The sequence below is a fragment of the Microvirga sp. 2MCAF35 genome, assembly GCF_052115545.1.
Lineage (GTDB): Bacteria > Pseudomonadota > Alphaproteobacteria > Rhizobiales > Beijerinckiaceae > Microvirga.
In genome coordinates, this window is record NZ_JBFRGW010000004.1 from 1 (window position 1) to 54,807 (window position 54,807).

The following is a 54,807-nucleotide window of genomic DNA, read 5'->3' on the forward strand; positions in this document are numbered from 1 at the left end:
GACTGAACGGCCTTGCGCCGTCAGCACATCAACCTGCCGCAACTTCGCGACAATCTCTTCAGCCGTGTGTCTCTTCCTGGGCATTCTCTCGTCCTCCAAATGGCAAAAAGCCATACATCAGGGAGGACCACTTCAAAGGGGGCAGGCCATGGCGCCGGATCGCCACCCGCTACGACCGCTGCGCCCACACCTTCTTCTCAGCCATTTGCATCGCGGCTGCCGTCGCCTTCTACCTCAATTAACGAGTCCTGAGCCTAGGCCTGAGCGGCGTGCTCCTGGTTGACGAACGCGATGCGCACCATGTTGGTGGCGCCGGGCGTGCCGAAGGGCATGCCGGCCACGATGATGATGCGTTCGCCGACGTCCGAGTAGCCTTCGCGCACGGCGAACTTGCAGGCGCGGAACGCCATGTCGTCGATGTCGCTGGCGTCCTTGGTGCGGATCGAGTGCACACCCCAGACCAGGGCGAGACGCCGGGCGGTGTTCACGCTGGGCGTCAGCGCGACGACCGTGGAGTTCGGCCGTTCGCGGGCGATGCGGAACGCCGTTGAGCCCGAGAAGGTCCAGGCGGCGACCGTCTTGATGTTGAGCGTGTCGGCGATCTGGTGCGAGGCCGCCGCGATGGCGTCCGATCCGGTCGCCTCCGGCTCCGCATTCAGGGTGCGCATGATCGACCAGTAGTTCTGATCCTGCTCCACTTCTTCGGCGATGCGGCTCATGGTGGCCACGGCGTCGATCGGATACTGGCCCGAGGCGCTCTCGGCCGACAGCATCACGGCATCGGCGCCATCATAGACGGCGGTCGCCACGTCCGAGACCTCCGCGCGGGTCGGGACCGGCGAGGTGATCATCGATTCCAGCATCTGGGTCGCCACCACCACGGGCTTGCCGAGCTTGCGGGCCGTGCGGACGATGCGCTTCTGGATGCCCGGCACCTTCTCCAGCGGCATCTCCACGCCGAGATCGCCGCGCGCGACCATGACCGCGTCGGAAATCTCCATGATCTCGTCCAGGCGGGTGATCGCCTGCGGCTTCTCCAGCTTCGACATGACGAGGGCGCGGCCGCGGGCGACCTTCTTCACCTCGGCTACGTCCTCGGGACGCTGCACGAAGGACAGGGCGATCCAGTCCACGCCGGCATCGAGGGCCGCTTCGAGGTCCGAGCGATCCTTGTCCGTCATGGCCGCGACGGGAATCGTCGTGTCGGGCAGGCTCACGCCCTTGCGGTTCGAGATCTTGCCCGCGACTTCCACGATCGTGGTGGCCGAGCCCTGCTTCACGCTCTTCACGCGCAGCCGCAGCTTGCCGTCGTCGATCAGCACCGTGTGGCCGGGCTCGAGCGACGACAGGATCTCGGGATGGGGCAGATGCACGCGATTCTTGGTGCCGGGCGTCTTGTCGGCGTCGAGGGTGAAGCTCTGGCCCTGCACCAGCATGGCGCTGTCGCCCTCGAAGGCGCCCACGCGCAGCTTCGGCCCCTGCAGGTCAGCGAGAATCGCGATGGGGCGCTTGAACCGGGCCTCGACGGAGCGGATCATTTCGACCCGCTCCTTCAGCTTCTCGCGGGGCAGGTGGCTCATGTTGAGGCGGAAGACGTCGGCACCGGCCTCGAACAGCTTGGCGATCATCTCCGGATTCTCGGAAGCCGGGCCCAAGGTTGCTAGGATCTTCGTGCGCCTGTCGCGTCTCATCGTCATGGCCCCCCTGGCCGGTTCGTTTCGGTGAGCTGGATCGTCCAGCTCTTCTGTTCACCTGTGTCGACTTCGAAGAAGCCGCTGCGATCAAAGCCTCGGGCGAGGCAATCTTCCGTTCCGCGAATCGTGAATTCGCGCTCCCGGGTGCACATGAAGGAGCGTCCGCTCCATTCGCCGCCCCGGTCGTAATCGATGGCATAGATATAATAGAAGCGGCCGCCGAGTTGTCCCTTGAGCAGGGTCTCGCAGCCGCGCGCGGTGAGATTCCACCAGCCTTCCGTGACCCACCCTTGAGCGTCCCGGTAGCCGAGCGCGATGCCGACCCGGCTCGACGTCATGTTGCACAGGCGCAGGTCGGCCTTCGCGGGCGCTGCGGCCAGAAGGCACCCGCCGACGAGGAACGTTGCGAGTGCAAGGCTTCGCCGCCAGCGAGGGGGCGAGGTGAGGAGAGCGGCCTTCATGGATGCGGTATGATCGAATCGAAAGGAATGAAATCGCACAATGCGGTGAGAACTATGTCGAATCGTTGTCTGCCAGAAGTTCAGCCGGAGCAAGACTTTACAGCAGGGGCGCCGCAGATTTTGCAGGCCGCATGGCCTTTACGACACGCCGGGGCATCTTTGAACCGGCCTTTGCTCTCCATATGGAGGGGAACTATCCGCTCTGCTAATCGGCTTTGGGGCGCGCAATCCAGATGCCGAAGAGAATCAAGGCGCCGCCGACGCTCTGCACCAGGGTCAGCGGCTCGCCGAGGATCGCCCAGCCGAACAGGGCCGCGGCAATCGCCTCCAGGAAAATCACCAGCGACGAGAAGACTGCCGGCAATCGTCCGAGCGCGATGGCGAGAAGGCCCTGGCCGCCCGCGTGGCTGACATAGGACATGGCGAGGAGCGCCGCGATGCCCTGCGCGGTCTGCGGGATCACCCGCGTGTCGAAGCTGACGGCAATGACCAGCAGAATCGCCGAGGTGATCAGCCCGGCTTCGAACGTCACCCGCGCGGCGCCCGCGCTCTTGCGCGCCCGGCTGGCGGCCAGGAAATACATGCCGAAGAAGAACGCCGTGGCGAGGCCGTAAAGATCGCCTTCGATCCGGGCGGGATCCGCCTGGAGGCTCTGCCCGATCAGGGCCGCGCCGCCGAGGAGGCAGAGGCCCAGGCCCATGAAGGTCCCCCGCGACACCTTCTGCCGGAGCACGAGCCAGACGGTCAGCACGACGAAGAGCGGCGCCATGGTGGCGAAGAAGGTGGCGTTCGCCACCGTGGTCTTGAGGATCGCCAGATGCCAGAAGAAGAGGTCGCCCGCGAAGACGATGCCCGCGAGGATGCTCGCCCTGGAGAACCGGACCCTCGGCGTGCCGGCGGGCGCGCGTTTCTCCTCGATTCGCATCCAGGCATAGAGCAGGGGCAGGCAGAGCGAGACGCGCCAGAACGCGCTGGCGAACGGCCCCACATCGGCGGGCGCCCCGCCCATGCTGGCGGAGGCGAAGCGCACGAAGATCGGGGAAATCCCCATGGCGACGGCGCCGAGACACAGCGCGGCAAAAGCCGAAGTCAAGCCCGGTTCGAGCCGGGCCGTGGTGGATGGAGAGGCCATGTGCGTCGTGAAAGTCTGTTGCGCGGAAGGTCGCGTTGTCAGGGTCGGAGCGGCACGTTAAGGCTTTTCGTCCGCCGTTCAATCCATCCCTGTCGAAATCCATTCTCCGCCATGTCCGCTTCCGCCGCCCTCGCGCTCGACGATCCATCCCTTGCGCCCCATCCCGTCGAGATCGTCCCCGGTTCCGTCGAATCGGGGATCCTGATCCTGTGCGACCACGCCTCCAACGCGGTGCCGCCGGATCTGGGCGATCTGGGGCTCCCGGAATCCGAGTTCGAGCGCCACATCGCCTACGACATCGGGGCCGCCGCCGTGACGCGCTCCCTGGCCCAACGCCTGGGCGCCCCGGCAATCCTGACCCGGTTCTCTCGCCTCATCATCGACCCGAACCGGGGCCGGGACGATCCGACCCTGGTCATGCGCCTGTCCGACGGCGCGGTGGTGCCGGGCAACGCCAAGGTCGACGAGGCCGAGGTTCAGCGGCGCATCGCCCGCTTCTACGATCCCTACGACGATGCCATCGCGGATGCGATCCACAAGGCCATGGCGGCGGGCCACCCGCCCGTCGTGGTGACAGTCCACAGCTTCACGCCGATCTGGCGCGGCTGGGCCCGGCCCTGGCACGTAGGCATCCTGTGGGACGCGGACGACCGCTTCGCCAAGCCGCTCCTCGAAGGATTGGCGGCGGAAGACGGACTCGTCGTCGGCGACAACGAGCCCTATGATGGAGCGCTGGCGGGCGACACAATCGACCGGCACGCCACAATCCGGGGCCTTGCCAATGCGCTCATCGAGATCCGGCAGGACCTGATCGCGTCGGACGAGGGCGCCAAGGAATGGGCCGAGCGCTTCGCCCGGCTGCTCGAGCCGCTCGCCGGCCGGCCGGAGCTGCGGGTCCCTGAGATCTTCGGGACCCGTACGCGCGACCGCCTGCGCCAGCACGAAGGGTAAGGCCATGAAGGACATCGACGCGAAGACCCAAGGAGAGCTGGAGGCTGCAGCCTTCCGCAGGCTCGTCGAGCATCTGCGGGAGCGGACCGACGTCCAGAACATCGAGCTCATGAACCTGGCGGGATTTTGCCGGAACTGCCTGTCCAACTGGCTGAAGGAAGCCGCCGACGAGCGGGGCGTCTCTCTCTCCAAGGACGAGAGCCGAACCCATGTCTACGGCATGCCTTATGAGGAATGGAAGGAGCGCCACCAGCGCGAGGCCTCTTCAGCCCAGCTTGCCGATTTTGAGAAATCGAAGCCCGGTCATTAAAACCGCTTCAACCAAATGGCCATAACACTGGCACCAACACCACAATTAAGGGGCTCCCCTCATGGATGACGCAGCTTTCAACACCGAATCCGTCGCAGCCGACCAGCTGAAGGCCTTCATCGAGCGCATCGAGCGCCTCGAAGAGGAAAAGGCCGGCATCGCGGGCGACATCAAGGACGTCTATGCCGAGGCCAAGGGCAACGGCTTCGACACCAAGGTTTTGCGCAAGATCGTTTCAATTCGGAAGAAGGACTACGCCGAGCGCCAGGAGGAGGAGGCGATCCTCGAACTCTACATGCAGGCGCTCGGGATGGTCTAAGACCTCTCTGTCGTTCCGTCCTTTCAAAAGCCTCGTGGATCCGTCCGCGGGGCTTTTCTTGTTTCAAAGAGCTGGTTCATCATCCTTTGACCTCATCCTGAGGAGCAGCGAAGCTGCGTCTCGAAGGAGACTCCAGTGACCTCTGGAGACGCCCTCGTCCTTCGAGACGCGAGCAAGCTCGCTCCTCAGGATGAGGGCTCAGGTAGCGTTTCGTCGGCTGGCCATGCATCCTTCCCGCTCGCGCGCGGCGGTCCGGTTGCCTATAAGGAAGCAACCACGAAAGCTGGAGAAACGCATGAAGCTCGCCCGGGACCAAGTGTCGGAACCTCTCGACGCGGATGCGCGCCGGACAATCGCTCCCGTCATCTGCTATCCGGTCGATACCCTGCCGCGGCCCGACCTCGCCGCTTACCAGGCCGCCCGCGAGGGCTGGGAGAAGATCGACGAGGTGGTCGTGCCGCCCCGCGATGCGCGCTGCTTCACCGTGCCCGCCGGCTGCTTCTTCCGGATCGTCAGCATCGAGGGCCCGCAGGTGGGCGATCTCAATCTCTGGTCGGCGGACAATCTCGACGAGCGCTTCTTCTCCGGCAAGACGCGGGCCCTTAACGGCACCCATGTCTCGACCGGCGACCAGCTCTGGTCGTCCCTGCCTTACTTGAGGCCGATGGCGACGATCACCCACGACACCCTCGACTGGTACGGCTTCGACGAATTCGGCGGCTCCGTGCACGACGTGATCGGCACGCGCTGCGATCCCTACACGCATCGGCTGCTCTCGGGGCACGATTATCACCATTGCTGCCATTCCAACCTGACCCGCGCGCTCGCGCATCGGCTGGGACGCCCGAAGGACGAAGTCGAGCCGGCGGTGCATGACGTGCTCAACGTCTTCATGTGCACCGGCTTCACGCGCGATACGGGGCAGTATTTCATGAAGGCGAGCCCCGTGCGGCCGGGCGATTATCTGGAATTCTTCGCCGAGATCGATCTTCTGGGCGCGCTCTCCGCCTGCCCGGGCGGCGATTGCAGCGCGGAGCATTCGAGCGACCTGGCGGTCTGCCATCCGCTGCTGGTGGAGGTCTATCGACCCAAGGCGCCGCCGCAGGGCTGGACCTCCCCGGCGCGCAACGCGTACGGCCGTCAGCACGGCGAGTGAGAAATCCTGCAGTTCAAACCAAAAGGGCCCCGCGAGGGGCCCTTTTCCTTATCTCACCACCGGCAGCGGTTTGACCGCCGGTCCCGTGAACTTGTTCGTCGCCAGATCGCCCGCGGGCTTGCTCGAGAAGCCCATATGCAGGCTGGGCTCCGCCGACATGAGGGCACTCAGGGCCGTTGCCGGGGGCTTCTTCGCGGCGGGGGCCGCCTTGGCCTCGGGAGCAGCCGCGGGCTTTGCCTTCTCGGCCTTCGCCGGAACCTTGGGCGTCGAGCCGGTCACCGGAATATCGACCGGGCTCGCGGAGGCCACCACGATGGGGCGCAGGGCTGGCCGGGGCGGCGGCAGCGGATGCTGGACGGCCGCCATCTCCGTCGAGCCGCGCGGCTCCGGAAGGCCAGGGATCGGGTTCGTTGCTGCGAGCGATCCCGGGCGGGCCGGCGGCAGCGGCGCGTAGGCGACGGCGACGGTCCCGGCGACGGGCTCGACGCCCGTGTCGTCCGCATCAGGCCGGCGCGGCGGCATCGGCGCAAAGGCCATGCCCTTGGCGATCGACATCTCGGATTGCGCCTCCGGACCCTGCTGCCATGCCAGGACGGGGCCCGATGCGGTCTGCACGGTGCCGGGCGCCCCGTTGATCCGGGTCGGCGGCAGCGGCGCCGTGGGCGGCGGCGTCAGGTCCTCACGCAAAGCGGGCGCCATGGCGGCCATGACGGCGGGAGCGGGCGGCTCGGGCCGGGGCTGGATCGCCACGGGAGCAGGACGTATCGGCTCGGGAGCCTGGCGCGGCTCCAGCGCCGCATAGACAGACGTGTTGGAATCGTTGGCGTAATAGTTCTGAGCCGGCTGGGACGAACGGGAGGCCACGATGGCCCGGCCCGGCCGCGAAGCGACCCGGATCTCCTCCGCGTCCTCGTTCTCGTCCTCGTCGAGGCCGAACAGCGTCGCCCAGAAGCTCTTGCGGCGCGGCTGGTTGGCGACGGCCTCCTCGGCATCCGCGTAGGCGGTATAGCCGGCGACCGTGCCACCCTTGGCAAGCACTTCGGCGCGGGCCTCGTCGTAGCCCGGCAGGGGCCTGCCGTCCGACGGGATGTGTACGGTCCTGCCGTCGGGGAAGATGCTGGCGAGCTGCGAGCGGGTCATGCGCGGCCAGGCGCGCACGCTGCCCACGTCGAGATGGACGAAAGGCGTGTAGGCATTGGGATAATAGCCGACGCCGCCGTTCTGGAGCCGCATGCCGATGGCGCGCAGGCGCGCGGCGGACACGTCCGGCAGGTAGAAGTCCATGGCCTTGCCCTGCATGTGCTGGCTGTTCTTGGCCACCACGCTCGAGCGCCGCCGCAGCATCGAGTTGGTCTGGGGCGAACGGAAGCCCGAATTCACATGCACCGGCTCGCTGGACCCGACCTCGCGATAGACCTCCCACACCGTATCGAACAGGCGCGGATCCATGCGGGTCGGCTCGTCGCGACGCCAGTCGCGCAGGAACCAGTTGAGCTGCTGCAGAGCCCCCGAATCGTACTGGCCGTTGCGCCTGAACGTGACGGTGAGGCTTTCCTTGGTATTGTTGTTGTAAAGGCTCAGCGTGCGGGTATCGCCATTGGCGACGGCATCCTGCGTGCCCCGCACCCCACCCACCATGACGGCCAGAAAGGCCACAAGACCAATGCCCGCGCGACATGCGAGGCGGCCCGTACGCAATACTCTCACTGTGGTACTCGTCTTTACAGGTCCGCATCCGGGAATGCGGCAATCCTTATGGTGAAAGGATCTTTGCCGAAGACGGTTACGTTCCCGTTAAGTGAGAGCAGGAAATTGGTTGAAAACGTGATGGAAAGGGGCGGCTACTCGGACAGGTTCAGGGCGGCCCGGACCTTGCGGTCGAGGCCGTAGAGATCCTCGAACTTCTTCATCTCGCCCTTCTCGTCGACCGTGAGCGTGAAATAGGTCAGGTGCACGGGCAGCGGCTTGGACAGTTGCACGGTACGCTCGCCCTTGCCGATGAGTCCGCGCAGCTTCTCCTCGGTCCACTTGCCGTCCCGGCCCACGACCTCTTCCGCGAGCTCGAACGGCTTGTCCACGCGCACGCAGCCATGGCTGAAGGCGCGCTTGCTGGCGGAGAAGAGATTGCGGTTCGGCGTGTCGTGCAGATAGACCGCGTGCTGGTTGGGGAACATGAATTTCAGGAAACCCAGCGCATTGCGCTCGCCCGGCGGCTGCTGAACGGTGATCCGGTCGCCGCGGCGGATGATCTTGTAGCCTTTCTTCGCCGCGTAGTCGGGATCGTTGGCGAGCGCCGGAAGGATCTCCTTCTTCATGATCGACGGCGGGATCGTCCAGGACGGATTGACCACGAGGTACTTCATGTCCTCGGAGAAGATCGGCGTCTGCGACTGCTCTTTGCCGACGATGACGCGGGTCTGGTAGACGGTGTTGCGCCCCTCCACCATCTGCAGGCGGAATTCGGGCACGTTCACCATGATGTGCCGCTGCCCCAGATCGGCCGGCAGCCAGCGCCAGCGTTCCATGTTGGCGATCAGGTCGGATTGCCGCTGCGCTACTGAGGGGCCGGAGAGGGCCGCCACCGTCTGGGCATTCAGGACGCCCGTGTCCGGCAGGCCCTTCTCCTTCTGGAAGGCCGCCACGGCGGAAGCCACGCGCTCGTCGTAGACCGTCTGATTGTTCGCATCCTTCGCGAGGTTGAAGCGGGCGCGGATCAGGGGCACGCGCGGATCCTTCATGCCCACGCGCAGGATCGGGCCGCGCGGCAGGCGCACGCTCGGCTGGGAGGGATGGCTCTCGCGCAGTTTCGCCAGCCGCTCCTTCAAGGCCTTGTAGCCGGCATGGGGCGGGTTGTAGGCCTCGAGCGCACCGCCCGCATCGCCGGCGGAGGCGACCTTGCTCAGCACCTCGTCGACGGCCGGCAGGACGAGCTTCGGGGTTACCAGGGGCGAGAGTCGCGCCAGGTCGATGCGCGCGCCGCGCGCATCGCGGGCATAGCGGATCACGGACAGGGAGAGCCGCACATCGGCCTGCGCCCACTGGGCCGGATTCGCATCCTTGCGCAGGCCCCTGTCGGGCAGGGCGTAATCGGCCGGGTCGAGTCCGTCCTCGTCGGCGGCCTTCAGGCGCTCCATCACGCCCATGGCGGCGGGCGACCAGGCGCCGTCCCGCGCCCAGACCAGCGGGCGCTCGGCCTGAGCGTAGAAAGCCTGCAGGGTGTCCCGGTCCTTGGCGCTCACGCGCATCTCGCGCATGGCGGCATCGTCCGCAAACAATCCCTCCACGGCCATGCGGACAAGATCCGTCTGCATCAGGGCCGTCACGGGAGCCGCATCGGGCAAGGGGATGTCGATGACGGGAGCGGCTTTGAGATCGGTCGACTCGATGGCGACGGGCGCCGGCTCGGGCAGCGGGATGGCTTGCGCCGCCGTATCCTTCTGCGCGGGAGTGTCCTGAACGGCGACATCGTGGAAGGAGGGCTCAGCCGGAGCGGTCTGAACCACGTCGGCCTGGGGATGGCCCGCATCTTCCGCGAGGGCGGACAGGGGAAAGAGGGAGACGGATCCAATGAGACCAAGCCACAGTGCCGTCTTGCGCACGTCACGCATGATCATGCTCCTCATCGCAGTGAAGGTGGAGGCGAAAGGATCCTCCATCGAGTGAATGTCGTCGGTGTTTGTGCACACGTCCTGTTACGCTTAACGCGCGAAACGCCGTGCCGCTTCATCGTCTAGGTCAAGTTGATTCAATTTTCTGTAAAGAGCTGCGATGGACGCGACATGAGAAAGTGTCATGAACGGCTGAAACGATATGGAGGAACATGCGTGTCATGCTGAACGACAAGGAGTAAACCGTCTCTTAACGGGGCGGAGCGCAAGCCGGTCTCCGGCCGATATGGGTTGATCCGGGGAGCACGGCAGCCAATATGTGTGCAGACCCTTCCAGCGTGTTCCCAAGCAGGCCATCGTCCGTGACCTTTCAGACAATCTCCCCCTTGCACCTTCCATCCTCCGCCGGCGCCGTGCAGGCCGATCTCGGGTCGCTGCCCGAATGGAACCTGTCCCATCTCTATCCCGGCATGGACAGCGAGGCGTTCAAGCGGGATCTCGCCAAGGCGGAAGCGGAGTGCAAGGCCTTCGCCGAAGCCTATCGCGGCAAGCTCGACGAGATGGTCCGGGGCGAGCGGGCGTCCGAGCGGCTGAACGAGGTGGTGAAGCGTTACGAGGCGCTCGAGGATCTTCTCGGTCGCCTCATGTCCTATGCGGGCCTCGTCTATTCCGGAGACACCACCGATCCGGTCCGGGCGAAGTTCTACGGCGACACCCAGGAGCGCCTGACGACCGCCTCGACGGAACTGCTCTTCTTCGCGCTCGAACTCAACCGCATCGAGGACGCGGCTCTCGACCGGGTCATGAGCGAGCAGCCGCTCGTCCATTACAAGCCCTGGATCGAGGATCTGCGCAAGGACAAGCCCTATCAGCTCGACGACAAGATCGAGCAGCTCTTCCACGAAAAGTCGGTGACCGGCCGCTCGGCCTGGAATCGCCTGTTCGACGAGACCATCGCTTCCTTACGATTCACGGTGCGCGGCGAGGAGCTGCCCATCGAGCCGACCCTCAACAAGCTGCAGGATCCGGACGAGAGCGTGCGCAAGGATGCGTCCGATGCGTTGGCGAAAACGTTCAAGGCCAATCTTCGCACCTTCACGCTCATCACCAACACGCTCGCCAAGGACAAGGAAATCTCCGACCGCTGGCGTGGCTTCCAGGATGTGGCGGATTCCCGCCATCTGGCCAACCGGGTCGAGCGCGAGGTCGTGGAGGCGATGGTCTCGGCCGTGCGCGAGGCTTATCCGCGCCTGTCGCACCGCTACTATGTCCTGAAGGCCAAGTGGTTCGGCAAGGACAAGCTCGACCATTGGGACCGCAACGCGCCCCTGCCGAAGGTGGAGCAACGCACCATCTCCTGGAACGAGGCCAAGGACACGGTTCTCTCGGCCTATTCAGATTTTTCGCCGCGCATGGCCGACATCGCGAGGCGCTTCTTCGACGAGCAATGGATCGACGCGCCGACCCGTCCCGGCAAGGCCCCCGGGGCCTTCGCCCACCCGACGGTGCCCTCGGCCCACCCTTATGTGCTCCTGAACTACCAGGGTAAGCCCAGGGACGTGATGACGCTCGCCCACGAGCTGGGCCACGGGGTGCATCAGGTCATGGCCGGCCCCAACGGCGCCCTCATGGCGCCGACGCCGTTGACGCTGGCTGAGACGGCCTCCGTCTTCGGCGAGATGCTCACCTTCCGCCGCCTGCTCGACCACACGACCGATCCTGTGCAGCGCAAGGCGATGTTGGCTGCCAAGGTCGAGGACATGCTCAACACGGTGGTGCGCCAGATCGCGTTCTACTCCTTCGAGCGCAAGGTGCACCTGGAGCGCCGCAACGGCGAGCTGACGGCCGACCAGTTGTGCGAGCTCTGGATGTCGGTGCAGGACGAGTCCTTGGGCCCGGCGATCCGCCTCGGCCCAGGCTACGAGAGCTTCTGGACCTACATCCCCCACTTCATCCACTCGCCGTTCTACGTCTACGCCTATGCTTTCGGCGACTGTCTCGTGAACTCGCTCTACGGCGTGTACGAGCGTTCCAACGAAGGCTTCGTGGATCGGTACTTCGCGCTGCTCTCGGCCGGCGGCACCAAGCACTACGCGGAGTTGCTCGCCCCCTTCGGTCTCGATGCCGGCGATCCGGCCTTCTGGCAGATCGGCCTGTCGATGATCGAGCGCCTGATCGGTGAGCTCGAAGCCATGGAGCAGGCAGCCTGATGTCCGATTCCGACCGCGAAGCGAACCGCTTCTCCGCGCGCGCCGCCCGTTACGCCCGGGTGGGCGCCAATATGGGCGGGGTCGCGGCCCGCATGGCCGGCTCGCGGCTGTTCGGAGGCGATGCGCGCGACGCGTCCAACGCGGCGGTGCTGGCCCAGGCCCTCGGCGGGCTCAAGGGACCGATCATGAAGGTGGCGCAGCTCCTCGCCACCATTCCGGACCTCATCCCGCCCGAATACGCCGCGGAACTGCAGAAGCTCCAGAGTGAGGCGCCGCCCATGGGGGCGGCTTTCGTGAAGCGGCGCATGCAGGCGGAGCTGGGTCCGCAATGGCAGAGCCGGTTCGGCTCCTTCGACCTGAACCCGGCGGCGGCCGCTTCCCTCGGCCAGGTCCATAGGGCGACCACGAAGGAGGGCGAGAAGCTCGCCTGCAAGCTTCAATACCCCGACATGCAATCCGCCGTGGAGGCGGATCTGAGCCAGCTCGAACTCGTCTTCGCCCTTCATCGCCGCATGGACCCCGCCATCGATACCCGCGAGATCTCGAAGGAGATCGGCGAGCGGGTGCGCGAGGAGCTCGATTACGAGCGCGAGGCGAAGCACGCGGCGCTCTATGCCCGGACCCTCGCCGACGTGGAGGAGGTCCGGGTGCCGCGGGTCCATCCTGACCTGTCCACCCGGCGGCTCCTGTCGCTCGAATGGCTGGAGGGCGAGAAGATCCTCGGCTTCACCGAAGCGCCGGTCGAGATCCGCAACCGGTTGGCGGTCGCCATGTTCAAGGCCTGGTGGCACCCCTTCAGCCACGCGGCCGTCATCCACGGCGATCCCCATCTCGGCAATTACACGGTCTTCTCCGAAGGCGGCGAGGCGAGAGGGATCAACCTCCTCGACTACGGCTGCATCCGCATCTTCCACCCGCGTTTCGTCGGCGGCGTGGTCGATCTCTATCGCGGGCTCCAGACCGACGACCGGGCCCGCGTGGTCCATGCCTACGAGACCTGGGGCTTCAAGAACCTGTCGAACGAGCTGATCGACATCCTCAACATCTGGGCCCGCTTCATCTACGCCCCGCTCCTCGACGACCGGATCCGCACCGTGGCCGACGGCGTGAAGCCGGGCGAATACGGCCGGCGCCAGGCCTTCGAGGTTCACAAGGCCCTCAAGGAGAAGGGGCCGGTCACCGTCCCGCGCGAGTTCGTGTTCATGGACCGGGCAGCGGTCGGCCTGGGGGCGGTCTTCCTGCACCTGAAGGCCGAGCTGAACTACCACCGGCTGTTCGAGAACGAGATCGAACGCTTCTCCCTGGAAAACCTCGAGCAGAAGCAGAAAGAGGCCCTGGCCGCTTCCGGTTTACCAAATACGATGTAATGAGGTTGCATCTTTCGCCGTTAAGCTTTAGGCATGACGGTACGTTAGAGGCAGCTCATGAAGATCGCTTTCGTTCACCAGAACTTTCCCGGCCAGTTTCTTCGCCTGGCCAGAACCTTCGTGGCCGAGGGGCACGAGGTCGTCGGCCTGGGGATGGTCAAGCAATGCTCCATCCCGGGCGTGAAGTATTTCTCCTACGATGCGGTCCCCGGTCCAGAGGACGCGCCCTACCAGAACCGCTACTCCCCGGTCATCCCGCGCCTGCGCCGGGCTTACGGCGTCGCCCACCGGGCGAAGGCGCTGGCGCAGCAGGGGTTCGAGCCCGACGTTGTCGTGGTCAATACGGGCTGGGGCGAGAACCTGTTCCTGAAGGACATCTGGCCCAAGGCCCACCATGTGGCCTATTTCGAATATTACTACCACGCCAAGGGGCAGGACCTCGATTTCGACCCCGAGTTCCCGGTCACCAACGAGGAGGTGATCTGGCGCCTTCGCCTGAAGAATTCGATGCAGCTCGGCGCCCTCGATGCCGCCGACGTGGCCGTGGCACCGACCCGCTACCAGCGCGATACCTTCCCGACTTATCTGCGCGACCGGCTCGCCATCATCCATGACGGAATCGACACCCAGAGGCTCCAGCCCGACCCGAACGTCAGGATCCAGCTCGGCGAGAACGGGCCGCAGCTCACCCGCGAGAAGCCCGTCGTCACCTACGTGACGCGCAACATCGAGCCGATGCGCGGCGCTCATATTGTCTTCAAGAGCCTGCCTTATCTGCTCGATATCGATCCCGAGCTTCAGGTCGTGATCATCGGCGGCCGGGGGACGAGCTATTCCGGCTCCGCGCCCAAGGGACAAACCTGGTTCGACGTCTTCAAGTCCCGAATCGAGCGTCCGGTGGACTGGTCCCGGGTCCATTTCGTCGGAAACCTGCCCTATGACCAGTTCGTGAGGGTCCTGCAGGTCTCCTCGGCCCATGTCTACATGACCTATCCCTTCGTGCTGTCCTGGTCCTCCATCGAGGCCATGGCGCTGGAATGCCGGATCGTGGCTTCGGACACGGAACCGGTCCGCGAGATCATCCAGGACGGGGTCAACGGACGCCTCTTCCCCTTCTTCGACGAGAAGGCCCTGGCGGAGCGGGTGCGCGAGACGCTGGCGGAGAAGGAGAAGTCCGCCACCATGGCCGCAGAGGCCCGCCGGATCGCGGTTTCGAAATATGATTACGAGACCGTCAGCCTGCCCCAGTGGCGCCAGTTCCTCGGGATCAAATAGATGCAAAAAGCATTCATAAAGTTTTCGTTTGGAGCCATTCGAAAGATTGCGGCTCCTTACGGCATGCGCTAAACGCAGCAGTTAACTAGTGACGCTGAACAGGGCTTTGAATCATGGCCGATACAAAACATGCGCCGCACGGGGGCTACAGTCCGGATATGGACGGCCGCGCTCATGAGGCGACCTATCACGGATTTGTCCAGTTTGCCGAAATCGCCACTGCGGTCATCATCTGCCACGTGCTCGCGCTGGCCGTCGGCGGCATCAAGCATGCTTGGCTCACGGCGATCTTCGGCGTGATCCTCTCGCTGGCCGCGGGCGGCATCGGCGCAATGGCTCCCTCCGTGGGCGTGCGGGCTCCGGCCGCCGTCGGAATCCTCCTCGTACTGGCGCTCATCCTCTACTGAGCGGCGGGGAGCTTTTTCGAGGCATACAGACGAGATAAGAGCTTGATTTCAAGCCGTTGACCACATCCAGGGGGGCCTACATGCGGATTGCCGTTCTCTCCGAAACCGATGGAGCGGAGACTCGCGTTTCCGCCACCCCTGAAACGGTCAAGAAATACAAAAGCCTCGGCGCGGACGTGGTCGTCCAGGCCGGGGCGGGCGCCAAGGCCGGCATTCCCGACGCCGAGTTCGAGGCTGCTGGCGCTTCGGTCGTTGCGTCGGCCGAGGATGCCCTGAAGGACGCCGACATCGTCCTCAAGGTCCGCCGCCCTGCCGAGGGCGAGCTGACGGGCGTCAAGCCCGGCGCCCTCGTCATCGCCATCATGGACCCCTACGGCCAGGAAGCCGCTCTCAAGGGCCTAGCCGATGCGCAGGTCTCCGCCTTCGCCATGGAGCTGATGCCCCGCATCACCCGCGCGCAGGTCATGGACGTCCTCTCCTCCCAGGCCAACCTCGCCGGCTACCGGGCCGTCATCGACGGTTCCGCCGAATACGGCCGCGCCATGCCGATGATGATGACGGCGGCCGGCACCGTGCCCGCCGCCCGCGTCTTCGTCATGGGGGCGGGCGTCGCCGGTCTCCAGGCCATCGCCACGGCCCGCCGCCTCGGTGCGGTCGTGACCGCCACCGACGTGCGCCCCGCCGCCAAGGAACAGGTGGAAAGCCTGGGCGCCAAGTTCATCGCGGTCGAGGACGAAGAGTTCAAGCAGGCCGAGACCGCCGGCGGCTACGCCAAGGAAATGTCGGACGCCTACAAGGCCAAGCAGGCCGAGCTGGTGGCCTCCCACATCGCCAAGCAGGACATCGTCATCACCACGGCGCTGATTCCCGGCCGCCCGGCGCCGAAGCTCGTCTCCCGCGCCATGGTCGAATCCATGAAGCCCGGCTCGGTCGTCGTCGATCTGGCGGTGGAGCGCGGCGGCAATTGCGAGCTGGCTCAGGCTGGCCAAGTGGTGGAGCATAACGGCGTCAAGATCGTGGGCCACCTCAACGTGCCCGGCCGCCTCGCCGCCAGCGCATCCAGCCTCTACGCGAAGAACCTCTACGCCTTCGTCGAGACGCTGGTGGACAAGGAAACCAAGGCTCTGGCCGTGAAGTGGGACGACGAGCTGGTCAAGGCCACCTGCCTGACCCGCAACGGCGCCATCGTCCACACCGCCTTCCAGCCGACCGCTTAACCGTCCAGGGGAGGACACCATGGCAACGCTTACGCCCGAACAGGCCGTCGAACAGGCCCGAGCGGCGGCAGAGGCTGCCCGCCGCTCGGCCGAGGCAGCCCAGACCATCGCCGATCAGGTGGCCGAAGCGGCCGGCAACGCCGCCGCCGTCGTGACCCACGGGGCCGTCGATCCGACCGTGTTCCGCCTCGCGATCTTCGTTCTGGCGATCTTCGTCGGCTACTACGTGGTCTGGCAGGTGACGCCTGCGCTGCATACGCCGCTGATGTCGGTCACCAACGCCATATCGTCGGTGATCGTGGTCGGCGCGCTGCTGGCGGTGGGTGTCAACGTGGCGCCGGCCCTCGGTGACGGACCGATCTGGGCCCGGGCGCTCGGCTTCATCGGCCTTGTGCTTGCCAGCATCAACATCTTCGGCGGCTTCCTGGTGACCCAGCGCATGCTTGCCATGTACCGCAAGAAGGGGTGAGGCGATGTCGGCCAATCTAGCCTCGATCCTCTACCTCGTCTCCGGCGTCCTGTTCATCCTGGCGCTGCGCGGCCTGTCCCATCCCACCACGTCCCGGCAGGGCAACCTCTACGGCATGGTCGGCATGGGGATCGCCATCCTCACCACCCTGTTCGTCTCCCCGCCGAGCGGCTTCGGCGGATGGGCCCTGGTGATCCTGGGGCTGGCCATCGGCGGCGGCATCGGCGCCGTGGTCGCCCGGCGGGTGCCGATGACGGCCATGCCGCAGCTGGTCGCCGCCTTCCACTCCCTGGTCGGCCTCGCGGCCGTGCTGGTGGCGGCGGGTGCCCTCTACGCGCCGCAGGCCTTCGGCATCGGCTCGGTCGGCACCATCCATGGCGGCTCGCTGTTCGAGATGGCGCTCGGCGTCGCCATCGGCGCCGTCACCTTCACCGGCTCCGTGATCGCGTTCCTGAAGCTTGACGGTCGCATGTCCGGAAAGCCGATCCTGCTGCCGAGCCGGCATGCCATCAATATCGGCCTCGGCCTGCTGCTTCTCGTGCTGCTGGTGTTCTTCATCCGCACCGAGAGCCACGCGGCCTTCTGGCTCATCGTGCTGGTCTCCTTCGTGCTCGGGGTGACGCTGATCATCCCCATCGGCGGCGCCGACATGCCGGTGGTCGTGTCGATGCTCAACTCCTATTCCGGCTGGGCGGCGGCGGGCATCGGCTTCACGCTGGGCAACCTCGCGCTCATCATCACCGGCGCACTGGTCGGCTCCTCGGGCGCGATCCTGTCCTACATCATGTGCAAGGGCATGAACCGCTCCTTCATCTCGGTGATCCTCGGCGGCTTCGGCGGCGAGACGGCGGCTTCCGCCGGCGGCGCGGTCGAGACCCGGCCCGTGAAGCAGGGCTCGGCGGACGATGCCGCCTTCATCATGAAGAACTCCGCCAAGGTCATCATCGTGCCGGGCTACGGCATGGCGGTCGCCCAGGCGCAGCACGCCCTGCGCGAGATGGCGGACCAGCTGAAGGCCGAGGGCGTCGAGGTGAAATACGCCATCCATCCGGTGGCGGGCCGCATGCCGGGCCACATGAACGTACTGCTGGCGGAGGCCAACGTTCCCTATGACGAGGTGTTCGAACTCGAGGACATCAACGGCGAGTTCGCGCAGGCCGACGTCGCCTTCGTCATCGGCGCCAACGACGTGACGAACCCGGCCGCCAAGACCGACCCGTCCTCACCGATCTTCGGCATGCCGATCCTCGACGTGGAGCGCGCCAAGACCGTTCTGTTCATCAAGCGCGGCATGGGCTCCGGCTATGCCGGCGTCGAGAACGAGCTGTTCTTCCGCGACAACACCATGATGCTCTTCGGCGACGCCAAGAAGGTCGTGGACGAGATTTTGAAGAATCTCTGATCTGCCCATCATGCCCATCAGGTGAGCTTTTCATGCCCGGCCTTGCGCCGGGCATTTCATTTTTCCACCTTCGTCATCACCGGCCTTGTGCCGGTGATCCCGATAGCAAGAACGCGGCGCTTCTCCCGATCGAGATGGCCGGGACAGGCCCGGCCATGACAAGAGTGGGCATGACGTCTTGGTGAAAAACTGATTTAAGGAGCCCTCCTCTGTCTGGAAACTTTCCATGGCTCCCGTCACCCTCCGCACCGCCCTCCCGGCCGACCGGGATGCCGTCACCGAGCTGATCCACCAGCTCAACGTGTTCGAGGCCGACCTCGTGGGCGATCGGCGGCGGGACTATGCGGCCGCGGCGGAATATTACGACGAGCTGATGCAGCGGCTGTCCCGGCGCAATGGCCGGGTCGTCCTGGCCGTGGCGGAAGGGGTGATCGTCGGCGCCATGGGCTTCTCACTCGATCAGGACGCCGCCTATGTGGTCGACGGCGTGCGCAATCACGGTACGGTGACGGACCTGATCGTGCATGGCGACTGGCGCGGACGGGGCATCGGTCAGATGCTCCTGAAGGAGGCGGAGCGGCTGACGAAGGAAGCCGGCCTCAAGCGCCTCTTCATCGGCGTTCTCGCGGCCAATGAGCGGGCCGAGCGTACCTATCGCGCCTTCGGCTTCGAGCCTTACGTCTCGATCCTGTCGAAGGAACTCTGAGGATCAGGATACGCTTCGTCCCACGTTATGAGCATCGTCAGCTTCGGCCAGCAGGCGGGCCAATTCTTGCTCCGAACCCGTTCGCGATAGACATCCATCTTGTGCTCGAACGCCGGCGTCGGTCTCACGATCAGGTTCAGGAGATCCTGAATCCCATGCGGCGCCATCACCTCGACTTTGCCGTCGATCGATCGCGCCATGATCGCGGTGGCGGTTTCAGCCCAATGAGCAACCGCATCGAAGGTGTCGCGGTAAGGACTGTCGCCGTTGCGAAGATGCATGCGCGCTTGGTTCTTCACGGACCAGAGCGTGCCGGGAGCGATGGCGCGGAGGCGGCGTTCCAAGTCGCTTTCCCGTTCTCTTCCGGTGTCGCCGGGATCGAAGAAGATCACGTCCACGTCGTTGAGACGGGAGACGTCGATGACGCGCCCGTGCAGCACGTCCCAGACGGTGTTGCGGATGAAGCCGGCGCCGATCCAGCCATCCGGAAGCCCGAGGCTCTCCACATATGAGAGAAGCGCATGCAGGTCCGCATGCGCTTCCAGAAGATCTTGGATATTCGCGATGGTGCGCAGGGGAGAGGCAGGATGCATGCCGCCTCCTTCAGAAAGCCCTTACGAGCGGAACAGGCCTGCCATGCCGCCCTGGAGGCGCGAGCTGCCCTGGCGGGCGACGCTGTTGCTGTTGTCGAGGGCGAGAGCGCGCTGGTAGCTCTCGATGGCCTGGCTCCGGTCGCCCTTGCGCTCGAGGGCCACGCCGCGCCACGCCCAGGAATCGGCGTCCTTGCTGTTGACGTTGAGGGCCGCGTTGAAATCCTCGATGGCCTTGTCGTACTGGTTCGTCGCCACGAAGCTCTGGCCGCGGGCCGCGTAGGGGGCGCCCACGAAGGGGTTGCGGTCGATGGTGGCGTCGAAATCGAGGATCGCCTGCTGGTGCATGCCCTGGCGCTGGTAGAGCAGGCCGCGGGAATGGAGCGCCTCAGCCGATTCGGGCAGCAGGCGGGTGGCCATGTTCAGGTCGCTGAGCGCTTCCTGATACTGGTTCTGGGCACGGTACAGGTTGGCGCGGCCGATATAGGCCGGGCCGTAATTCGGATCCGCCTGAATCGAGCGCGTGAAGTCGGAGAGCGCCTGATCATTGCGGTTCGTCTGCCGCAGCGCCAGGGCGCGATTGGTATAGGCCGGCGCATAATTCGGGTCGAGCTGCACCGCCTTGGTGAAATCGGCGATGGCGTTGCTGTAGTTGCCCACGCGGGCATAGGCCGCGCCGCGGGTGTTGTAGGCGCTCGGGTCGTTCGGGTTGCGCTGGATCACATCCGACAGGGACGAGATGTTGACCGTGCTCGTGCCCTGCGTGTCTTCCTCCACCACGGCGATGCGCTGGGTGGGGCCTCCGCCCACGGTGCTGCAGGCGGAAAGGCCGAGGGAAACGAGGGTCAGGCTCAAGGGGGCAAAACGGCGAATCGATGGGGCGAACACCTTCGTCTCCAGCTTATTTACTCACGGTACCAGGGAGCGGCACTCTGGCGGGAAATCCTTAACAGCCGTGAAACAAGGCATCAAAAAGGCGACAAGGCAATAGGAATCGTAACTTAGTTCGATAACGTCCTGGAGAGACGTGCCTCAGACATGCAAACAGCGCCCCGCTTGCGCGACGGGCGCTGATTCACAACCGATAGGCTAGGCCTTTTCAGGCCCTTTTATGAGCTTAGCGGGTCGGACGGGGCTTGGAGGGCAGCAGGCCTTCGCGCTGCATGCGCTTGCGGATCAGCTTGCGAGCGCGGCGAACGGCCTCAGCCTTCTCGCGGGCCTTCTTCTCAGACGGCTTCTCGTAGTGACCGCGAAGCTTCATCTCGCGGAAGATGCCCTCACGCTGCATCTTCTTCTTGAGAGCGCGGAGCGCCTGATCGACGTTGTTATCCCGGACAAGAACCTGCACGCGAATTCCTCGTGTTTGAACCGTTTCGATTGTGACAAAAAAGCAATGAGGCGCGTCATGCGCACCTCTATCTGGTCGGCGTCGATACCAGAAGAAGCCTTACCTGTCCAGGGTTGCTTCTCAAGAAAAGCGCCGGTCCAGGGGATCAACGACCCCGGTTGGGAAAGGTTCAGCCCCGCTCCGGGAAAACCCGGGTGACGTGACCCATCTTGCGGCCCGCCCGGGCTTCCGTCTTGCCGTAGAGGTGAAGATGCGCTCCCGGCTCGGCCAGGATTTCCTCCCAGGAATCCGCGTCGTGACCGATCAGGTTCTTCATCTCGACCCGGCCGAGGCGGGCGGTATCGCCCAGAGGCCAGCCGCAGACAGCCCTCACATGCTGCTCGAACTGCGAGGTCGTGGCGCCGCCGAGCGTCCAATGGCCGGAATTGTGCACCCGTGGCGCGATCTCGTTCACCACGAGGCGCTCGGAGCCGTCCTCCGTCACGAGAAACAGCTCGACCGCGAGCACGCCGACGTAATCCAGAGCTTCCGCGATGGAGCGGGCGATCCGAAAGGCCTGCTCCTCCGTCTGGGGGGAGACACCGGCCGGGACCTGAGTGGTGTCCAGGATATGGTTACGGTGCTCGTTGGCGCACAGGTCATAGGCCGCGAAGGCGCCCGCGGCGGTGCGGGCGGCGACCACCGAGACCTCCCGCTCGAAGGGCACGAAGCCCTCCAGGATGGAGGCCGCGCGACCGATCTCCTCCCAGGCCGCGACAGGATCGGTCTCAGGCCCGATCTTCACCTGCCCCTTGCCGTCGTAGCCGAAACGGCGGGTCTTGAGCACGGCGGGCCTGCCGATGCGCTCGACCGCCTCGGCCAGTTCGGCCTCGCTGGACACGGGCGCGAAAGGCGCGACCGCGATGCCGAGACCCGCGATGAAGCTCTTTTCCAGAAACCTGTCCTGCGACACGGCCAGCGCCTGCGCGTTGGGGGCGAGCAGCGCATGGGCGCTCAAGGTCGCGGCCGTTTCGCTCGGCACGTTCTCGAACTCGTAGGTCACCACGTCCACGGCCTTGGCGAAGCGCACCAGGTTCGCCTCGTCCTCATAAGGAGCGATGGTGTATTCGGTCGCCACCTCGAAGGCCGGGCTGTTTTCCTCCGGCGCGTAGACATGCGTTCTCAGGCCGAGCTGCGCCGCCGCCATGGCGATCATGCGGCCGAGCTGGCCGCCGCCGAGAATGCCGAGGGTGCAGCCGGGACGGATCATGAGCTTATCAGCCTTCGTTGGAGGGGCGCTCGGCCACGCTCTCGCTCTGGCGCTGCCGCCATTCGTCGAGGCGCTCGGCTAGGGCGGGATCGTGGAGGGCCAGAACCGCGGCCGCGAGCAGGGCAGCATTCACCGCGCCCGCGCGCCCGATGGCGAGCGTGCCGACCGGAATGCCGGCGGGCATCTGGACGATGGAGAGCAGGCTGTCCTGGCCCGAGAGCGCCTTCGACTCCACCGGCACGCCGAAGACGGGCAGGGGGGTCATGGCGGCGGTCATGCCGGGCAGATGGGCGGCCCCTCCGGCGCCCGCGATGATGACCTGAAGGCCTTCCGCCCTGGCGCCCTTGGCGAAGGCCACGAGCCGGTCCGGCGTGCGGTGCGCGGAGACGATGCGCGTGTCGTAGGAAACGCCCAGGGCATCGAGCGTCTCGGCCGCGTGGCGCATGGTGGCCCAGTCGGACTGGCTGCCCATGATGATGGCAATAGGGGGACGCGCCATGGTGTGGCTCCGGCTTCAGGCCTTGGAGCATCGGACGTGACTCCGAAGCCACGTCCGATGCTCCAAGTTTTTGTTTTGTCGCATCTTTACCCGCAAAACCGGTTTCCGCTTTTGCGTCCGATGCTTTGACTGTCCAGCGGGAATAGCGAAGCCGCCTCGGGCAGGCAAGGGCGTTCCCGATAACGGGCTGATTCCTCAGGCAATGATGTCGGGGGTGAGCTGGTCTTCGAGACGGATGATCTGGTCCTTGAGGGAAAGCTTGCGCTTCTTCAGGCGCTGGACCTGCAACTGGTCCCCGGCGACCATGCTCTCCAGGGCGTCGATGGCCATGTCGAGATCGCGATGCTCCTGCTTCAGACGGGCCAGTTCCGCTTCGAGTTCAGCCAAGTCGGTCATTGAAAATACCTAGAACCTCGGACCCAAAAGTGGATTCCACTTTTGGGATCGATCCGATGCTCAATCCCTTAAGCGGCGCATCGCTGGCTGCGGAAACCGGGCCCACTTTTCCGCACGATGCGCTAGATGCCAAGCTGCGTTCGACAGCCGGGCCAAGACGGGGCGGAAGTATGCTCTCGGGCCCTGTGGAGAGCAAGATAGCCGAAGCATCTTCTACTCTCGATTCTTTGAATTTCGCCTTCGACTCGCCACACTCTGTCTGCCACAATGTTCTCCGTCAGTAGATCGAATAGGAGGAACTGACATGCCGCTGCAGAATCACCTGACGGAACTGGAACGGAAGCATCGGGCTCTCGAGCGCGAAATCCAGGATACCCTCAACAGACCGTCGGCAGATGACATGAGGCTGGCAGAGCTCAAGCGGAAGAAGCTTCAGCTCAAGGACGAGATCACACGGCTGAGAACCTCCGAATCGGTGGTGCACTAGCCGCACGTTTCCTCAGTATTTTCCACAGGAAGAAGCCGTCGCTTCACCCAAGGAGCGGCGGCTTTTTCGTGGGCGCATCACAGATAAGTCACTGCGCCGTCATAGATGAGCTTGGCGCCGACGAGGATCAGCAGCGCGTATACGGCCGTGTAGAACGCCTGCCCCGTGACCCGCCGCACGAGCAGGACGCCCGCCCAGGTCGACGCGATGGCCACCGGGAACAGGGCGCCCGCGGTCGTCATGTTCTCGGCCGTGAACTGCCCGAGCGCCAGATACGGCGGCACCTTGATCCAGTTGATCAGCGCGAAGAGGATGGCCCCGGTGCCGACGAAGATGTCCCGCGGCAGCCGCTGGGGCATGACGTAGATCTGGAACGGAGGTCCGCCCGCATGGGCGACCATGCTGGTGAACCCCGTGACCCAGCCCCAGAAGATTCCGCGCGGCACGTCGGCCGGAGCAGCCTTCGGCGGAGTTGCGCGGCGCTCTACGATCATGCGGCGAACGGCGAAGGCGACGGAAATCACTCCGACGGCCAGCTTGACGGCCGCATCGGAGACCTGCGCGGCCAGGAGATAGCCCGTCACGATGCCCGAGATGGCGCCCAGGAGCATGATGACCACGTTGCGCCGGTCCCAGGTATGCCGGTAGGCCCAGACCGACACCACGTCCTGCACGATCAGGATCGGCAGGGTGATGGCGGCCGCCTGCACGGGAGAGACCACCAGGGCCATCAGGGGCAGCGAAAGAGCGCCGAGGCCCGAGAAGCCGCCCTTGGCCAGTCCGAGCAGGATCACCGCGGGAACGGCGGCGGCATAGAAGAGAGGATCGGTAATCACCACAGCACTCGCCGAAAGTCGACTCACCGAAAGTCGCCCCTGACCACGGCTTGATCGCCTGCTACCACAGCAGGCGCTTGAAGTCTCATGCAGAGAACGCAAGGGGGAACGCCATGCCATCCGCCCAGAGCCGCTATCATGAGGTCTATGCCGGCTGGAAATCCGATCCGGCCGGCTTCTGGGAACGGGCGGCGCGGGAGATCGACTGGATCAGGCCCGCCGAGACGGTCTTCGACCCTGACGCCGGCATCTACGGCCGCTGGTTCGTCGGCGCCGAATGCAACACCTGCTACAACGCCGTCGACCGGCATGTGGCGACGCGGGGCGGCCAGGCGGCAATCATCTACGACAGCCCGGTCACCGACACGAAGCGCAGCATCACCTATGCGGAGCTGCGGGACGAGGTGGCGACCCTCGCGGCCGTGCTGCAGGAGATGGGCGTCACGAAGGGGGATCGCGTCGTCATCTATATGCCGATGATCCCGGAGACGAGCTTTGCGATGCTGGCCTGCGCCCGCATCGGGGCGATCCATTCGGTGGTGTTCGGCGGCTTCGCCGCCAAGGAACTCGCGACCCGCATCGATGATGCGAAGCCGAAGATCATTCTCTCCGCGTCTTGCGGCATCGAGGGCGGGCGCGTCATTCCCTACAAGCCATTGCTGGACGAGGCGATCGCGCTCTCCTCATCCAAGCCGCAGGCCTGCCTCGTCTTCCAGCGGCCGCAGCTCGCCTGCGCCCTGGCCGAGGGCCGCGACCGGGACTGGGCAGGCTCCGTTGCTGACGCAAAGGCGCAGGGCCGGAAGGCGGAATGCGTGCCGGTGGCGGCGACCGATCCGCTCTACGTGCTCTATACTTCCGGCACGACCGGCATTCCCAAGGGCGTGGTGCGCGACAACGGCGGCCACATGGTCGCGCTCAAATGGTCCATGGAGCATTTCTTCGGCGTGAAGCCGGGAGAAGTGTTCTGGGCCGCGTCCGACGTGGGCTGGGTGGTCGGCCATTCCTACATCGTCTACGGGCCGCTGCTGCACGGCTGCACGGCTGTCCTCTACGAGGGCAAACCGGTGGGAACGCCCGATGCCGGCGCCTATTGGCGGGTGATCTCCGACCATGGGGTCGTGACCCTCTTCACCGCGCCCACGGCTTTCCGCGCCATCAAGAAGGAGGATCCGAAGGCGGAGCTCCTGCAGAAATACGACCTCTCCTCGTTCCGCGCCCTGTTCCTGGCGGGCGAGAGGGCCGATCCCGACACGGTCAAATGGGCCGAGGACATCCTCCAGGTGCCGGTCATCGACCATTGGTGGCAGACGGAGACCGGCTGGCCGGTCGCCGGCAATCCGCTGGGCTTGGGCGCGCTGCCCGTGAAGCACGGCTCGCCCACGGTGCCGATGCCGGGCTACATCCTCGAGGTGCTGGACGAGGGCGGAAAGCCCGTCCCCCCCGACACGATGGGGGCCATCGTCATCAAGCTGCCCCTGCCGCCCGGCGCCCTGCCGACCCTGTGGCAGGCGGACGGGCGGTTCCGGGAATCCTATCTCTCGGTCTATCCGGGCTACTACAACACCTCGGACGCCGGCTATCTCGACCAGGACGGCTATATCTGGGTCATGGGCCGTACCGACGACATCATCAATGTGGCGGGCCATCGTCTGTCCACGGGCGGCATGGAGGAGGTGCTGGCTTCCCATCCGGCCGTGGCGGAATGCGCCGTGATCGGCATGAAGGACGCGCTCAAGGGCGAGGTGCCGTGCGGCTTCGTGGTGCTCAAATCCGGCATCGACCGGCCGCCGGAGGCCATCGAGGCCGAACTCGTAGCCTTAGTGCGGGACAAGATCGGCCCTGTTGCCGCCTTCAAGCTCGCGATCACCGTCGCGCGCCTGCCCAAGACCCGTTCCGGCAAGATCCTGCGCGGCACCATGAAGAAGATCGCCGACGGCGATACCTGGTCGACCCCCGCGACCATCGACGATCCCATGATCCTGGAAGAAATCGGGGATGCGCTGCGGGCGAGAGGATTGGCCGGGTAGGCGGGTGCAGGACGGGGCTCTGATCTCCCTCTCCCTGAGGAAGAGGGTTGGAGTGAGGGGTTACAGAGCCAACCACGTTGAGCGCAGTCCCTCACCCGGACCTAAAGGTCAGACCTCTCCCACACGGGAGAGGTGAAGAAGCGCCACACTTCTCGAGGGCTTCCAGATCTTCCCTGTGCGTGGTCCGGAAGGACATCCCAAAACAAAAAGGCCCGGATCGCTCCGGGCCTTCGTGCGTGACGAAACTTATTCCTCGTCTTCGTCCTCGTCGTCGCGCTTGAGCTGCTTGAGCTTGGCGAAGACCGAGTTGACGTCGATGTTCTCTTCCTGGACCGGCTTCGGGCGGCTCATGTCGGCGAAGGGGTCGACCCGCTCGGGGGCCGTGGAGACCTCGGCCGGCATCAGGGTGCCGCCATGCTCCTGGGGCTCGACCTGCGGGCGGTCCTTGGCGGCGCGCTGCACCTCGAAATCGAGGTCGATCTGAGAGCACAGGCCCAGCGTCACCGGGTCCATGGGCGAGAGGCTGGCCGAGTTCCAGTGGGTGCGCTCGCGCACCTGCTGGATCGTCGTCTTGGTGGTGCCCACCAGACGCATGATCTGCGCGTCCTTCAGCTCGGGATGGTTGCGCACGAGCCAGAGGATCGCGTTCGGGCGGTCGTGACGGCGGGACACGGGAGTGTAGCGCGGGCCCTTCTTGACCCGCTTCTGCTCCGGCAGCTTCACCCGCGACTCGGCGAGCCGGAGGTGATGGTTCGGGTCCTTCTGGGCCTTCTCGATCTCTTCACGGGTCAGCTGGCCCGTGGTCACCGGGTCGAGGCCCTTGATGCCGGCCGCGACTTCGCCGTCGGCAATGCCCTTCACCTCGAGCGGGTGCAGCTTGCAGAAATCGGCGATCTGGTCGAACGACAGCGATGTATTCTCGACGAGCCAGACGGCTGTCGCCTTCGGCATCAACGGTCCCTGGGACATAGACGTGAACCTCCTTCAGGCCGGGCGCCGGATCGTCGGCGCCGCACGGCAAAACTCTCTCGCGCTCCGAACCGGTCCGGACCGGAGCATCTCGTCTCACGATGTGAGGGAAACGAGATGATTATAGGGATCGTGCCGGTCCGTTGCAAATTTTAAAGGGTGAGAACGATCTTCCCGATATGCTCGCCCCCGTCCATGCGGGCATGGGCCTTCGCCACGTCCTCGAAGGCGAAGGTGGAATCCATCACCGGCCGGCAGCGCCCCTGCGCCAGGAGCGGCCAGACCTTCTCCTCGAGCGCCTCGGCAATCTCGGCCTTTTCGGCGGGTGAGCGCGGGCGCAGGGTCGAACCCGTATGGGTGAGCCGCTTGACCATCAGGCGGCGGAAATCGACCTCGGCTTTCGGGCCCTGCAGGAAGGCGATCTGCACGATCCTTCCATCCTGGGCGGCGGCCTCGTAATTGCGGGAAATGTAGTCGCCGCCGACCATGTCGAGGATCACGTCCGCGCCCCGGCCGCCCGTGGCTTCCTTGGCGGCCGTCACGAAGTCCTGGGTCCGGTAGTTGATCGCCGCATCGGCGCCGAGACGCAGGCAGGCGTCGCATTTGTCCTGGCTGCCGGCGGTGGCGATGACCGTGGCGCCGAAGGCCTTGGCGAGCTGGATCGCCGTGGTGCCGATGCCGGAGGTCCCGCCGTGGACGAGGAGCGTCTCGCCCGATTGCAGGCGGCCCCGGTCGAACACGTTGGTCCAGACGGTGAAAAAGGTCTCCGGGACGGCGCCTGCTTCTTCGAAGGAGAGACCCGGAGGAATCGGAAGGGCATTGCTCTCGTGGACGACCGCATATTCCGCATAGCCTCCGCCCGGCACCAGGGCCATGACCGGATCCCCGACGGAAAACCGGGCGGCGTTCGGGCCCGTGGCCGCCACTTCGCCCGCGATCTCGAGCCCGAGGATATCCGGGGCGCCGGGAGGCGGCGGATAGCCGCCCTGCCGCTGGATCACGTCGGGGCGGTTCACGCCCGCGGCCCTCACGCGCACCAGGATTTCGCCCTCCTTGGGCTTGGGGACAGGGCGTTGGACGACCTTGAGAACGTCCGGTCCGCCGCTCCCCTCGGCAATGACGGCGCGCATCATCTCAGGGATCTGCCCCATTTTTCCCTCCTTTGGTCAACAATGTCCTGGGATATAGGCTTCGTTGGCAAGGAATACATGCCGGATTAACGTTCACGATCAATCATTGAAGGAGAATGCCATGGCCCTCGATCCCTTCGCCGATGAACCGCGCCGGATCATGACCGGACACGAGATCGGCCAGGATCTCTCGATGCTCTCCATCGACGAACTCGACGAACGTGTCGAAGTGCTGGAGCGGGAGATCGCCCGAATCAAGGAGGCGAGGGCTCGAAAGGAAAACTCCCGCGCGGCCGCGAGCGCCTTCTTCAAGCTGGGCCAGGGCTGATTCCATTGTAACGAAGGAACGTCCTTAACGGCGCATTAACCATTCTCGCGTAGACAGGAGGGCATCCGGGCTTCTCCCTGGATGCCGAGTGGCTTTGAAGCCCACTCTGTTTGACGCTTCCCTGTGAGACTTCAAGAGCCGCCCCGTGCGGCTCGATTTTTATCGGCGTCGCCTTAACCTTAAGAAGAGGTTACCGAGGCAGGCCCGATCAGTCCGTCCTATACTCATCTCAACAGGTCGTATCGTCCGCCCGCAAGGCGCGGAGGGCAGTTTTTTTGGGAGATGTGCGTGAACGAACCCGACGTGATCCAGTTCGATGTCGATCCTGTCCGGTTCGGGCAGAACTTCGTGGGTTCCGAGGCCTTCAAGGCGCTCTTCCAGGAGGGCATGGAACTCATCGAGGAAACAGCCGCCTATCTCGACGGTCCGGGCCGCGAGGAAGCCCGTCACCTGCCGCGCCAGGCGAGCCTCGTCTATGCCAGCGAGAGCATGCGGCTCACCACCCGCCTGATGCAGGTCGCCTCATGGCTGCTGCTGCAGCGGGCTGTGGCGGAAGGGGAGATCACCGCCGATCAGGCCCAGCTGGAGAAGAACCGCGTCCGCCTGAACTCGCAGGAGACCGCGACCACCATCGCCGAATACGAGGAGCTTCCAGCGCGCCTGCGCGACCTGATGGGCCTCGCGACCCGGCTGCACGCCCGGATCCTCCATCTCGAGCGCCTCATCACGGAAGCCGAGGAGGCTCCCCGGGCTCCGGCGGCCAACCCGGTCGCGACCCAACTCGGGATGCTGCAGCGGGCCTTCGGGACGGTGGAGTAGGAGGGAGGAGCGGCCACGTTGCCGCACCCGGCACCAACGTCTCCTTGAAGGGTTGAATCCCATGCCTGGAGGGCTACACCTAACCTGTCGGCCGCTCTTGTGCCGTCAACCCAAGGATATGCAACCCATGTCAAGCGACAGTCGAAAGACCATGCCGTCTCGGGTTCGCGCAGAAGACTGATCGCTCAGCTCTCCTGCGATCGGGCCCGTGGCGGCTGGTCGCGAGGAGAGTTCCATGAAAAAATTCATCACGAACCGTTTCGAAATCCTGTCCGAATGGATTTCCGACAACCTGGGCAGCCCCTATGCCTTCATGGCGGCCTGCCTGCTCGTGGCCGTCTGGGCCATCTCCGGCCCCGTCTTCCAGTTCTCCGATACGTGGCAGCTCGTGATCAACACCGGCACCACGATCTGCACCTTCCTGATGGTGTTCCTGCTGCAGAACACAGGCAACCGGACCATCGACGAGATGGAAGAGCGCCTGCGCTCGCTCGAATTCCTGAACCGGGAGCTCCTGCGCGAAATCCGCACCATGAAGGCACTCGAGCCCGATATCAGGGAGGCTGCCTGAGGCAGCTTTCGGACCACACCGCAAAAGAAAAAGCCCCGCCGAAGCGGGGCTTTTTGATTCCGGTCCGAAGGACGGATTACTTCTTGCCGCCGAGGCCCAGGCCGCCGAACCGCGAGTTGAAGCGCGACACGCGGCCGCCGCGGTCGAGCAGCTGCTGCGTACCGCCGGTCCAGGCCGGGTGGGTGTTCGGGTCGATGTCGAGGTTGAGGGTGTCGCCCTCTTTGCCGTAGGTCGAGCGGGTCGTGTACTCGGTGCCGTTGGTCATGACCACTTTGATGAAGTGGTAATCGGGATGATCGGTTTCTTTGCGCGCCATTGCCATAGTCCTTCTTGCGGCCAGCCAAATCTGGTCAGCCCGCAATGTTGAGATCGAGCCTGAATTGATGAATGCGCGCCTATACCTCACTTAAGACCTTGAAACAAGCCGGGGCAAAGGTGCTAAACCGCCCCTTGTGGCGATTCCGTAAAACGCAAGGTGTCATGGCCGATCATTCCCAAGGGCAGACCCGCCCCAAGGCTGCGCTCAGCGCCCTGAAGCCGCTCATTCCCTACGGCCTGGCCTATAAGGGGCGGATCGCCGCGGCGCTCGTGGCGCTCGCCGTGGCCTCCGGGGCCACGCTCGTCGTGCCGATTGCGGTGCGGCGGGTCATCGATTTCGGCTTCTCGGAACAGGGCCGGGCCTATATCAGCGCCTATTTCGCCCTCCTGGTCGTGGTGGTGGGCATCCTCGCCCTGGCCAGCGCCTTTCGCTATTACTGCGTGATCACCCTCGGGGAGCGGGTGGTGGCCGATCTGCGTTCCGCCGTATTCCGGCACCTGACCTCCCTCGATCCGGCCTTCTTCGACCAGACCAAGAGCGGCGAGATCGTCTCCAGGCTCACGGCCGACACCACCCAGGTCAAGGCGGCCTTCGGGGTCAGCATCTCGATTGCGCTGCGCAATCTCTTCCTCTTTCTCGGCGCTACCGTTCTAATGATCATCACGAGCCCGAAGCTGTCGGCGCTCGTGCTTCTCGCCATCCCGGTCATCGTCCTGCCCCTGGTCTTCTCCGGCCGCGCCGTGCGGCGGCGCTCGCGGGCGGCGCAGGACCGGCTCGCCGATGCCTCGGCCTATGCGGCGGAGGCCATCGGGGCGGTGCGGACCATGCAGGCCTTCGGCATGGAAAGCCTCACGGCCGCCCGCTTCACGGCCGCCGCCGAGGAGGCCTTCGATGCGGCCAGGCTCTCCACCACCATGCGGGCCTTCCTGACCGGCGCCGGCATCTTCCTGGTGTCGGCGAGCGTGGTCGGCGTGCTCTGGTACGGCGCGCAGGACGTGCTGGCCGGGCAGATGACGGGCGGGCGCCTGTCGCAATTCGTGCTCTACGCGGTCTTCGCCGCAAGCTCCCTCGGCCAGCTCTCCGAGGTTTACGGCGAACTCGCCCAGGCGGCCGGCGCGGCGGAACGCCTCGGTGAGATCCTTGCGGCGAAGCCCGCCGTCGAGCGGCCGCAGAACCCCAAGCCCCTGCCGGAGCCGCCGCTCGGCACGGTGGCGTTCGAGGCCGTGCATTTCGCCTATCCGACCCGCGCCGACCAGCGCGCGCTCCACGGCCTGAGCTTTGCGGTGAAATCCGGCGAGCGGGTCGCCATCGTCGGGCCCTCGGGGGCGGGCAAGAGCACGATCCTGCAGTTACTGCTGCGCTTCTACGATCCGCAAAGCGGCGCGATCCGGGTCGACGGGGTCGCGGTCCAGGAGGCCGATCCCTCCGCCCTGCGCGGCCGCATGGCCCTCGTGCCGCAGGAGCCGACGATCTTCGGGGCCTCCGTCCTGGACAACATCCGCTACGGGCGCCCCGACGCCACGGAGGCCGAGGTCCTGCGCGCCGCCGAGCTCGCCTCCGCCGACGGCTTCATCCAGGCCATGCCGGAAGGCTACCGGACGATGATCGGCGAGCGCGGCGTGACGCTCTCGGGCGGCCAGCGCCAGCGTCTGGCGATAGCCCGGGCGATCCTGAAGGATGCCCCGATCCTGCTCCTCGACGAAGCGACCTCGGCGCTCGACGCGGAAAGCGAGCGCAAGGTCCAGACGGCGCTCGACCGGCTGATGGAAGGCCGCACCACCCTGGTCATCGCCCACCGCCTCGCCACGGTGCGGTCCGCCGACCGCATCCTGGTCATGGACAAGGGCATGATCGTCGAGGAGGGCACCCACGAAACCCTCCTCGCCCAGGGCGGCCTCTATGCCCGCCTGGCCCGGCTCCAGTTCACGAGCGCGCACGGACATCACGAGGCGGCGGAATAGGCCGCTGCCTCAAATTGATGCACCGGCGTGGGCTGACATCCGGCCCGTGCATCCCATGTGACCCGAAACCGTTGCGTCGGATCGAGGGCACCCTTGGGATTGGCCGGGAACGCAGGCATGGGCGTCAGCAGGAGACATCCGCAGGACTCGACCCGCATCAACATCCTCGAGCCGTGGGATCTCCAGTACTGGTCCGACCGCTGGAACGTCCCGCGCCGGCAGGTGGTGGACACCATCCGCCGCGTCGGCGATCAGGTCCACGACGTCGCGCAGGCTCTGGGGAAGGATTAGGCGCAATACGCGGCACTTACTTTGCGCCATTGCTGGCATGACAGTGTCGGCGTGGTAAGCATCGCCCATGCCCGATCTCTATCCACCTCTTGATCCGTTTGATGCCGGGATGCTCGATGTGGGCGATGGGCATCGCATTTATTGGGAAGTCTGCGGCAATCCTGCCGGGAAGCCTGCTCTCGTGCTGCATGGAGGACCAGGTTCCGGCTGCACGGCGAACGCACGGCGCTATTTCGACCCGAGCGCTTATCGCATTGTGCTCTTCGATCAGCGCGGGAGTGGTCGCAGCACACCGCATACCAGCTCTCCGGCCGTAGACCTCTCCACGAACACCACAGCTCACCTCATCGCCGATATCGAATGCCTGCGGCGGCATCTCGGAATCGACCGGTGGCTGGTGCTGGGCGGTTCGTGGGGGTCGACCCTGGCACTCGCCTATGCAGAGCAGTATCCCGAGCGCGTGACCGAGATGGTGCTGTTCAGCATCGCGACCACGACAGCGTCGGAAATCGCGTGGATCACCCACGGCGTCGGAGCCTTCTTTCCTGAGTCCTGGAGCCGGTTCAGAGCAGGTGTGCCCGAATCAGATCGGGAAGGAAGCTTGGTCGAGGCCTATCACCGCCTCCTCATGCATCCGGAGCCAGCAATCCATGAGAAGGCCGCGCAGGATTGGTGCGATTGGGAAATGGCCATTGTGGCCGTGCATCCCGGCCACAAACCTCACCCACGATACCAAGATCCTTCGTTTCGGTTAGGCTTCGCGCGGCTCGTCACCCATTACTGGCGGAACAAGGCCTGGCTTGAAGATGGCGTCTTGGTGCGGAATGCGAACCGCCTCGCCGGCATTCCCGGTATCCTCATTCACGGCAGGCTCGATATCGGCGGTCCGCTCGTCACGCCCTGGAATCTTCAGCGGCATTGGCCGGGCAGCGAACTGATCGTTGTTAGCGAAGCAGGGCACGATGCGCGCGATCCCGGCATGACGGAGAGTATCGTCGCCGCGACTGATCGTTTCGCGTAAATCACCGCTCCGTCAGCTTCAGCTCGATGCGCCGGTTGCGGGCATAGGCCTCTTCGGTGGTGCCGTTGTCGAGGGGCTGGAACTCGCCGAAGCCGGCGGCGACGAGGTGCTGGGGCTGAACGCCCCGGGCGACGAGCGCCTGCACCACGGCGATGGCGCGGGCCGACGACAGGGCCCAGTTCGACGGGAATTGCGACGTCGCGATGGGGCGCTGGTCCGTGTGGCCGTCGACGCGAATCACCCAGGGGATATCCGGTGGGACCTGACGCTCCAACTCGATCAGGGCGGAGGCGATGCGGTCGATCTCGCCGGAGGCTTCCGGGCGCAGGGTCGCCTGACCGGCCGGGAAGAGCACCTCGGACTGGAACACGAAGCGGTCGCCGACGATGCGCACGTCGGGGCGGGTGCCGAGGATCTGCCGCAGGCGGCCGAAGAAATCCGACCGGTAGCGCGCCAGCTCCTGCACCCGCTGGGCCAGCGCCACGTTGAGGCGGCTGCCGAGATCGGCGATGCGGGCCTGGCTTTCCTTGTCCCGGTTCTCGGAGGCCGCGAGGGCCTCTTCCAGGGCCGCGAGCTGGCGGCGCATGGCGGCGATCTGCTGGTTGAGGATTTCGACCTGGCTCAGCGCCCGGCCGGTGGCCTGCCGCTCGGTCTCGAGCTGCGTGCCGAGCTCCTGCGCCTGGGCCTGCGCGGCGCCGCCGCTGTCGAGAAGGCCCTGGAGGCGCGCTCGCTCGGCCTCGTTGGCACGCAACGTCGTCTGCAGGGACGTGACCGTGTCCTCGATGGTGCGCCGGCTCGAGCGCTCCAGGGAGAGAAGATCGGTCAGCTCGGCGATCTGGCGGTTCAGGCGGTCGAGGACCGTGTCGCGGCCGGACAGTTCCCGAGACAGGAAGAACTGGCCGACGGTAAAAACCGAGATCAGGAAGATGATGGCCAGAAGCAGCGTCGACAGGGCGTCCACGAAGCCCGGCCAGTAATTGATCTGGCTGCTGCGTCCCCGCCGACGTCCTCCAGCGCTCGAGACCGGCATCAGGGCAGCCTTTCACGGGAAATGCGGTCGAGGACCTGCTTCAGCTCCTTCTCGCGGGCCGCCTGGGCCTCGACCCAGTCGCGGATCATCTGCTGCTCGGCCCGCATGTGCTGGACGAGGCCCTGAACGCCCTCGGCCAGGTTGGCCATGGCCTGGGTCGCGGCCCGGCCGCCTGCGCCGTCATTGACCGCGGCGGTGAGCCGGTTCAGCGCCACGGTCAGGTCGTGCGAGGTGCCGGGGCGCATGGCGGTATCGGTGGGCGTGTCCAGGGTCGACATGGCAAGCCAGTCCTCCAGCTCCGTGTAGAAGCGGCTCTGGGCCTGGCCGGCCTGGAGGTCGAGGAAGCCGAGGACGAGGGAGCCGGCGAGGCCGAACAGGGAGGCCGAGAAGGACAGGCCCATGCCCTGCAGCGGGCCGGCGAGGGAGTTCTTCAGCTCGTCGAAGAGAACGGCGGTGTCCTGGCCGGTGCGGAGCGACGAGATGATGCGCCCGACCGAGCCGACCGTGTCGATGAGGCCCCAGAAGGTGCCGAGGAGTCCCAAGAAGACCAGCAGGCCGGCGAGATAGCGCACGATCTCGCGGCTCTCGTCGAGGCGGGCACCAATGGAGTCCAGAACCGAGCGGGTCGCCGCGACGGAAAAGCCGGCCTGCTCGGGGCGGTTGCCGAGGAGCGCCGCCAGGGGCGCCAGCAGGATCGGCTGGGAGGGAGCGACCAGCCCTTCCTCGGTCTGGCGCATGGTATTGACCCACCGCACCTCGGGAAAAAGGCGCCAGGCCTGCCGGATCGCGAGCACGATGCCGATGAACATGACGCCCAGAATCAGGGCGTTGAGGCCCGGATTGGCCTGGAAGGCCGACCAGATCTGCCGGTAGAGGATGAAGGCGACAAACCCTGCCAGAACCAGGAAGACCGCCATGCGGATCAGGTAAATCCGCGGTGGGGTAAGGGGTTGGTCCGCCATCGTTATCCTGTGCATTGGTGCTTCGGAGCTGCACCAATGTGACCGCGCCTGTCCGAAGGATCAAGCGCGACCATGGCAGAGTTCGACGGGACGAACAGAAATATCGGCCGGGAACGATGGAGGAACGGCCGGGAAACTATCCCTTGGCCTTTTTCAGGAGCTTCAGCAGCTCGCGATGCATCACCTCGTTGCCGCAGGCGATGGAGCCCTTGGCCATCGGGTCGCTGCCGCCATCGGCGTCGGACACGAAGCCGCCCGCTTCGCGGATCATCAGGATGCCGGCGGCAATGTCCCAGGTGTTCAGGCCGCGTTCCCAATAGGCGTCGAAGCGCCCGCAGGCCACATAGGCGAGGTCGAGAGCCGCAGCGCCCCAGCGGCGCATGCCGCCCACACTGCCCATGACGGCGGCTTCTTCGCGAAGATAAAGGCCGTGGTCGCCCTTGCCGATATGCGGCAGGCCGCAGGCCACGACGGCTTCCACCATCTCATCGCGCCCCGCCACGCGGATGCGGCGGTTGTTGAGATAGGCGCCCTTGCCCTTCTCGGCGATGAAGAGCTCATCCTTGGCGGGATCGTAGATCACGCCGGCGACGATCTGGCCGTCGCGCTCGAGGCCGACCGAGATGGCGAATTGCGGCAGGCCGTGCAGGAAGTTCGTGGTGCCGTCGAGCGGGTCGATGTGCCAGCGGTGGCTCGTGTCGGTACCTTCGACCACACCCTGCTCCTCCATGACGAAGCCGTAGCCCGGGCGGGCCTTTGCGAGCGCTTCGTACAGGATCTTCTCGGCCTTGCGGTCGGCCGCCGAAACGAAGTCGCCCGGTCCTTTCCGGGAGACCTGCAGGTTCTCGACCTCGCCGAAATCGCGCTTGAGCGAGCGCGAAGCCTTCATCACGGCATCGGTCATGACGGTCATGAGGGGCGAACGGATCATCGGGCGGGTCCTGGCAAAGAGCGGTTTTGAAATGAAGTGTGGTCGATGGACCACGCGAAGGTTCGCGTCAAGCCGAGGATAACCGGAGGGCGCATCAATTGATCCTGCGCCTTGCGATTTTGTTCTCCGTCATGGCCGGGCTCGTCCCGGCCATCTCGATACGGAGAGGCACTCCGCTGTCATCCCCGGCGCACGAAGTGCGGGAAGGGGATCCAGGGCGGTGAGCGTGTGAGTGGATTCCCTTTCCCTTCGCTACGCTCCGGCCGGGAATGACACTGATGGCGTTTCATGGAATCGGGATCACCGGCACAAGGCCGGTGATGACGGCTGAGCCGATATTTAACGCATGCCGAGCCGTTCGGCGGCGAGCTTTTCGGCGCGCTTGCGGTCCTCGGTGCTCAGCCCCTTGAAGGCGTCATCGAGCCAGGGATCGGCCAGACCCTGGGCGGCGGCCAGGATGTGCCAGGCCGCCCCATCGACCTTGTTGGCGGGAACGCCGCGGCCGGCGACGAGAAGCCGGGCCAGACGGTTCTGGGCGATGGCATTGCCCTTCGCGGCGGCCCGTCGGAAATAGCGCGCGGCCTGGGATTCGCTGGTTGGAACTCCATCCCCGTTGAAGAGCAGGATCGCGTATTCCACCTCACCGACCGAGCTGCCGTTGCGGGCCGCGCGCTCGAAGAGACGGGCGGCCTCGGTGGAATTCCGCTCCACGCCCCGGCCCTTGAGGTAGAGAACGCCGAGGGCGTGCTGCGCGTCCGGGATCTCGGCCGCCGCCGCCTTCTTCAAAAGCTCGACGGCCTTCTGCAGGTCGGCATCGTTGCCGCTGGTGAGCAGGAGCAGGGCGAGATTGTGCGAGGCCAGGGCATTGCCCTTGTCGGCCGCCTGTTCGAGCCAGGCCCGGCCCTGCGCGGCGTTCTTGGGCATGCCGCGTCCGTCGATGGCCATGAGCCCCAGCGAAGCGAGCGCATTGGCATCACCGCGTTGAGCCGCCAGACGATACCACTCGGACGCCTTCTTCGGGTCCATGGGGACCCCTAGGCCCTGGTTATAGAGCTCGCCCAGGAGGGTCATGGCGGCCGCGTCGCCCTTGTTCTTCTCCAGGCGCAGATTCGCCTCGCGGAAAGCCGTCTGATAGAGGCCACGCTGATAGGCGCCATAGGCGAGATCCGGCGCCGCCGCATGGCTCAGCGTCGCGGATGCCGCCAGAAGGACGCCGCCGAGGATCCAGGACAAGCGCATCAGCGCGACGCCTCCTGCCGTTCCAGGATCGCGGCTGCGGCCGTAACGGCGGCAGCGGGGCCGTCCGCATGGTTCCAGACCGCGTCGCCGAGGGCGACGAATTCCGCATTCGTGGCCGCCAGGGTCTCGACGGCGTCGAGGCTCGGGGCATAGGCGACGCAGGGAGTCTCGAAGATCTCGGCCCACCAGGAGGCGCGCTCCACCACGCTCTCCAGGGTCGGGAGGGAGCCGTCCGGGCGCGGTTCACCGAAGAGCAGGTAATCGGCCCCGGCCTCTCCCAAGGACATCGCGTCATCCCTGGTGCGGATCGCCCCCACGCCGATGGCGCGCTCGGATTTCAGCCTCTCGCGCAATTCGCGCACGTGGGCCGGATCGCCCGGCACATGCACGCCGTCGGCGCCGCCCCGGGCCGCGACATTCGCGAGATCCGCCTTGGCCTCGGATGAGACGAGCACGGCCGCTCCGTGCTCCTGCGCGGCGGGGGCGAGCGTCTTGACCTGATTGATGAGGCTTCGCTCGTCGGCGGGGCTCAGGCGCAGCAGGACGGCCGCCACGGAACCGGTTCCGCAGGCTTCCGCGAGACGCGGCGCGAAGGAGGCATCCTCCAGGACGGGGGTGATGAGGTAGAGGCGGGCGGCGGTGTCGGCCATGGATCTTGAGGTCACAAAAAAGGAAAGACAGCCTTCCCATAACGAAAACGGGGCCATCTTGCGAGGCCCCGCTTGTCGATCATGATTAAGGCGAAAGCCTGATGGCCAGAAAGGCTATTCCTACAGCCTCACCCTGAGGAGCGAAGCGTCTCGAAGGGCGAGGCGTTTCCAGAGTGCGCTGGAACCTCCTTCGAGACGGTCACTTTGTGACCTCCTCAGGATGAGGGTGGTGGAATTAAACCTATCTCACTCGGCCGCCTGACGGCTCGTGCCGAAGGTCGGGTCGAGCTCGCCCGAGGCGTAGCGCTTGGCCATCTCGGCGAGGGTGAACACGCGCTTGATCTTCGAGGCCTGGCCGGCGGTGTTGAACTCCTGCAGGCGCTGCTTGCAGAGCTTCGTCATCGCCTCCATGGCGGGCTTCAGATACTTGCGCGGGTCGAACTCGCCGGGGTTCTCGGTGAGAACCTTGCGGATCTGGCCGGTCATCGCCATGCGGTTGTCGGTGTCGATGTTGATCTTGCGCACGCCGTGCTTGATGCCGCGCTGGATCTCCTCCACGGGCACGCCCCAGGTCGGCTTCATCTGGCCGCCGTACTGGTTGATGATGTCCTGCAGGTCCTGCGGAACGGACGAGGAGCCGTGCATCACCAGGTGGGTGTTCGGGAGCTTCTTGTGGATCTCTTCGATCACGTGCATGGCGAGGATCGCGCCGTCGGGCTTGCGGGTGAACTTGTAGGCGCCGTGCGAGGTGCCCATGGCGATGGCGAGCGCATCGACCTTGGTCTCGGCCACGAACTTCACGGCCTCGTCGGGGTTCGTCAGCAGCTGGTCGTGCGAGAGCTTGCCCTCGGCGCCGTGGCCGTCCTCGGCCTCGCCTTCACCGGTCTCAAGCGAGCCGAGCACGCCGAGCTCGCCTTCCACCGAGATGCCGCCGAGATGCGCCATCTCGACCACCCTCCGGGTGACGCCCACATTGTAGTCCCAGTCGCCCGGCGTCTTGCCATCGGCCTTGAGCGAACCGTCCATCATCACCGAGGTGAAGCCGGCCTGGATCGCGGTCATGCAGGTGGAGGGCTCGTTGCCGTGGTCGAGATGCACGCAGACCGGGATATGCGGATAGATCTCGGTCACCGCGTCCATCATGTGCTTGAGCATGACGTCGTTGGCGTAGGAGCGCGCACCACGGCTCGCCTGGATGATCACCGGCGCGTCGACCTCGCTGGCCGCCGCCATGATGGCGAGCGCCTGCTCCATGTTGTTGATGTTGAAGGCAGGCACGCCATAGCCTTGCTCGGCTGCGTGATCCAGAAGCTGCCTCATGGTGATGCGTGCCATTTCGTCCTCCGTATTGATTTTGGCTTTAAACAGCGCAGAAGCTGAACCGTAGCTTAAGCCATCTAGAGCATCCGCCCCAAAAGTGGATCCCACTTTTGGGACCCAGCCGATGCGCCATGTTTTCGCTTGGCAAAGTGGGTGCCCGCTCTGCCAAGCCTGGTCTCAAGCCCTTAGCGCTTCCACGCCGGGCAGCGGCTTGCCTTCGAGCCATTCGAGGAAGGCGCCGCCTGCCGTCGATACATAGGTGAAGTCGTCCGCAACGCCAGCATGGTTGAGGGCCGCAACCGTATCGCCGCCGCCGGCGACGGAAACGAGCTTGCCTTCCCGGGTGCGCTGGGCCGCATGGCACGCGGCCGCGACGGTGCCCTGGTCGAAGGGTGCGATCTCGAACGCGCCGAGCGGGCCGTTCCAGACGAGAGTCGCCGCGTCGTTGATCGCAGCCGAGATGCGCTCCACCGATTGCGAACCCACGTCCAGGATCATCTGATCCTCGGGGATCGCATCAATGCCGTAGGTGTGGTTGGGAGCCCCCGCCTTGAATTCGTAGGCGCAGACGCCGTCCACGGGCAGGATGATGGCGCAGTTGGACGTACGCGCCTTCTCGATGATCCGCATGGCGGTTGCCGCAAGGTCCTTCTCGGCCAGCGACTTGCCGATGCCGAGACCTGTCGCATGCACGAAGGTGTTGGCCATGCCGCCGCCGATCACGAGGGCGTCGACCTTGGTCACGAGGTTTTCGAGCAGGTCGATCTTGGTCGACACCTTGGCGCCGCCCACGATAGCGACCACCGGACGCTTGGGCGCTTCGAGGCCCTTGGTCAGAGCATCGAGTTCCTGCTGCATGGTGCGGCCCGCGTAAGCGGGCAGCACGCGGGCGAGGCCCTCGGTGGAGGCGTGGGCGCGGTGCGCGGCCGAGAAGGCGTCGTTGACGTAGAGGTCGCCGAGCTTGGCCAACTCCTGTACGAAGGCCGGATCGTTCTTCTCCTCGCCCGCGTGGAAGCGGGTGTTTTCGAGAAGAAGCACGTGGCCGTCCTTCAGGGCACTGACCGCCTGGGCGGCGCCTTCGCCGATGCAATCATCGGCGAAGGCGATCGTTTTTCCGAGGTGCTTCGAGACCGCTTCCGCGACGGGCTTCAGGGACTCTTTAAGATCGCGGCCTTTCGGGCGCCCGAAATGGGCGAGAAGGATCACCTTTCCACCCTTGTCGGCGATCTCCCGGATGGTGGGAAGGACGCGCTCGATGCGCGTCGCGTCCGTCACCCGGCCGTTCTCCATCGGGACGTTGAGGTCCACCCGGACGAGAACGCGTTTTCCCTTGACGTCGGCCTGGTCGAGCGTGCGGAAGGCGGTCATGAAGCGGCCTCCCTTAGATGAGCTTCGCCATGGCGACGGCGGTGTCCGCCATGCGGTTCGAGAAGCCCCATTCATTGTCGTACCAGGACAGCACGCGCACGAAGTTGCCCTCCATCACCTTGGTCTGGTCCAGGTGGAACACGGAGGAATGCGGATCGTGGTTGAAGTCCGACGAGACGTTCGGCTGGTTGGTATAGCCGAGGATGCCCTTCAGCGGGCCGTCGGCCGCAGCCTTGATGGCCGCGTTGATCTCTTCCTTCGTGGTGTTCTTCTTGGCCACGAACTTGAAGTCGACCACGGAGACGTTCGGGGTCGGTACGCGGATCGAGGAGCCGTCGAGCTTGCCGTTGAGGTCGGGCAGGACGAGGCCCACCGCCTTGGCGGCGCCGGTCGAGGTCGGGATCATGTTCAGGGCCGCCGCGCGGGCGCGGTAGAGGTCCTTGTGCATCTGATCCAGCGTCGGCTGGTCGTTGGTGTAGGAGTGGATCGTCGTCATGAAGCCCTTCTCGATGCCCACCGCCTCATGAAGCACCTTCGCCACCGGGGCGAGGCAGTTCGTGGTGCAGGAGGCGTTCGAGATGACCACGTGATCCTTGGTCAGCTTGTCGTGGTTGACGCCGTAGACGACCGTGAGGTCGGCGCCGTCGGCGGGAGCCGACACGATGACGCGCTTGGCGCCGGCGGTCAGGTGCGCCGAGGCCTTCTCCTTCGAGGTGAAGATGCCGGTGCATTCCATGGCGATGTCGACGCCGAGTTCACGGTGCGGCAGGGTCGCCGGATCCTTGATCGCCGTCACGCGGATCTTCTGGCCGTTGATGACGAGGAACTCGCCGTCGACCTGCACGTCGGCCGGGAAGCGGCCATGGACAGAGTCGAAGCGGAGCAGGTGAGCGTTCGTCTCGACCGGGCCGAGGTCGTTGATGGCAACCACCTCGATGTCCTTGCGGCCGCTTTCCACGATGCCGCGCAGGATGTTGCGTCCGATGCGACCGAATCCGTTGATCGCGACCTTCACCGTCATAGTCGTAGCTCCCTTGTGTAACGAGGCCTCAGGTTTCTCGTGCCTCAGAGATTGTGTGTCCGGAGAACCTTTTCAGCCACGGCCTCGGCAGTGATGCCGAAGTGCTTGTAAAGGTCCTTGTAGGGCGCGCTGGCGCCAAACCCATGCATGCCGACGAAAATTCCGTCGGGGCCGATGACCGAATCCCAGCCGAAGCGCACGGCGGCCTCGACCGCGACCTTGATCGGCGCATCGCCGATGATCTCCCGGCGCACCTTCTCGGGCTGGGCCAGGAACAGGTCGAGGGACGGCACCGATACGACACGGACGGCGAAGCTCTGGTCTTCCAGGAGCTTCTGGGCGGCGAGGGCGATCTCCACCTCGGATCCGGAGGCGAAGATGGTGGCACGGGCCGGGCCGCTGGCCGGGGACAGCTCATAGGCGCCGGTGGCCGAGAGGTTCTTGGCGCCGCCTTCTTTGCGGACCTGGGCTAAGTTCTGGCGGGTGAGCGCGAGCGTCGTCGGGCCGTCCGTACGCTCAAGGGCCATCTGCCAGGCTTCCGCCGTCTCGATGGCGTCCGCCGGGCGGAACACGCGCATCTTCGGCATGGACCGCAGGGCGGCCAGGTGCTCCACGGGCTGGTGGGTCGGGCCGTCCTCGCCGAGGCCGATGGAATCGTGGGTCATGACGTAGATCGCCGGAATGCCGGCGAGCGACGCGATGCGCATGGCCGGACGGGCATAATCGGTGAAGACCAGGAAGGTCGCGCCTGCCGGCACGTAGCCGCCATGGAGCGCGATGCCGTTCATGGCCGCCGCCATGCCGTGCTCGCGGATGCCGTAATGGATGTAGCGGCCGGCGTAGTTGCCCGGCGAGATGGCGGTCAGGTTCTTGGTCTTGGTGTTGTTCGACGGCGTCAGGTCCGCCGAGCCCAGCACCAGCTCCGGCACGGCCTCGGTGATCACCTCGAGGGCGATCTCGCTCGCCTTGCGGGTGGCGACGTTCTGCGGCTCGGCGATCAGCCGGTCCTTCAGCTTGGCGACGGCCTCGGCGAGGCCTTCGGGGCGCACGCCCTTCACCCGGCGCTCGAACTCGGCGCGCTTCTCGGGCGCGAGAGCCTTCAGGCGCTCTTCCCAGGCCTTGCGCTGGCGGCGGCCCTTCTTGCCGGCCTTCGCCCAGGCGTCGCGGATGGTGTCGGGAATCTCGAAGGGAGCATGGCCCCAGCCGTAAGCGGTCTTGGCGCCCGCCAGCTCCTCGGCTCCCAACGGCTCGCCGTGGGCCTTGGAGGTGCCGGCCTTCTTGGGCGCACCGTAGCCGATGGTGGTCTTGCAGGCGATCAGGGTCGGATTGTCCGACTTCTGGGCGCGGGAAACGGCGCGTTGCAGGGCCTTGGGATCATGACCGTCCACGCGCACGGCGTTCCAGCCGCAGGCCTGGAAGCGCTTCACCTGATCGACCGAGTCCGAGATGGAGAGCGGGCCGTCGATGGAGATGCCGTTGTCGTCCCACAGGACGATCATGCGGTTGAGCTTCAGGTGGCCGGCAAGCGCAATGGCCTCGTGGCTGATGCCTTCCATCAGGTCGCCGTCGGAGGCGAGCACGTAGGTATGGTGATCGACGAGGTCGCTGCCGTATTCGGCATTGAGCATGCGCTCGGCGAGCGCGAAGCCGACCGCCGTGGCGATGCCCTGGCCGAGCGGGCCCGTGGTGGTCTCGACGCCCGGCGTCATGAAGTTCTCGGGGTGGCCCGGGGTCTTGGAATCGAGCTTGCGGAAGTTCTTCAGCTCCTCGATGGTCATGCCCTTCACGCCGGTCAGGTGGAGCAGGGCATAGAGCAGCATCGAGCCGTGGCCGGCCGACAGGATGAACCGGTCGCGATCCGGCCAGGTCGGGTCGGCGGCATCGTATTTCATGAACTTGGTGAACAGCACCGTTGCCATGTCGGCCGCGCCCATGGGCAGGCCCGGATGGCCGGATTTGGCCTGTTCGACGGCGTCCATGGCGAGGACGCGAACGGCGTTCGCCAGATCGGAATGGGTGACGCGATCGGCGGAGACGGTATCTTGCACGGCGAGATCCACAAGGCTTGAGGCCCCGCAACGGGGCGGTCTGTCTGGAAAAGGCGTGGGCTCCTTAACACGCGGCCAAGGCGAGTCAAAGACTGGAAGGGTGTAATCCCCTTTACGACTGTCGGTATCCGCGCTCGCGAATGCCGGTGCTCAACCCCTTAAGAGGCGCCTCGATGATGCGGAAAACCGGGTCCACTTTTCCGCACGATGCCGGAGCATCGGACCCGAAAGTGGGATCCACTTTCGGGATCGCTCCGATGCTCCTCTCATTGAAAAGCGCATCGTGTAGGCTGGAAAACCGGGTCCACTTTTCCGCACGATGCGTTAGTGTCTTGGGCGATTCAGGAGGCATGATGGCGCCCACACTCGAGGAAGCGATGAAGCGGCTGGACATGGCCTTGGGTCTCCTGGAGGCCTCCGTGTCCCGTCGCCTGGAGGCCGACAGGCGGCGCGGGGCCCTGGAAACCGAGCTCCAGCTCATGCAGGACGACCGGGCCCGCCTCGCCGTGGAGCTCGACGGCGCGCTGACCCGGCTCCATCGCTTCGAGGCGGCGACCGACGATGTCGGTCGGCGGGTCCGCCAGGCCATCGGCGCCGTCCAGACCGTCCTCGCCCAGGCCGGCCAGCTTGAGCCCGAGGAGGGCTAGACCATGCCTCAGGTGACGGTGATGATCGCCGGACAAGCCTATCGCGTGGCCTGCGCCGAGGGCGAGGAGGGGCATCTCGAAGCCCTGGCGGCGTCCTACGATGCCCGGATCGAGGAGATGCGCGCCGCCTTCGGCGAGATCGGCGACCTTCGTCTCCACGTGATGGCGGCCATCGCCCAGGCGGACGAACTGCACGAGACGAAACGGCGGGTCGCCGCGCTGGAGGCCGAGGTCGCGGCGCTCAACAGCATCAACGCCTCCCGGGACGAGCGCCTGGAGCGGATCGAATCGCGGCTCGCCGAGGGCGTCCAGATGGCGGCCAAGCGGATCGAGGATCTGGCCCGCAGCCTGAACGGGGCGGGGCAGGGGGCGACTGGATAAAACCTTCCCGTCATGGCCGGCCTCGTGCCGGCCCTCCCGATTGTGTGAAGCGCCGCGCCTTTCAGAAGCGAGATCACCGGCACAAGGCCGGTGATGACGTGGTACGGGCAAAAGCCGGCGGAACGGGTCGAGTATCGCGCTCCGACTTTCCGCCCCTGCCCTGAGCTCCTCTCCCAAGGGGAGGGAAGAAGCCTTCAATTCAACGAGAGACGGTGCTGGCGCTGCCGGAGCTGGGTCAGAAGCTCCACATAGGGCTCCCGCTTTTCCCGATGGGCAGCCTCGATCTTCCTCCTGATGTAGTCCTTCAATTCATGGTCGGACATGTTCTTCTCGACCTTGTCCAACTCGACCTGATACTCGAAATCGATATTGCCAATCATGTGCAGCACTTCCCGCATCATGGAATCGATACTGGGAGAGGTGGTGCACTCCTTACGATACAGTTCTTTGTAATTGTTCCGTTTCAGATGGGCCATGTTTCCTCCGTCGAGCGATGGCACATCCCCCACAACACCAGAATGAGCGCATTTCGGCCCCTGCGCCACCCCGTAATTTCCCTGATATGTTCCCGTTGCCCAGGCCAGGTCGCAAAGATCTCCGGCCTGGCTCACTTTTCCCCTTTCCCCCGGACCTTCTCGTCCCTACATAGGGAAGGCGGGGCTGCGGGGCGCGTTAGGAGTTCATTTTCCCCGGGGCCTTATCGATCCTGAAGGGAGCTGTCCCTGACCCGGTCCGTGGACCGGGACACACGGCGCCCACCTACTTTGTAGGTTCCCGGGATCGCTTCTCCGACGGTTTCTGTGGCTCCGCACTCTATGCAATCTCCTTCCCCTCCCGTCTTGAAAGAGCGCCTGCGCAGCGAGGTTCTCGCGCGCCGCGATGCTCTCGACCGGGAGTTCCGCGACGAGGCCGCCCGGCGCATCGTCGCCAGCGCCCTCGGCTTTCCCGATCTGAACGACGTCACCCCCGTCGGAGGCTATTGGCCGATCCGCAGCGAGGTCGATCCGCGCCCTCTCATGGAGGCGCTGATCGAACGCGGGCAGGATGTCGCTCTCTCCCAGATCCTCCACCCCCATTTGAGCTGGCGCCTATGGCAGCCCGGCGACGTGCTGGTCAAAGGCGGCTTCGGCGTGCGCGAGCCCGGCCCCAACGCGCCGGAGGTGTTTCCCAAGGCGCTCATCGTGCCGCTCGTCGCCTTCGACCGGCGGGGAGGGCGCATCGGCTACGGCAAGGGACATTTCGACCGGGCCATCGCGGCGCTCGAAGCGCAGCATCCGGTCTTGACCATCGGTCTGGCTTATGCGGTTCAGGAGATCGACGAGGTGCCGGTCGAGCCCCATGACCGGCTCCTCGACGTTGTCATCACCGAAGCCGAACTTATTCGGACCGTATCCTAGTCAAGGATTCATCATGCGCCTCCTCTTTCTCGGCGATATCGTCGGGCGGCCCGGCCGCAACGCGGTGATCGAGCGACTGCCGTCCCTGCGGGACCGTTGGCGGCTCGATTGCGTGGTCATCAACGGGGAGAACTCCGCCGGCGGCTTCGGCATCACCGAGACGATCTGCGACGAAATCCTCGCTGCCGGCGCCGACGCCATCACGCTCGGCAACCATTCCTGGGACCAGCGCGAGACGCTCGTGTTCATCGAGCGCCAGCCGCGGCTCATCCGCCCGGCGAACTACCCGCCGGGCACGCCGGGACGGGGCGCCAACCTCATCGACACGCGCTCGGGCGCCCGCGTCCTGGTGGTGCAGGCGATGGGCCGTCTCTACATGGATGCCCTCGACGATCCTTTCTCGGCCGTCGATCGAGAACTCGAGACCTGCCCCCTGGGCCAGGTGGCCGATGCGGTCATCGTCGACTTCCACGCGGAGGCGACGAGCGAGAAGGAGGCCATGGGCCATTATCTCGACGGGCGGGCGAGCCTCGTGGTCGGGACCCACACCCATGTGCCGACCGCCGATCACCGGGTGCTTGCGGGCGGCACCGCCTACATGTCCGACGCGGGCATGTGCGGCGATTACGATTCCGTCCTCGGAATGCAAAAGGAGGAGGCGATCCGCCGCTTCATCCAGAAGACGCCGGGCACCCGCCTGGAACCGGGCCTGAACGAGGGCACCCTGTCCGGCATCGCGGTCGAGACGGACGACCGCACCGGCTTGGCCGTGCGCGTGGCGGCGGTCCGGCTCGGGCCGAACCTGGAGGAGACCTGGCCACGGTTCTGGGATTGATGGGCTCTCTCCGACGTCATGGCCGTCCCCGGACTTGATCCGGGGACCGGTCCCGGCCATCCCGATCACTTGAAGTGTCGCGCTTCTCCAATCGGGATCACCGGCACAAGGCCGGTGGTGACGTGGTAGGCGTGATCAGGGCACATGAGCAAGCGCTGCCCTTTACCCCGTGCGGCATCGTCCCCATCTTGGCGCCACGGAGGACAAGGTGGACGCCAAGATCGAGCCGGCCAGTGCCAAACGAACGCCTTACCAAGAGGAAAGCGAGTTCCATCGCGCCCACGAGCACCAGAGCGCCTCCGCCGTTCTGCGCGCCGTGATCGACGAGGCCAAGGGCGAGACGATCTCGATTCGAGAGATCATCGAGGCCTTCGGCGAGCGGGCCTTCGGCTTCGTGCTGATCCTGTTCTCCCTGCCCAACTGCGTGCCGGCCCCGCCCGGCATTGCCGGCATCGTCGGCACGCCGGTGCTGATCTTCGGCATCCAGATGATGCTGGGTCATACCCGGCCCTGGCTGCCGGGCTTCGTCCTGCGGCAGACGGTCTCCACGGCGAAGTTCAAGCGCCTCATCGACATCGCGGAGCCCAAGCTTCAGAAACTCGAGAGCTGGTGCAAACCCCGCCTGCTCCCGCTCTTCGGCCCCTTCGGGGACCGGGTGGCCGGGTTCTTCGCCTTCCTGGTTGCCGTATCGGTGCTGATTCCGTTCCCCGGCACCAATTTTCCTCCCTCCATCGCACTCGTCATCGCGTCCATCGCCATCATGGAGGAGGACGGCTATCTCCTGATCGTCGGGTACCTCATCGGACTGGCGGGGCTGGCCTACACGGCCACGGTCCTGGGCGCCTCCTATCATCTCATCCTGGCCGCCATTCACAACCTGCCGTCCTGGCTTGGGTTCTAAGACCGGCAGGTATTTTCGGGATCTCGTCGAGAGGGCTTTGCCTGAAGCCCTTCGCCGCCTTATAAGCCTGCCATCGTCAACTTTTCCGGCCTGACGGGCGCTTGAAGTGCAAGCTGCTCTCGGCCGAACGTTTCGGAGGCCCCGATGGCCGGGCATTCTCAGTTCAAGAATATCATGCACCGCAAGGGCAAGGTCGATGCGGTGCGCTCCAAGGTGTTTTCCAAGCTCGCCCGCGAAATCACCGTGGCGGCCAAGATGGGCATGCCCGACCCCAACATGAACCCGCGCCTGCGTGCCGCGATCCTCGCCGCCCGCGCCGAGAACATGCCCAAGGACAACATCCAGCGCGCCATCAACAAGGCCTCCGGCGGCGACGCGGAGAACTACGACGAGATCCGCTACGAGGGCTACGGCCCCGGCGGCGCCGCCATCATCGTCGAGGCGATGACCGACAACCGCAACCGCACCGCGTCCGACATCCGCTCCTACTTCACCAAGAGCGGCGGCAACCTCGCCGAAACCGGCGCCGTTTCCTTCATGTTCGACCGGGTCGGCTATATCGAGTTCGGCCCCGACGTGGCGGATGCCGATACCATGCTGGAAGCCGCCATCGATGCCGGGGCGGACGACGTGGTCTCCTCCGAGAACGGCCACGAGATCTATTGCGACCAGGGCTCCCTCAACGAGGTGACCAAGGCCCTCGAGGACAAGTTCGGCGAGCCCAAGGCCTCCAAGCTCGTCTGGAAGCCCCAGACTCCGGTCGCGGTCGACGACGAGACCGGCGAGAAGCTCATGAAGCTCATGGAATCGCTGGAGGAGCACGACGACGTCCAGAGCGTCTACGGCAATTTCGAGCTCTCCGACGCCCTGATGCAGAAGATGGCGGAGTGATATTGGTTGTGCGTCATGCCCGGGCGTGTCCCGGGCATCCACGTCTTCTTAACCGTTGATGGCGTGGATGGCGGGATCAAGTCCGGCCATGACGATGGAGAAAGAAAGTGACCGAACGCGTCCGAATCCTCGGTTTGGATCCCGGCCTGCGCAACACGGGCTGGGGCGTCATCACCGTGGAGGGGACGAAGCTCTCCTACGTGGCCTGCGGGGTCGTGACCTCGGACGGCGACCTCGACCTGGCGCTTCGCCTCAAGCAGCTCCACGACCGGCTCACCGAGGTGATCCGGACCTGGACGCCCGACGAGGTCTCCGTCGAGGAAACCTTCGTCAACAAGGACGCCCAGGCGACCCTTAAGCTCGGCCAGGCCCGCGCCATGTCCCTGCTGGTCCCGGCCCTGCACGGCCTGCCGGTGGCGGAATACGGCGCCAACCAGGTGAAGAAGACCGTGGTGGGCGTGGGACACGCCGAGAAGGATCAGGTCCAGGCCATGGTCAGGATCCTGCTGCCCAAGGCCGAGTTCAAGAAGGCGGACGCCGCCGACGCGCTGGCCATCGCCATCGCCCACGCTCATCACCGCAAGGCCCGTGCTTTGGTGGCGAGCCTCTGAGATCGTTTGAAAGGTGTCATCCTGGACGGAGCGCAGGCGAAGATCCGGGATCGCGGTGAGAACAAAGCGCGACCAAAGGCTTCCTTTTCAAGAGAAACAGTGTTTTATCCTGCACACGGTCCCGGGTTCTGCTCCGCAGCCCCGGGATGACCATGAGGAGCAAAGACTGACGTGATCGGCAAACTCAAAGGCGTGGTGGATTCCTACGGCGAGGATTTCGTGATCCTCGACGTGCACGGGGTCGGCTACGTGGTCCATTGCTCCTCCCGTACGCTCCAGAACCTGCCGTCCACCGGCGAGGCGGCGGTCCTGTCCATCGAGACCCATGTGCGTGAGGACATGATCCGCCTGTTCGGCTTCCGGTCGGATTCGGAGCGGGAATGGTTCCGCCTGCTCCAAAGCGTGCAGGGCGTGGGCTCCAAGGTGGCCCTCGGCATCCTGTCGGTGCTCGACCCCGGCAGCCTCGCCACGGCCATCGCGACGGGCGACAAGGCCTCCGTGGCCCGCGGACCCGGCGTCGGCCCCAAGCTCGCCCAGCGCATCGTCTCCGAACTCAAGGACAAGGCCCCGGCCTTCTCACCCGTCGATCCCGCCCTCATCCGCCTCACCGGTGCGGTGGAGGACAGGAGCGCGCCCGCGCCGGTCGCCGATGCCATCTCGGCGCTGGTCAATCTCGGCTATCCCCAGGTCCAGGCCTCCGCCGCCGTCGCCGCCGCCATGAAGCAGGCGGGCGACGAGGCCGAGGCGAAGACGCTGATCCGGCTGGGGTTGCGGGAGTTAGCGCGGTGAAACCGGTCATCCCCGGCGGCAGACCGATCATAACACCCTCACGTCATCACCGGCCTTGTGCCGGTGATCTCGATCGGAAAGCTACGCCGCTTCAAAGGATCGGGATGGCCGGGACAAGCCCGACCATGACATGGTGGGAGCCATCCCCAGCGGCCGCAGGCCGGGAAGGGGCCCCATCGCTTTGCGCTTGATCGTCGCTTCCCTTCCCCTCCGCTGCGCTCCAGCCGGGAATGACAAAGGTCGCATTGTTCCTGTTTTGATCTTGTTAAGAATGGCGTATTAGAGCGTCATCGCCTATATGAAGTCCCTGGAAGGTAAGCCTCTTTGACCGATTCCCGCCGCCTGCTCAGCCCTGAAAAGCGCGAGGACGATGTCGATGCGTCGATCCGGCCGCTTTCGCTCGACGATTTCACGGGCCAGAAGGCCGCGCGGGCCAATCTCCAGATCTTTATTAATGCCGCCAAGGCGCGGGGCGACGCCCTCGATCACGTGCTCTTTGTCGGCCCTCCGGGGCTGGGCAAGACCACGCTGGCGCAGATCGTCGCCCGCGAGCTCGGGGTGAACTTCCGCTCGACCTCGGGCCCCGTCATCGCCAAGGCGGGCGATCTGGCGGCCCAGCTCACCAACCTGGAAGAGCGCGACGTGCTCTTCATCGACGAGATCCACCGCCTCAACCCGGCGGTCGAGGAAATTCTCTACCCGGCCATGGAGGATTACCAGCTCGACCTCATCATCGGCGAGGGCCCGGCCGCCCGCTCGGTGAAGATCGAGCTGCCGAAATTCACGCTGGTGGGTGCAACCACCCGGGCGGGCCTGCTCACCACGCCGCTGCGCGACCGGTTCGGCATTCCGATCCGGCTCGAATTCTACACGGTCGACGAGCTGGAGCTGATCGTCCGGCGCGGCGCCCGTGTGCTGGGGCTGGGCATGAGCGAGGAGGGCGCGAACGAGATCGCCCGCCGCTCGCGCGGCACGCCCCGCATCGCCGGGCGCCTTCTTCGCCGCGTGCGCGACTTCGCCATCGTCGAGGGTGTCCAGACAGTGTCGCGCGACCTCGCCGACAAGTCCCTCCGCCTCCTCGACGTGGACCCGATCGGCCTCGACCTCATGGACCGCAAATACCTGACCATGATCGCGGGTTCCTTCGGTGGCGGGCCGGTCGGCATCGAGACTATCGCGGCAGCCCTCTCCGAGCCCCGCGACGCCATCGAGGACATCATCGAGCCCTACCTGATCCAGAAGGGCTTCGTGCAGCGCACCCCGCGCGGCCGCATCCTCACGCCCCACGCCTTCAAGCATCTCGGCATCCCGGAGCCGACCCGCGAGACGGCGGCGCAGTTCGGGTTGTTCAACGGGGATGGGGATGAGTGAGAAGCGCGATACAAACACCTCCCCCTTGAGGGGAGAGGTCGCGCCGGAGGCGCGGGAGGGGGTGGAAACACACCCTGCGTCGGTGCTGCCACCCCACCCCAGCCTGACAGCTGGCGCTCCCCCACAAGGGGGGAGAGGGCAGGTCGGCTCTCACCTCTCCGGCTTCATGCAGGACGGCGCGCATGTCCTTCCCCTCCGCGTCTATTACGAGGACACGGACTTCTCCGCCCGCGTCTATCACGCGAGCTATCTGCGCTTCATGGAGCGCGGGCGCACGGAGCTTCTGCGGGCCGTCGAGGTAGCCCAGTCGGACCTCCATGCAGACATGGACGGGCTCGCCTTCGTGGTCCGCAAGATGAATATCGACTTCCTCGGCGGCGCCGTGATGGACGACGTACTCACCATCGTGACCCGCCCGAAGGAGATGCGCGGCGCGTCGATGACGCTCTCCCAGGAGGTGCGCCGGGGCGACGAGGTGCTCGTGAAGGCCGACGTGATGGTCGCGGCCGTCCGGGGAGGGCGAGCCGTGCGAATCCCGGACGAGTTGCGGGCGGCGTTGAGCGTCCATTCCTAGGGCCATGTCCTGCCCCATGGTCAGTGCGTAGGAGCCCTGCCTCACGCGCATGTCAGCCGGAATTTCCATATCGATTTCAGGTCATTCGCCTCTGCGCGGCCGCAGTTAAACCAGACCTTAACCTTACCCTGTGCCTAACAGGTAACGGTCTGGAGCGATCTCGAGCCTTGCTGCCCGGTGCCCTTATTTTCGACAGATTCAAGGGCGAACGAGCAGTAATACAAGAACAGATTTTCCTAGACCATTCTGCGGTGGGCCCTGGAGTTCTTCCAAGGCTGCTCGAAGAGCGAGGACGAGACTTATGAACCCGGCTGATGTGGCCCAGGTCGCTCCTGTGGCCCACGAACTGTCCTTCTTCGGCCTGTTCTGGCAGGCCCATTTCATCGTCAAGCTCGTGATGCTGGGCCTGCTCACGGCCTCCGTGTGGTGCTGGGCCATCATCATCGACAAGACCCTGCTTTATTCCCGCTCCAAGCGTGCCATGGACCGCTTCGAGGATGTGTTCTGGTCCGGCCAGTCCCTCGAGGAGCTGTACCGCTCCCTCCAGAGCCGCCCGGCTACGGGTCTCGCGGCCGTGTTCGTCGCCGCCATGCGCGAATGGAAGCGCTCCTTCGAGGGCTCTGGTCGCTCGTTCCAGAGCCTGCCCCAGCGCATCGACAAGGTGCTCGACGTCACCATCCAGCGCGAGGTGGAGCGGCTCAATTCTCGCCTGACGGTGCTGGCCTCCATCGGTTCGGCCGGTCCCTATATCGGCCTCTTCGGCACGGTCGTGGGCATCATGAATTCCTTCACGTCCATCGCGGCCTCCAAGAACACCAGCCTTGCGGTCGTGGCGCCCGGCATCGCGGAGGCGCTCTTCGCCACCGCCATCGGCCTGTTCGCGGCCATTCCGGCGGTGCTTGCCTACAACAAGCTGCAATCGGAGGTCGGCAAGCTCCAGACCCGGCTCGAGGGCTTCGCCGACGAGTTCTCGGCCATCCTGTCGCGCCAGATCGACGAGCGCATCGGCCATGCGGGGCATCACCCCGCCAATGCGGCCTAAGGGAGACCGGGCATGGCCATGACGGCAGGATCAGCGGGCGGCGGACGGCGGCGCAGGCGCGGCCGGACTCCGGGCGCGATCAACGAGATCAACATGACGCCGTTCATCGACGTCATGCTGGTGCTGCTCATCATCTTCATGGTGGCGGCGCCCATGATGACCGCCGGCGTGCCGCTCGACCTGCCGCAGACGAAGGCCGCGCCGCTGAATTCCGACGCGACGCCCGTGACGCTCTCGATCAAGGCGAACGGCCAGGTGTTCCTGGGCGAGACCGAGCTGGTTGACGAGGCCATCGTCGGCAAGCTCGCCGAGGTGTCGAAGTCGGGCTTCGACGAGCGCGTCTTCGTGCGCGGGGACAGACGAGTGGATTACGGGCGCGTCGCGCAGGTGATGTCGATCGTGACCACGGCAGGCTACAAGCGCGTCGCCCTCGTGACCGAGGTCGATCAGCGCTGAGCGGGATTGAGGACAAGGGGCAAACACACGTGGCGTTGAAGCTGAAATTCAACACCTCCGAGCCGGGCCTTTGGGTCTCGGGCGTCACGCATGCGTCGCTGTTGGCCGCCGCCCTGATCGGCCTGTCGGTCGGGACCGAATTTCCCCCCGCCGAGGAAGGCATCCCGGTCGAGATCATTACCGACAACCAGCTCTCGCAGATCACCAAGGGCGAGAAAACCGGCAAAGAGGTGCAGCCGAAGCCCCGCGCCGAGCGCGTGGCCGACAAGACCGAGCTGAAGGATCCGGGCGAGGACAAGCGCGACGCGCCGGCGCCGCCCAAGCGGCCGGCCGAGATGAAGGTCGCCGAGAAGGAAGAGCCGGTCGCCGCCCAGCCTCCGCCGCCCGCGCCGCCCACGCGCTCGCAGGAAGAAAAGGCCGCCCAGGCCAAGGCCGAGGAAGAAAAGAAGCTGCAGGAAAAGGCGGAAGCCGAGGCCATCGAGAAGGCGAAGGCCGCCGAGCAGGCCAAGATCGAGGCCGAGGCCAAGGCGAAGGCCGAAGCGGAGGCGAAAGCCAAGGCGGATGCCGAAGCCAAGAAGATCGCCGAAGCGAAAGCCAAGGCGAAGGCCGAGGCCGAAGCCAAGGCGAAAGCGGAGGCCGAGAAGAAGCTCGCCGAAGCCAAGGCCAAGGAAGAGGCCGAGGCGAAGGCGCGCAAGGAAGCCCAGCTCGCCAAGAAGCTCGACATGGGTGACCTAAAGCAGTTCCTCGACAGCAAGGAAAAGAGCCAATCCACCGGGGCGACCGGGGCGGAGGTTCAGAAGGCTGCGTCGCTCGGTGCA

Annotated in this window: 58 protein-coding genes, 1 other RNA gene and 1 pseudogene (1 of these 60 only partly in view); 35 read left to right on the forward strand and 25 right to left on the reverse strand. The window is 65.5% G+C overall.

The features are described from left to right. Positions 1-143: 143 nt before the first annotated feature. Positions 144-242 (forward strand): annotated as a pseudogene (locus AB4097_RS02900) (IS5/IS1182 family transposase); the annotation flags it as partial. 12 nt (positions 243-254) lie between these two features. Here the strand turns inward: AB4097_RS02900 and pyk are convergent. From pyk to AB4097_RS02915, 3 genes are all read right to left on the reverse strand, one after another. Next, complete coding sequence (gene pyk / locus AB4097_RS02905; protein ID WP_442037243.1) at positions 255-1,691, reverse strand: pyruvate kinase; 1,437 nt, start codon at positions 1,689-1,691, stop codon at positions 255-257. Between the two features lie 2 nt (positions 1,692-1,693). Then, the gene (locus AB4097_RS02910) at positions 1,694-2,155 is read right to left on the reverse strand and encodes a DUF1036 domain-containing protein (protein ID WP_442037080.1); all 462 of its coding nucleotides are present in this window, start codon (positions 2,153-2,155) and stop codon (positions 1,694-1,696) included. Between the two features lie 205 nt (positions 2,156-2,360). Continuing rightward, a complete protein-coding gene (locus AB4097_RS02915) occupies positions 2,361-3,287 on the reverse strand; it encodes a DMT family transporter (RefSeq protein ID WP_442037082.1) in 927 nt (308 codons plus the stop codon). A gap of 111 nt (positions 3,288-3,398) precedes the next feature. Between AB4097_RS02915 and AB4097_RS02920 the strand changes: the two genes are divergently transcribed. From AB4097_RS02920 to AB4097_RS02935, 4 genes are all read left to right on the forward strand, one after another. Then, positions 3,399-4,238 carry an N-formylglutamate amidohydrolase gene (locus tag AB4097_RS02920; RefSeq protein ID WP_442037084.1) on the forward strand — a complete coding sequence of 280 codons (840 nt, stop codon included), beginning with the start codon at positions 3,399-3,401 and terminating at the stop codon, positions 4,236-4,238. Between the two features lie 4 nt (positions 4,239-4,242). Further along, positions 4,243-4,548, forward strand: a complete 306-nt coding sequence (locus AB4097_RS02925; RefSeq protein ID WP_442037086.1) for a DUF1244 domain-containing protein — start codon at positions 4,243-4,245, stop codon at positions 4,546-4,548. 61 nt (positions 4,549-4,609) lie between these two features. Further along, entirely contained in the window at positions 4,610-4,867 is a 258-nt protein-coding gene (locus AB4097_RS02930; RefSeq protein WP_009763387.1) for a DUF2312 domain-containing protein, read from the forward strand. Positions 4,868-5,162: 295 nt separating this feature from the next. Then, positions 5,163-6,023: an urea carboxylase-associated family protein gene (locus AB4097_RS02935; protein WP_442037088.1), complete on the forward strand. Its 861-nt coding sequence runs from the start codon at positions 5,163-5,165 to the stop codon at positions 6,021-6,023. A 48-nt stretch (positions 6,024-6,071) separates the two neighbouring features. Here the strand turns inward: AB4097_RS02935 and AB4097_RS02940 are convergent, their stop codons facing one another. Next, positions 6,072-7,730, reverse strand: a complete 1,659-nt coding sequence (locus AB4097_RS02940; RefSeq protein ID WP_442037090.1) for a DUF882 domain-containing protein — start codon at positions 7,728-7,730, stop codon at positions 6,072-6,074. A 134-nt stretch (positions 7,731-7,864) separates the two neighbouring features. Further along, on the reverse strand, positions 7,865-9,631 hold the full coding sequence (locus AB4097_RS02945) for a L,D-transpeptidase family protein (RefSeq protein ID WP_442037092.1): 1,767 nt from the start codon (positions 9,629-9,631) through the stop codon (positions 7,865-7,867). Positions 9,632-9,948: 317 nt separating this feature from the next. On the opposite strand from AB4097_RS02945, the gene AB4097_RS02950 reads away from it, so the two are divergent. The 8 genes from AB4097_RS02950 (at position 9,949) to AB4097_RS02985 (ending at position 18,684) form a co-directional block, all read left to right on the forward strand. Next, positions 9,949-11,841 carry a M3 family oligoendopeptidase gene (locus tag AB4097_RS02950; protein ID WP_442037094.1) on the forward strand — a complete coding sequence of 631 codons (1,893 nt, stop codon included), beginning with the start codon at positions 9,949-9,951 and terminating at the stop codon, positions 11,839-11,841. Next, positions 11,841-13,208, forward strand: coding sequence for an ABC1 kinase family protein (locus AB4097_RS02955; protein WP_442037096.1), 1,368 nt, complete (start codon positions 11,841-11,843; stop codon positions 13,206-13,208). Before AB4097_RS02950 ends, AB4097_RS02955 begins: the two co-directional genes overlap by 1 nt. A gap of 57 nt (positions 13,209-13,265) precedes the next feature. Further along, on the forward strand, positions 13,266-14,483 hold the full coding sequence (locus AB4097_RS02960) for a glycosyltransferase (protein ID WP_442037098.1): 1,218 nt from the start codon (positions 13,266-13,268) through the stop codon (positions 14,481-14,483). 113 nt (positions 14,484-14,596) lie between these two features. Continuing rightward, entirely contained in the window at positions 14,597-14,890 is a 294-nt protein-coding gene (locus AB4097_RS02965; RefSeq protein ID WP_442037100.1) for an aa3-type cytochrome c oxidase subunit IV, read from the forward strand. An 80-nt stretch (positions 14,891-14,970) separates the two neighbouring features. Further along, positions 14,971-16,107 carry a Re/Si-specific NAD(P)(+) transhydrogenase subunit alpha gene (locus AB4097_RS02970; protein ID WP_442037102.1) on the forward strand — a complete coding sequence of 379 codons (1,137 nt, stop codon included), beginning with the start codon at positions 14,971-14,973 and terminating at the stop codon, positions 16,105-16,107. A 19-nt stretch (positions 16,108-16,126) separates the two neighbouring features. Beyond that, complete coding sequence (locus AB4097_RS02975) at positions 16,127-16,576, forward strand: proton-translocating transhydrogenase family protein (RefSeq protein WP_442037104.1); 450 nt, start codon at positions 16,127-16,129, stop codon at positions 16,574-16,576. 4 nt (positions 16,577-16,580) lie between these two features. After that, positions 16,581-17,978 carry an NAD(P)(+) transhydrogenase (Re/Si-specific) subunit beta gene (locus AB4097_RS02980; protein ID WP_442037106.1) on the forward strand — a complete coding sequence of 466 codons (1,398 nt, stop codon included), beginning with the start codon at positions 16,581-16,583 and terminating at the stop codon, positions 17,976-17,978. A 226-nt stretch (positions 17,979-18,204) separates the two neighbouring features. Next, the gene (locus tag AB4097_RS02985) at positions 18,205-18,684 is read left to right on the forward strand and encodes a GNAT family N-acetyltransferase (RefSeq protein WP_442037108.1); all 480 of its coding nucleotides are present in this window, start codon (positions 18,205-18,207) and stop codon (positions 18,682-18,684) included. On the opposite strand, the gene AB4097_RS02990 is transcribed toward AB4097_RS02985, so the two are convergent. The 6 genes from AB4097_RS02990 to AB4097_RS03015 form a co-directional block, all read right to left on the reverse strand. Then, positions 18,654-19,277, reverse strand: coding sequence for a nucleotidyltransferase family protein (locus AB4097_RS02990; protein ID WP_442037110.1), 624 nt, complete (start codon positions 19,275-19,277; stop codon positions 18,654-18,656). The two genes, AB4097_RS02985 and AB4097_RS02990, sit on opposite strands and share 31 nt — an antisense overlap. A gap of 21 nt (positions 19,278-19,298) precedes the next feature. Continuing rightward, positions 19,299-20,162: a tetratricopeptide repeat protein gene (locus tag AB4097_RS02995; protein ID WP_442037112.1), complete on the reverse strand. Its 864-nt coding sequence runs from the start codon at positions 20,160-20,162 to the stop codon at positions 19,299-19,301. A gap of 229 nt (positions 20,163-20,391) precedes the next feature. Further along, complete coding sequence (gene rpsU / locus AB4097_RS03000) at positions 20,392-20,622, reverse strand: 30S ribosomal protein S21 (protein ID WP_009763401.1); 231 nt, start codon at positions 20,620-20,622, stop codon at positions 20,392-20,394. A gap of 169 nt (positions 20,623-20,791) precedes the next feature. After that, positions 20,792-21,871: a 5-(carboxyamino)imidazole ribonucleotide synthase gene (locus AB4097_RS03005; protein ID WP_442037114.1), complete on the reverse strand. Its 1,080-nt coding sequence runs from the start codon at positions 21,869-21,871 to the stop codon at positions 20,792-20,794. Positions 21,872-21,878: 7 nt separating this feature from the next. Beyond that, positions 21,879-22,370: a 5-(carboxyamino)imidazole ribonucleotide mutase gene (purE, locus tag AB4097_RS03010; RefSeq protein ID WP_442037116.1), complete on the reverse strand. Its 492-nt coding sequence runs from the start codon at positions 22,368-22,370 to the stop codon at positions 21,879-21,881. A 195-nt stretch (positions 22,371-22,565) separates the two neighbouring features. After that, positions 22,566-22,766: a YdcH family protein gene (locus AB4097_RS03015; protein WP_442037118.1), complete on the reverse strand. Its 201-nt coding sequence runs from the start codon at positions 22,764-22,766 to the stop codon at positions 22,566-22,568. Positions 22,767-23,070: 304 nt separating this feature from the next. Here AB4097_RS03015 and AB4097_RS03020 point away from each other — a divergent pair, with 304 nt between their 5' ends. Continuing rightward, positions 23,071-23,253, forward strand: coding sequence for a YdcH family protein (locus AB4097_RS03020; RefSeq protein ID WP_009763405.1), 183 nt, complete (start codon positions 23,071-23,073; stop codon positions 23,251-23,253). Positions 23,254-23,330: 77 nt separating this feature from the next. Here AB4097_RS03020 and AB4097_RS03025 read toward each other — a convergent pair whose 3' ends face one another. Further along, positions 23,331-24,089: a sulfite exporter TauE/SafE family protein gene (locus tag AB4097_RS03025; protein WP_442037120.1), complete on the reverse strand. Its 759-nt coding sequence runs from the start codon at positions 24,087-24,089 to the stop codon at positions 23,331-23,333. Positions 24,090-24,202: 113 nt separating this feature from the next. On the opposite strand from AB4097_RS03025, the gene AB4097_RS03030 reads away from it, so the two are divergent. Next, positions 24,203-26,116 (forward strand): propionyl-CoA synthetase, encoded by a 1,914-nt coding sequence (locus tag AB4097_RS03030; protein ID WP_442037122.1) that lies wholly within the window; start codon positions 24,203-24,205, stop codon positions 26,114-26,116. Positions 26,117-26,362: 246 nt separating this feature from the next. Here the strand turns inward: AB4097_RS03030 and AB4097_RS03035 are convergent, their stop codons facing one another. Both AB4097_RS03035 and AB4097_RS03040 read right to left on the reverse strand, forming a co-directional pair. Next, positions 26,363-27,085, reverse strand: a complete 723-nt coding sequence (locus AB4097_RS03035; protein WP_442037124.1) for a DUF1013 domain-containing protein — start codon at positions 27,083-27,085, stop codon at positions 26,363-26,365. Positions 27,086-27,237: 152 nt separating this feature from the next. Further along, complete coding sequence (locus tag AB4097_RS03040) at positions 27,238-28,236, reverse strand: NAD(P)H-quinone oxidoreductase (RefSeq protein WP_442037126.1); 999 nt, start codon at positions 28,234-28,236, stop codon at positions 27,238-27,240. Between the two features lie 100 nt (positions 28,237-28,336). Between AB4097_RS03040 and AB4097_RS03045 the strand changes: the two genes are divergently transcribed. From AB4097_RS03045 to AB4097_RS03055, 3 genes are all read left to right on the forward strand, one after another. Beyond that, complete coding sequence (locus AB4097_RS03045; RefSeq protein ID WP_442037128.1) at positions 28,337-28,543, forward strand: DUF1192 domain-containing protein; 207 nt, start codon at positions 28,337-28,339, stop codon at positions 28,541-28,543. Between the two features lie 282 nt (positions 28,544-28,825). Next, positions 28,826-29,362: a protease adaptor protein RcdA gene (gene rcdA, locus AB4097_RS03050; RefSeq protein ID WP_442037130.1), complete on the forward strand. Its 537-nt coding sequence runs from the start codon at positions 28,826-28,828 to the stop codon at positions 29,360-29,362. A gap of 235 nt (positions 29,363-29,597) precedes the next feature. Further along, positions 29,598-29,933 carry a low affinity iron permease family protein gene (locus AB4097_RS03055; protein ID WP_442037132.1) on the forward strand — a complete coding sequence of 112 codons (336 nt, stop codon included), beginning with the start codon at positions 29,598-29,600 and terminating at the stop codon, positions 29,931-29,933. 76 nt (positions 29,934-30,009) lie between these two features. Here the strand turns inward: AB4097_RS03055 and rpmE are convergent, their stop codons facing one another. After that, positions 30,010-30,249 carry a 50S ribosomal protein L31 gene (gene rpmE, locus AB4097_RS03060; protein WP_442037134.1) on the reverse strand — a complete coding sequence of 80 codons (240 nt, stop codon included), beginning with the start codon at positions 30,247-30,249 and terminating at the stop codon, positions 30,010-30,012. 164 nt (positions 30,250-30,413) lie between these two features. Between rpmE and AB4097_RS03065 the strand changes: the two genes are divergently transcribed. The 3 genes from AB4097_RS03065 (at position 30,414) to pip (ending at position 33,525) form a co-directional block, all read left to right on the forward strand. Further along, the gene (locus tag AB4097_RS03065) at positions 30,414-32,213 is read left to right on the forward strand and encodes an ABC transporter transmembrane domain-containing protein (RefSeq protein ID WP_442037136.1); all 1,800 of its coding nucleotides are present in this window, start codon (positions 30,414-30,416) and stop codon (positions 32,211-32,213) included. A 117-nt stretch (positions 32,214-32,330) separates the two neighbouring features. Continuing rightward, positions 32,331-32,504 (forward strand): DUF3606 domain-containing protein, encoded by a 174-nt coding sequence (locus tag AB4097_RS03070; RefSeq protein ID WP_442037138.1) that lies wholly within the window; start codon positions 32,331-32,333, stop codon positions 32,502-32,504. A 67-nt stretch (positions 32,505-32,571) separates the two neighbouring features. Continuing rightward, the gene (gene pip, locus AB4097_RS03075) at positions 32,572-33,525 is read left to right on the forward strand and encodes a prolyl aminopeptidase (RefSeq protein WP_442037140.1); all 954 of its coding nucleotides are present in this window, start codon (positions 32,572-32,574) and stop codon (positions 33,523-33,525) included. A gap of 1 nt (position 33,526) precedes the next feature. On the opposite strand, the gene AB4097_RS03080 is transcribed toward pip, so the two are convergent. From AB4097_RS03080 to tkt, 9 genes are all read right to left on the reverse strand, one after another. Next, a complete protein-coding gene (locus AB4097_RS03080; protein ID WP_442037142.1) occupies positions 33,527-34,555 on the reverse strand; it encodes a peptidoglycan -binding protein in 1,029 nt (342 codons plus the stop codon). Beyond that, positions 34,555-35,517: a flagellar motor protein MotA gene (locus AB4097_RS03085; RefSeq protein WP_442037144.1), complete on the reverse strand. Its 963-nt coding sequence runs from the start codon at positions 35,515-35,517 to the stop codon at positions 34,555-34,557. Before AB4097_RS03085 ends, AB4097_RS03080 begins: the two co-directional genes overlap by 1 nt. A 136-nt stretch (positions 35,518-35,653) precedes the next feature. Continuing rightward, positions 35,654-36,448 (reverse strand): inositol monophosphatase family protein, encoded by a 795-nt coding sequence (locus AB4097_RS03090; protein WP_442037146.1) that lies wholly within the window; start codon positions 36,446-36,448, stop codon positions 35,654-35,656. Positions 36,449-36,787: 339 nt separating this feature from the next. Further along, complete coding sequence (locus AB4097_RS03095) at positions 36,788-37,687, reverse strand: tetratricopeptide repeat protein (RefSeq protein WP_442037147.1); 900 nt, start codon at positions 37,685-37,687, stop codon at positions 36,788-36,790. Further along, complete coding sequence (locus AB4097_RS03100) at positions 37,687-38,337, reverse strand: thiamine phosphate synthase (RefSeq protein WP_442037148.1); 651 nt, start codon at positions 38,335-38,337, stop codon at positions 37,687-37,689. The genes AB4097_RS03095 and AB4097_RS03100 overlap by 1 nt, the downstream gene beginning before the upstream one ends. 246 nt (positions 38,338-38,583) lie before the next feature. After that, positions 38,584-39,672: a class II fructose-bisphosphate aldolase gene (fba, locus tag AB4097_RS03105; protein ID WP_442037149.1), complete on the reverse strand. Its 1,089-nt coding sequence runs from the start codon at positions 39,670-39,672 to the stop codon at positions 38,584-38,586. Positions 39,673-39,834: 162 nt separating this feature from the next. After that, positions 39,835-41,025, reverse strand: coding sequence for a phosphoglycerate kinase (locus AB4097_RS03110; protein WP_442037150.1), 1,191 nt, complete (start codon positions 41,023-41,025; stop codon positions 39,835-39,837). Positions 41,026-41,038: 13 nt separating this feature from the next. Next, positions 41,039-42,046 carry a type I glyceraldehyde-3-phosphate dehydrogenase gene (gene gap / locus AB4097_RS03115; protein ID WP_009763425.1) on the reverse strand — a complete coding sequence of 336 codons (1,008 nt, stop codon included), beginning with the start codon at positions 42,044-42,046 and terminating at the stop codon, positions 41,039-41,041. 44 nt (positions 42,047-42,090) lie between these two features. After that, positions 42,091-44,025 (reverse strand): transketolase, encoded by a 1,935-nt coding sequence (gene tkt / locus AB4097_RS03120; protein WP_442037244.1) that lies wholly within the window; start codon positions 44,023-44,025, stop codon positions 42,091-42,093. 422 nt (positions 44,026-44,447) lie between these two features. Here tkt and AB4097_RS03125 point away from each other — a divergent pair, with 422 nt between their 5' ends. Together AB4097_RS03125 and AB4097_RS03130 are read left to right on the forward strand one after the other, a co-directional pair. Then, positions 44,448-44,741, forward strand: a complete 294-nt coding sequence (locus AB4097_RS03125; RefSeq protein ID WP_009763427.1) for a DUF4164 domain-containing protein — start codon at positions 44,448-44,450, stop codon at positions 44,739-44,741. A gap of 3 nt (positions 44,742-44,744) precedes the next feature. Beyond that, positions 44,745-45,122 carry a cell division protein ZapA gene (locus AB4097_RS03130; RefSeq protein WP_442037151.1) on the forward strand — a complete coding sequence of 126 codons (378 nt, stop codon included), beginning with the start codon at positions 44,745-44,747 and terminating at the stop codon, positions 45,120-45,122. Positions 45,123-45,316: 194 nt separating this feature from the next. On the opposite strand, the gene AB4097_RS03135 is transcribed toward AB4097_RS03130, so the two are convergent. Continuing rightward, positions 45,317-45,598 carry a hypothetical protein gene (locus tag AB4097_RS03135; RefSeq protein ID WP_442037152.1) on the reverse strand — a complete coding sequence of 94 codons (282 nt, stop codon included), beginning with the start codon at positions 45,596-45,598 and terminating at the stop codon, positions 45,317-45,319. 178 nt (positions 45,599-45,776) lie between these two features. On the opposite strand from AB4097_RS03135, the gene ssrS reads away from it, so the two are divergent. From ssrS to tolA, 12 genes are all read left to right on the forward strand, one after another. Next, positions 45,777-45,933, forward strand: a non-coding RNA gene (gene ssrS, locus AB4097_RS03140) — 6S RNA. 4 nt (positions 45,934-45,937) lie between these two features. After that, on the forward strand, positions 45,938-46,519 hold the full coding sequence (locus tag AB4097_RS03145) for a 5-formyltetrahydrofolate cyclo-ligase (protein WP_442037153.1): 582 nt from the start codon (positions 45,938-45,940) through the stop codon (positions 46,517-46,519). A gap of 13 nt (positions 46,520-46,532) precedes the next feature. Continuing rightward, positions 46,533-47,354, forward strand: a complete 822-nt coding sequence (locus tag AB4097_RS03150) for a TIGR00282 family metallophosphoesterase (protein WP_442037154.1) — start codon at positions 46,533-46,535, stop codon at positions 47,352-47,354. Between the two features lie 208 nt (positions 47,355-47,562). Beyond that, entirely contained in the window at positions 47,563-48,255 is a 693-nt protein-coding gene (locus AB4097_RS03155; RefSeq protein WP_442037155.1) for an exopolysaccharide biosynthesis protein, read from the forward strand. Positions 48,256-48,399: 144 nt separating this feature from the next. After that, positions 48,400-49,146, forward strand: coding sequence for a YebC/PmpR family DNA-binding transcriptional regulator (locus AB4097_RS03160; RefSeq protein ID WP_442037156.1), 747 nt, complete (start codon positions 48,400-48,402; stop codon positions 49,144-49,146). Between the two features lie 107 nt (positions 49,147-49,253). Continuing rightward, positions 49,254-49,757 (forward strand): crossover junction endodeoxyribonuclease RuvC, encoded by a 504-nt coding sequence (gene ruvC, locus AB4097_RS03165; protein ID WP_181051457.1) that lies wholly within the window; start codon positions 49,254-49,256, stop codon positions 49,755-49,757. A gap of 171 nt (positions 49,758-49,928) precedes the next feature. Then, positions 49,929-50,546 carry a Holliday junction branch migration protein RuvA gene (gene ruvA / locus AB4097_RS03170; RefSeq protein WP_442037157.1) on the forward strand — a complete coding sequence of 206 codons (618 nt, stop codon included), beginning with the start codon at positions 49,929-49,931 and terminating at the stop codon, positions 50,544-50,546. A gap of 324 nt (positions 50,547-50,870) precedes the next feature. Next, complete coding sequence (gene ruvB / locus AB4097_RS03175) at positions 50,871-51,917, forward strand: Holliday junction branch migration DNA helicase RuvB (protein WP_442037158.1); 1,047 nt, start codon at positions 50,871-50,873, stop codon at positions 51,915-51,917. Positions 51,918-52,083: 166 nt separating this feature from the next. Next, positions 52,084-52,491: a tol-pal system-associated acyl-CoA thioesterase gene (gene ybgC, locus AB4097_RS03180; protein ID WP_442037245.1), complete on the forward strand. Its 408-nt coding sequence runs from the start codon at positions 52,084-52,086 to the stop codon at positions 52,489-52,491. A gap of 301 nt (positions 52,492-52,792) precedes the next feature. After that, on the forward strand, positions 52,793-53,533 hold the full coding sequence (gene tolQ, locus AB4097_RS03185; protein WP_442037159.1) for a protein TolQ: 741 nt from the start codon (positions 52,793-52,795) through the stop codon (positions 53,531-53,533). Between the two features lie 12 nt (positions 53,534-53,545). Further along, positions 53,546-53,989: an ExbD/TolR family protein gene (locus AB4097_RS03190; protein WP_442037160.1), complete on the forward strand. Its 444-nt coding sequence runs from the start codon at positions 53,546-53,548 to the stop codon at positions 53,987-53,989. A gap of 29 nt (positions 53,990-54,018) precedes the next feature. Then, positions 54,019-54,807 carry the 5' portion of a cell envelope integrity protein TolA gene (gene tolA / locus AB4097_RS03195; RefSeq protein WP_442037161.1) on the forward strand. The gene runs 339 nt beyond the window's last position, so the window shows 789 of its 1,128 coding nt (coding positions 1-789); the start codon lies at positions 54,019-54,021; the stop codon falls past the right edge of the window.

What these genes read in the sequence shown, in the direction of transcription:
- pyk (WP_442037243.1), bottom strand. Translation starts at nt 1,691, where the DNA reads ATGAGACGCGACAGGCGCACGAAGATCCTAGCAACCTTGGGCCCGGCT.
- AB4097_RS02910 (WP_442037080.1), bottom strand. Translation starts at nt 2,155, where the DNA reads ATGAAGGCCGCTCTCCTCACCTCGCCCCCTCGCTGGCGGCGAAGCCTT.
- AB4097_RS02915 (WP_442037082.1), bottom strand. Translation starts at nt 3,287, where the DNA reads ATGGCCTCTCCATCCACCACGGCCCGGCTCGAACCGGGCTTGACTTCG.
- AB4097_RS02920 (WP_442037084.1), top strand. Translation starts at nt 3,399, where the DNA reads ATGTCCGCTTCCGCCGCCCTCGCGCTCGACGATCCATCCCTTGCGCCC.
- AB4097_RS02925 (WP_442037086.1), top strand. Translation starts at nt 4,243, where the DNA reads ATGAAGGACATCGACGCGAAGACCCAAGGAGAGCTGGAGGCTGCAGCC.
- AB4097_RS02930 (WP_009763387.1), top strand. Translation starts at nt 4,610, where the DNA reads ATGGATGACGCAGCTTTCAACACCGAATCCGTCGCAGCCGACCAGCTG.
- AB4097_RS02935 (WP_442037088.1), top strand. Translation starts at nt 5,163, where the DNA reads ATGAAGCTCGCCCGGGACCAAGTGTCGGAACCTCTCGACGCGGATGCG.
- AB4097_RS02945 (WP_442037092.1), bottom strand. Translation starts at nt 9,631, where the DNA reads ATGCGTGACGTGCGCAAGACGGCACTGTGGCTTGGTCTCATTGGATCC.
- AB4097_RS02950 (WP_442037094.1), top strand. Translation starts at nt 9,949, where the DNA reads ATGTGTGCAGACCCTTCCAGCGTGTTCCCAAGCAGGCCATCGTCCGTG.
- AB4097_RS02955 (WP_442037096.1), top strand. Translation starts at nt 11,841, where the DNA reads ATGTCCGATTCCGACCGCGAAGCGAACCGCTTCTCCGCGCGCGCCGCC.
- AB4097_RS02960 (WP_442037098.1), top strand. Translation starts at nt 13,266, where the DNA reads ATGAAGATCGCTTTCGTTCACCAGAACTTTCCCGGCCAGTTTCTTCGC.
- AB4097_RS02965 (WP_442037100.1), top strand. Translation starts at nt 14,597, where the DNA reads ATGGCCGATACAAAACATGCGCCGCACGGGGGCTACAGTCCGGATATG.
- AB4097_RS02970 (WP_442037102.1), top strand. Translation starts at nt 14,971, where the DNA reads ATGCGGATTGCCGTTCTCTCCGAAACCGATGGAGCGGAGACTCGCGTT.
- AB4097_RS02975 (WP_442037104.1), top strand. Translation starts at nt 16,127, where the DNA reads ATGGCAACGCTTACGCCCGAACAGGCCGTCGAACAGGCCCGAGCGGCG.
- AB4097_RS02980 (WP_442037106.1), top strand. Translation starts at nt 16,581, where the DNA reads ATGTCGGCCAATCTAGCCTCGATCCTCTACCTCGTCTCCGGCGTCCTG.
- AB4097_RS02985 (WP_442037108.1), top strand. Translation starts at nt 18,205, where the DNA reads ATGGCTCCCGTCACCCTCCGCACCGCCCTCCCGGCCGACCGGGATGCC.
- AB4097_RS02990 (WP_442037110.1), bottom strand. Translation starts at nt 19,277, where the DNA reads ATGCATCCTGCCTCTCCCCTGCGCACCATCGCGAATATCCAAGATCTT.
- AB4097_RS03005 (WP_442037114.1), bottom strand. Translation starts at nt 21,871, where the DNA reads ATGATCCGTCCCGGCTGCACCCTCGGCATTCTCGGCGGCGGCCAGCTC.
- purE (WP_442037116.1), bottom strand. Translation starts at nt 22,370, where the DNA reads ATGGCGCGTCCCCCTATTGCCATCATCATGGGCAGCCAGTCCGACTGG.
- AB4097_RS03015 (WP_442037118.1), bottom strand. Translation starts at nt 22,766, where the DNA reads ATGACCGACTTGGCTGAACTCGAAGCGGAACTGGCCCGTCTGAAGCAG.
- AB4097_RS03020 (WP_009763405.1), top strand. Translation starts at nt 23,071, where the DNA reads ATGCCGCTGCAGAATCACCTGACGGAACTGGAACGGAAGCATCGGGCT.
- AB4097_RS03030 (WP_442037122.1), top strand. Translation starts at nt 24,203, where the DNA reads ATGCCATCCGCCCAGAGCCGCTATCATGAGGTCTATGCCGGCTGGAAA.
- AB4097_RS03035 (WP_442037124.1), bottom strand. Translation starts at nt 27,085, where the DNA reads ATGTCCCAGGGACCGTTGATGCCGAAGGCGACAGCCGTCTGGCTCGTC.
- AB4097_RS03040 (WP_442037126.1), bottom strand. Translation starts at nt 28,236, where the DNA reads ATGGGGCAGATCCCTGAGATGATGCGCGCCGTCATTGCCGAGGGGAGC.
- AB4097_RS03045 (WP_442037128.1), top strand. Translation starts at nt 28,337, where the DNA reads ATGGCCCTCGATCCCTTCGCCGATGAACCGCGCCGGATCATGACCGGA.
- rcdA (WP_442037130.1), top strand. Translation starts at nt 28,826, where the DNA reads ATGTGCGTGAACGAACCCGACGTGATCCAGTTCGATGTCGATCCTGTC.
- AB4097_RS03055 (WP_442037132.1), top strand. Translation starts at nt 29,598, where the DNA reads ATGAAAAAATTCATCACGAACCGTTTCGAAATCCTGTCCGAATGGATT.
- rpmE (WP_442037134.1), bottom strand. Translation starts at nt 30,249, where the DNA reads ATGGCGCGCAAAGAAACCGATCATCCCGATTACCACTTCATCAAAGTG.
- AB4097_RS03065 (WP_442037136.1), top strand. Translation starts at nt 30,414, where the DNA reads ATGGCCGATCATTCCCAAGGGCAGACCCGCCCCAAGGCTGCGCTCAGC.
- AB4097_RS03070 (WP_442037138.1), top strand. Translation starts at nt 32,331, where the DNA reads ATGGGCGTCAGCAGGAGACATCCGCAGGACTCGACCCGCATCAACATC.
- pip (WP_442037140.1), top strand. Translation starts at nt 32,572, where the DNA reads ATGCCCGATCTCTATCCACCTCTTGATCCGTTTGATGCCGGGATGCTC.
- AB4097_RS03080 (WP_442037142.1), bottom strand. Translation starts at nt 34,555, where the DNA reads ATGCCGGTCTCGAGCGCTGGAGGACGTCGGCGGGGACGCAGCAGCCAG.
- AB4097_RS03085 (WP_442037144.1), bottom strand. Translation starts at nt 35,517, where the DNA reads ATGGCGGACCAACCCCTTACCCCACCGCGGATTTACCTGATCCGCATG.
- AB4097_RS03090 (WP_442037146.1), bottom strand. Translation starts at nt 36,448, where the DNA reads ATGATCCGTTCGCCCCTCATGACCGTCATGACCGATGCCGTGATGAAG.
- AB4097_RS03095 (WP_442037147.1), bottom strand. Translation starts at nt 37,687, where the DNA reads ATGCGCTTGTCCTGGATCCTCGGCGGCGTCCTTCTGGCGGCATCCGCG.
- AB4097_RS03100 (WP_442037148.1), bottom strand. Translation starts at nt 38,337, where the DNA reads ATGGCCGACACCGCCGCCCGCCTCTACCTCATCACCCCCGTCCTGGAG.
- fba (WP_442037149.1), bottom strand. Translation starts at nt 39,672, where the DNA reads ATGGCACGCATCACCATGAGGCAGCTTCTGGATCACGCAGCCGAGCAA.
- AB4097_RS03110 (WP_442037150.1), bottom strand. Translation starts at nt 41,025, where the DNA reads ATGACCGCCTTCCGCACGCTCGACCAGGCCGACGTCAAGGGAAAACGC.
- gap (WP_009763425.1), bottom strand. Translation starts at nt 42,046, where the DNA reads ATGACGGTGAAGGTCGCGATCAACGGATTCGGTCGCATCGGACGCAAC.
- tkt (WP_442037244.1), bottom strand. Translation starts at nt 44,025, where the DNA reads ATGGACGCCGTCGAACAGGCCAAATCCGGCCATCCGGGCCTGCCCATG.
- AB4097_RS03125 (WP_009763427.1), top strand. Translation starts at nt 44,448, where the DNA reads ATGGCGCCCACACTCGAGGAAGCGATGAAGCGGCTGGACATGGCCTTG.
- AB4097_RS03130 (WP_442037151.1), top strand. Translation starts at nt 44,745, where the DNA reads ATGCCTCAGGTGACGGTGATGATCGCCGGACAAGCCTATCGCGTGGCC.
- AB4097_RS03135 (WP_442037152.1), bottom strand. Translation starts at nt 45,598, where the DNA reads ATGGCCCATCTGAAACGGAACAATTACAAAGAACTGTATCGTAAGGAG.
- AB4097_RS03145 (WP_442037153.1), top strand. Translation starts at nt 45,938, where the DNA reads ATGCAATCTCCTTCCCCTCCCGTCTTGAAAGAGCGCCTGCGCAGCGAG.
- AB4097_RS03150 (WP_442037154.1), top strand. Translation starts at nt 46,533, where the DNA reads ATGCGCCTCCTCTTTCTCGGCGATATCGTCGGGCGGCCCGGCCGCAAC.
- AB4097_RS03160 (WP_442037156.1), top strand. Translation starts at nt 48,400, where the DNA reads ATGGCCGGGCATTCTCAGTTCAAGAATATCATGCACCGCAAGGGCAAG.
- ybgC (WP_442037245.1), top strand. Translation starts at nt 52,084, where the DNA reads ATGCAGGACGGCGCGCATGTCCTTCCCCTCCGCGTCTATTACGAGGAC.
- tolQ (WP_442037159.1), top strand. Translation starts at nt 52,793, where the DNA reads ATGAACCCGGCTGATGTGGCCCAGGTCGCTCCTGTGGCCCACGAACTG.
- AB4097_RS03190 (WP_442037160.1), top strand. Translation starts at nt 53,546, where the DNA reads ATGGCCATGACGGCAGGATCAGCGGGCGGCGGACGGCGGCGCAGGCGC.